At 35.7% G+C, this 57,671-nt stretch carries 46 protein-coding genes and 1 tRNA gene (2 of these 47 only partly in view); 9 read left to right on the top strand and 38 right to left on the bottom strand.

The genetic code is table 11. The features are described from left to right. The 9 genes from EG344_RS19605 to EG344_RS19565 all read right to left on the bottom strand — a co-directional run. Window positions 1–3,002, bottom strand: partial view of a hypothetical protein gene (locus EG344_RS19605; protein WP_123911038.1) — the 5' portion only. 427 nt of this gene lie to the left of the window's left edge; only the first 3,002 of its 3,429 coding nucleotides appear in the window; the start codon lies at window positions 3,000–3,002; its stop codon lies beyond the left edge, outside the window. Window positions 3,003–3,015: 13 nt separating this feature from the next. Next, on the bottom strand, window positions 3,016–4,638 hold the full coding sequence (locus EG344_RS19600; RefSeq protein WP_123911037.1) for a T9SS type A sorting domain-containing protein: 1,623 nt from the start codon (window positions 4,636–4,638) through the stop codon (window positions 3,016–3,018). A 637-nt stretch (window positions 4,639–5,275) separates the two neighbouring features. Further along, window positions 5,276–5,689: a hypothetical protein gene (locus EG344_RS19595; RefSeq protein WP_123911036.1), complete on the bottom strand. Its 414-nt coding sequence runs from the start codon at window positions 5,687–5,689 to the stop codon at window positions 5,276–5,278. Between the two features lie 167 nt (window positions 5,690–5,856). Further along, window positions 5,857–6,246, bottom strand: coding sequence for a hypothetical protein (locus EG344_RS19590; protein WP_123911035.1), 390 nt, complete (start codon window positions 6,244–6,246; stop codon window positions 5,857–5,859). A gap of 92 nt (window positions 6,247–6,338) precedes the next feature. Then, complete coding sequence (gene bglX / locus EG344_RS19585) at window positions 6,339–8,666, bottom strand: beta-glucosidase BglX (protein ID WP_123911034.1); 2,328 nt, start codon at window positions 8,664–8,666, stop codon at window positions 6,339–6,341. 72 nt (window positions 8,667–8,738) lie between these two features. Further along, window positions 8,739–9,446: a prolyl oligopeptidase family serine peptidase gene (locus tag EG344_RS19580; RefSeq protein WP_123911033.1), complete on the bottom strand. Its 708-nt coding sequence runs from the start codon at window positions 9,444–9,446 to the stop codon at window positions 8,739–8,741. Between the two features lie 146 nt (window positions 9,447–9,592). Continuing rightward, window positions 9,593–10,984 (bottom strand): glucoamylase family protein, encoded by a 1,392-nt coding sequence (locus EG344_RS19575; RefSeq protein WP_123911032.1) that lies wholly within the window; start codon window positions 10,982–10,984, stop codon window positions 9,593–9,595. A 67-nt stretch (window positions 10,985–11,051) separates the two neighbouring features. Continuing rightward, a complete protein-coding gene (locus EG344_RS19570; RefSeq protein ID WP_123911031.1) occupies window positions 11,052–12,467 on the bottom strand; it encodes a RagB/SusD family nutrient uptake outer membrane protein in 1,416 nt (471 codons plus the stop codon). Window positions 12,468–12,479: 12 nt separating this feature from the next. Beyond that, window positions 12,480–15,302 (bottom strand): SusC/RagA family TonB-linked outer membrane protein, encoded by a 2,823-nt coding sequence (locus EG344_RS19565; protein ID WP_123911030.1) that lies wholly within the window; start codon window positions 15,300–15,302, stop codon window positions 12,480–12,482. A gap of 348 nt (window positions 15,303–15,650) precedes the next feature. On the opposite strand from EG344_RS19565, the gene EG344_RS19560 reads away from it, so the two are divergent. Beyond that, window positions 15,651–16,322, top strand: a complete 672-nt coding sequence (locus tag EG344_RS19560) for a DUF4197 family protein (RefSeq protein ID WP_123856493.1) — start codon at window positions 15,651–15,653, stop codon at window positions 16,320–16,322. Between the two features lie 40 nt (window positions 16,323–16,362). Beyond that, window positions 16,363–16,668: a DUF493 family protein gene (locus tag EG344_RS19555; protein WP_123856495.1), complete on the top strand. Its 306-nt coding sequence runs from the start codon at window positions 16,363–16,365 to the stop codon at window positions 16,666–16,668. Window positions 16,669–16,781: 113 nt separating this feature from the next. On the opposite strand, the gene EG344_RS19550 is transcribed toward EG344_RS19555, so the two are convergent. The 20 genes from EG344_RS19550 to EG344_RS19455 form a co-directional block, all read right to left on the bottom strand. Further along, window positions 16,782–17,132 carry an ArsC/Spx/MgsR family protein gene (locus EG344_RS19550; RefSeq protein ID WP_123911029.1) on the bottom strand — a complete coding sequence of 117 codons (351 nt, stop codon included), beginning with the start codon at window positions 17,130–17,132 and terminating at the stop codon, window positions 16,782–16,784. 88 nt (window positions 17,133–17,220) lie between these two features. Beyond that, window positions 17,221–17,835 carry a deoxynucleoside kinase gene (locus EG344_RS19545; RefSeq protein WP_123856498.1) on the bottom strand — a complete coding sequence of 205 codons (615 nt, stop codon included), beginning with the start codon at window positions 17,833–17,835 and terminating at the stop codon, window positions 17,221–17,223. A 25-nt stretch (window positions 17,836–17,860) separates the two neighbouring features. Beyond that, a complete protein-coding gene (locus tag EG344_RS19540; RefSeq protein WP_228412780.1) occupies window positions 17,861–18,760 on the bottom strand; it encodes a hypothetical protein in 900 nt (299 codons plus the stop codon). Window positions 18,761–18,913: 153 nt separating this feature from the next. Next, window positions 18,914–19,936 carry a glutaminyl-peptide cyclotransferase gene (locus EG344_RS19535; protein ID WP_123911027.1) on the bottom strand — a complete coding sequence of 341 codons (1,023 nt, stop codon included), beginning with the start codon at window positions 19,934–19,936 and terminating at the stop codon, window positions 18,914–18,916. A gap of 35 nt (window positions 19,937–19,971) precedes the next feature. After that, window positions 19,972–20,355 carry a VOC family protein gene (locus tag EG344_RS19530; RefSeq protein ID WP_123911026.1) on the bottom strand — a complete coding sequence of 128 codons (384 nt, stop codon included), beginning with the start codon at window positions 20,353–20,355 and terminating at the stop codon, window positions 19,972–19,974. A 5-nt stretch (window positions 20,356–20,360) separates the two neighbouring features. Further along, on the bottom strand, window positions 20,361–20,861 hold the full coding sequence (locus EG344_RS19525; RefSeq protein WP_123911025.1) for a GNAT family N-acetyltransferase: 501 nt from the start codon (window positions 20,859–20,861) through the stop codon (window positions 20,361–20,363). 4 nt (window positions 20,862–20,865) lie between these two features. After that, window positions 20,866–21,291, bottom strand: a complete 426-nt coding sequence (locus EG344_RS19520) for an SRPBCC family protein (protein WP_123911024.1) — start codon at window positions 21,289–21,291, stop codon at window positions 20,866–20,868. A gap of 232 nt (window positions 21,292–21,523) precedes the next feature. Further along, complete coding sequence (locus EG344_RS19515; protein WP_123911023.1) at window positions 21,524–23,134, bottom strand: Na+/H+ antiporter; 1,611 nt, start codon at window positions 23,132–23,134, stop codon at window positions 21,524–21,526. A 118-nt stretch (window positions 23,135–23,252) separates the two neighbouring features. Beyond that, window positions 23,253–24,257: a bestrophin family protein gene (locus tag EG344_RS19510; protein WP_123911022.1), complete on the bottom strand. Its 1,005-nt coding sequence runs from the start codon at window positions 24,255–24,257 to the stop codon at window positions 23,253–23,255. A 79-nt stretch (window positions 24,258–24,336) separates the two neighbouring features. After that, a complete protein-coding gene (locus EG344_RS19505) occupies window positions 24,337–25,014 on the bottom strand; it encodes a DUF2490 domain-containing protein (RefSeq protein WP_045498246.1) in 678 nt (225 codons plus the stop codon). Between the two features lie 143 nt (window positions 25,015–25,157). Next, a complete protein-coding gene (locus tag EG344_RS19500; protein WP_228412779.1) occupies window positions 25,158–25,553 on the bottom strand; it encodes a DUF1398 domain-containing protein in 396 nt (131 codons plus the stop codon). 135 nt (window positions 25,554–25,688) lie between these two features. Further along, entirely contained in the window at window positions 25,689–26,138 is a 450-nt protein-coding gene (locus tag EG344_RS19495) for a VOC family protein (RefSeq protein WP_123911021.1), read from the bottom strand. 43 nt (window positions 26,139–26,181) lie between these two features. Next, window positions 26,182–26,553, bottom strand: a complete 372-nt coding sequence (locus EG344_RS19490) for a VOC family protein (RefSeq protein ID WP_123911020.1) — start codon at window positions 26,551–26,553, stop codon at window positions 26,182–26,184. Window positions 26,554–26,623: 70 nt separating this feature from the next. Continuing rightward, the gene (locus EG344_RS19485; RefSeq protein WP_123911019.1) at window positions 26,624–27,094 is read right to left on the bottom strand and encodes a hypothetical protein; all 471 of its coding nucleotides are present in this window, start codon (window positions 27,092–27,094) and stop codon (window positions 26,624–26,626) included. Window positions 27,095–27,105: 11 nt separating this feature from the next. After that, on the bottom strand, window positions 27,106–27,561 hold the full coding sequence (locus tag EG344_RS19480) for a DinB family protein (RefSeq protein ID WP_123911018.1): 456 nt from the start codon (window positions 27,559–27,561) through the stop codon (window positions 27,106–27,108). 324 nt (window positions 27,562–27,885) lie between these two features. Then, window positions 27,886–29,094: an ABC transporter permease gene (locus EG344_RS19475; RefSeq protein ID WP_123911017.1), complete on the bottom strand. Its 1,209-nt coding sequence runs from the start codon at window positions 29,092–29,094 to the stop codon at window positions 27,886–27,888. A gap of 73 nt (window positions 29,095–29,167) precedes the next feature. After that, window positions 29,168–30,124 (bottom strand): HlyD family secretion protein, encoded by a 957-nt coding sequence (locus EG344_RS19470; RefSeq protein WP_123911016.1) that lies wholly within the window; start codon window positions 30,122–30,124, stop codon window positions 29,168–29,170. Between the two features lie 11 nt (window positions 30,125–30,135). Next, on the bottom strand, window positions 30,136–31,554 hold the full coding sequence (locus EG344_RS19465; RefSeq protein WP_123856521.1) for a TolC family protein: 1,419 nt from the start codon (window positions 31,552–31,554) through the stop codon (window positions 30,136–30,138). 371 nt (window positions 31,555–31,925) lie between these two features. Next, a complete protein-coding gene (locus EG344_RS19460; RefSeq protein WP_123911015.1) occupies window positions 31,926–32,414 on the bottom strand; it encodes an ecotin in 489 nt (162 codons plus the stop codon). 43 nt (window positions 32,415–32,457) lie between these two features. Beyond that, complete coding sequence (locus EG344_RS19455; protein ID WP_123911014.1) at window positions 32,458–38,379, bottom strand: alpha-2-macroglobulin family protein; 5,922 nt, start codon at window positions 38,377–38,379, stop codon at window positions 32,458–32,460. Between the two features lie 18 nt (window positions 38,380–38,397). On the opposite strand from EG344_RS19455, the gene EG344_RS19450 reads away from it, so the two are divergent. From EG344_RS19450 to EG344_RS19440, 3 genes are read left to right on the top strand one after another with little or no spacing between them, the layout of a single operon-like run. After that, window positions 38,398–39,153 carry a hypothetical protein gene (locus EG344_RS19450; protein ID WP_123911013.1) on the top strand — a complete coding sequence of 252 codons (756 nt, stop codon included), beginning with the start codon at window positions 38,398–38,400 and terminating at the stop codon, window positions 39,151–39,153. Window positions 39,154–39,156: 3 nt separating this feature from the next. After that, window positions 39,157–40,236, top strand: a complete 1,080-nt coding sequence (gene recF, locus EG344_RS19445) for a DNA replication/repair protein RecF (protein ID WP_123911012.1) — start codon at window positions 39,157–39,159, stop codon at window positions 40,234–40,236. Window positions 40,237–40,255: 19 nt separating this feature from the next. Then, window positions 40,256–40,549: a hypothetical protein gene (locus EG344_RS19440; RefSeq protein ID WP_123911011.1), complete on the top strand. Its 294-nt coding sequence runs from the start codon at window positions 40,256–40,258 to the stop codon at window positions 40,547–40,549. A gap of 30 nt (window positions 40,550–40,579) precedes the next feature. On the opposite strand, the gene EG344_RS19435 is transcribed toward EG344_RS19440, so the two are convergent. Continuing rightward, window positions 40,580–41,056 (bottom strand): hypothetical protein, encoded by a 477-nt coding sequence (locus EG344_RS19435; protein ID WP_123911010.1) that lies wholly within the window; start codon window positions 41,054–41,056, stop codon window positions 40,580–40,582. An 11-nt stretch (window positions 41,057–41,067) separates the two neighbouring features. Next, entirely contained in the window at window positions 41,068–41,256 is a 189-nt protein-coding gene (locus EG344_RS19430; RefSeq protein WP_262697355.1) for a type VI secretion system amidase effector protein Tae4, read from the bottom strand. Between EG344_RS19430 and EG344_RS24325 the strand changes: the two genes are divergently transcribed. After that, window positions 41,233–41,424, top strand: a complete 192-nt coding sequence (locus tag EG344_RS24325) for a hypothetical protein (RefSeq protein ID WP_228412778.1) — start codon at window positions 41,233–41,235, stop codon at window positions 41,422–41,424. The genes EG344_RS19430 and EG344_RS24325 overlap by 24 nt on opposite strands. Before the next feature lie 149 nt (window positions 41,425–41,573). Here EG344_RS24325 and EG344_RS19425 read toward each other — a convergent pair whose 3' ends face one another. Genes EG344_RS19425 through EG344_RS19415 form a run of 3 tightly spaced genes read right to left on the bottom strand, consistent with a single transcriptional unit; the run spans window position 41,574 to window position 45,358 of the window. Next, the gene (locus tag EG344_RS19425; protein WP_123911008.1) at window positions 41,574–43,610 is read right to left on the bottom strand and encodes a recombinase; all 2,037 of its coding nucleotides are present in this window, start codon (window positions 43,608–43,610) and stop codon (window positions 41,574–41,576) included. 13 nt (window positions 43,611–43,623) lie between these two features. Next, the gene (mtgA, locus tag EG344_RS19420; RefSeq protein ID WP_123911007.1) at window positions 43,624–44,268 is read right to left on the bottom strand and encodes a monofunctional biosynthetic peptidoglycan transglycosylase; all 645 of its coding nucleotides are present in this window, start codon (window positions 44,266–44,268) and stop codon (window positions 43,624–43,626) included. A gap of 43 nt (window positions 44,269–44,311) precedes the next feature. After that, window positions 44,312–45,358: an ABC transporter substrate-binding protein gene (locus EG344_RS19415; RefSeq protein WP_228412777.1), complete on the bottom strand. Its 1,047-nt coding sequence runs from the start codon at window positions 45,356–45,358 to the stop codon at window positions 44,312–44,314. Between the two features lie 59 nt (window positions 45,359–45,417). On the opposite strand from EG344_RS19415, the gene EG344_RS19410 reads away from it, so the two are divergent. Then, window positions 45,418–45,491: transfer RNA gene (locus EG344_RS19410), tRNA-Arg, on the top strand. Window positions 45,492–45,681: 190 nt separating this feature from the next. Here EG344_RS19410 and EG344_RS19405 read toward each other — a convergent pair. Next, entirely contained in the window at window positions 45,682–45,846 is a 165-nt protein-coding gene (locus EG344_RS19405; protein WP_047388376.1) for a hypothetical protein, read from the bottom strand. Continuing rightward, complete coding sequence (locus tag EG344_RS19400; protein ID WP_076549603.1) at window positions 45,833–47,323, bottom strand: recombinase family protein; 1,491 nt, start codon at window positions 47,321–47,323, stop codon at window positions 45,833–45,835. The genes EG344_RS19405 and EG344_RS19400 overlap by 14 nt, the downstream gene beginning before the upstream one ends. Window positions 47,324–47,984: 661 nt before the next feature. Here EG344_RS19400 and EG344_RS19395 point away from each other — a divergent pair. Both EG344_RS19395 and EG344_RS19390 read left to right on the top strand, forming a co-directional pair. Then, window positions 47,985–52,565, top strand: coding sequence for an AAA family ATPase (locus tag EG344_RS19395; RefSeq protein ID WP_123911006.1), 4,581 nt, complete (start codon window positions 47,985–47,987; stop codon window positions 52,563–52,565). A gap of 385 nt (window positions 52,566–52,950) precedes the next feature. Beyond that, entirely contained in the window at window positions 52,951–56,847 is a 3,897-nt protein-coding gene (locus tag EG344_RS19390) for a hypothetical protein (RefSeq protein ID WP_123911005.1), read from the top strand. 80 nt (window positions 56,848–56,927) lie between these two features. Here the strand turns inward: EG344_RS19390 and EG344_RS19385 are convergent, their stop codons facing one another. Together EG344_RS19385 and EG344_RS19380 are read right to left on the bottom strand one after the other, a co-directional pair. Next, entirely contained in the window at window positions 56,928–57,257 is a 330-nt protein-coding gene (locus EG344_RS19385; RefSeq protein WP_123911004.1) for a DUF3892 domain-containing protein, read from the bottom strand. Between the two features lie 58 nt (window positions 57,258–57,315). Next, window positions 57,316–57,671 carry the 3' end of a hypothetical protein gene (locus EG344_RS19380; RefSeq protein ID WP_123911003.1) on the bottom strand. The gene runs 421 nt beyond the window's last position, so only the last 356 of its 777 coding nucleotides appear in the window; the start codon falls outside the window, past its right edge; the stop codon is at window positions 57,316–57,318.

The following is a 57,671-nucleotide window of genomic DNA, read 5'->3' as shown; positions in this document are numbered from 1 at the left end:
AAACTTACATCTTTGTAGGATTGAGAAGGGTTCAGCTTATCAAAAGAATATTCCGATAATGGAAGTGCCAGATTTCCTGTTACTGCATCAGGCAGGGCATTAGGGTAGATAGTTTCTTCGCGGGAAGTTAATTTGGTAATGTTTTCATTGGTTTGCTGCTCCCTGGTTTCCAAAGGAATACCCACCATATTTTTACTGATTAATAACGGGTTGTTTTTCTCATGGGCATAATCATAATTGACTTCTGTAGAAGACAGGTCTGGAAAAATCGTTTTTTTCCCTGTTAACTGACTATGTTTGGGGTTGTTATAGAAATATTCGGTTTCTGTCTTCATGGCAGTCCCATCAATATAATCTGTAGTTTTCTGAGATTTTAAATATTCAAAATGGGAGATATTTTTATATTGTACAATATCAAGGTTATCCAACTGCTCATCAAATGTTACTACTTGTCCTTCCTGAAGCCCAAAACATCTGCCCTTATATTCCGTGGTCACATTATTGGCACCAATAGCATGGCAGTTCTTATACGCGTCAGTAGTAATATAATAATGCGAATGATTGGTTGAGCACATGGTAAATGGAATGGTCGTTGTAATATCCTGCCCAGTACAGGTATAGGTAACATTCTTAGGGTTAGGGTTTTCATAGTTCTTTCTGATAGAAAAACCATCTACCTGATATTTCCTGTTTTGATCTTCTTCATAGTTCATTTCGACAGTTCGTACCAGTTTATTATTGCCATCCAAATATCTTGTTGAAAGCTCCCTTCCATTTTTCCACCCAAAGTTTGACCACACTGAGTTCCTGATATTATTTCCTAATAGTACTTTTCCGAAATCATCCGAAGCAGCAGAATAGCTATGAATAATATTGGACTTCCCTTCTGTAATCTCCTGAACTGTTTTGTAAAATACATTCGGATGGGTAGCATAAAGCTGATTGATGTTAGTGGAAGTTATTGTGTAATAGGGGAATTTTTCCACTCCAACAGGAACACTACCACCAGTATGCGGATTATTGACATAACAGGTTTTATAAAAATCCAGCTGTTCTTGAAATTCGGGAGTTCTCAAAACAACAGCCTGAGTTGTCTCTTCATTCAAATCCCGGTAAAGAAACTTCCTGGTAGTTGCCACCCCATTTTCTGTTGTATCTACAATCTTGGCTATTCGTAATCCACCGATAGGTACTTCCTTATCACCATACACAGCATCTTTGTAGGAATAGGTAGCAGCAACGGTGGAACGTACACAGAAAAATATAGTCCGCAATTTAAGCGTCAGTGGTTCATCTTTGTTAACAAGGGCATAAAAGCTTCCAGCCGTGGCAGGAAAGGGAGCCGAAGTTCCTATACTGTTGAGGATTCCTGATGAATTTTTGGAATACAACTCTACCGCCTGGCCATTTGCTTTAGTCAAAGTAGCTACTGCTCTATGCTTATTAGGAACTTCAGCAGAAGCATCACAACCTGGAACGTTAAATGAAGCCCCGCCTCCCAACCGAATCTCCTCAGTTTTAATAGGTGTAAATGTCACTGTACTTATTACATTTGTGGCATCTTCATCAGTAGTAGCCTTTATTTGAACACCCCTTGTTTCAGCCGGAGCTAGCAGCACGTTTTTATCTATTCTCGTATGATTTTCATAGAAGAATTCTGTAGATCCTTTGGTGGGATAAATAATCTTTTTTAAGATCCCGATAGCTGTTTTCTCAGGTACTACACCTGTTCCTGCTCCTGTATAGGAGCTCCATGCAGATACTTTTTCAATCCGTGGAACCAGATTCGTATTACTATTGACCTCATTATAATATCCCCAGCTATCTCTGCTAAAGGCAAGTCTTGGAGGGAATTTATCAGGCTGATTGTATTCAAATCCATAAGTAGTATTTAAGACATTGTCTACGATAGAGGAAAGAAACAACCTATTGTTTCCTGTCAAACTATAATTTAACGCAACATTATTAATAGTACTGTTATTTACTTTTTTGGTTATTTTTTGAAGCCTTTTATAATCATCGCTACCTCCTGATTGCAGATAATCAAAAATAATTTCCCCATAAGCTGGATTATTGCTGTAAATTCTTTTGATCTGTTTTCCATTGACAGTCTGGTTATGGCTGATAAGAGGGCTTACAGTAGGATACATGATAAATGGCCCATTACCGCAGGAAGAATACATAGCCCCTCCATTAGGAGAAGTATAAGACAATGTTTGAGACTGGCTTATCGTAGTAGTATAACCGCCATCCGTATTTTCAATAAATACAATTTCACCGGTGGATACATCTTCTATTTTTGTAAGATACCAGGCTGTAGAAGAAATAGATATCAAAGAATGCCCAGCTCCGGCAGTACGGTTGGAAGTCATTTCCTGATCAGTAAAATAAAATTTCATCCCGTCATCTGTTGTAATCGTAAAAGATGGGCCTCCGCTTCTCCCTTCAATAATAACATCTTTTTGAGAATAAACAACAGGCATCCCTCTTCTGTCAAAGACAAATTTAATCTGCATTCCGCCAAAACTTGCCATATAGAGGTCCTGTTCTGTATCTACATCATCATTGGCCGCATCCTGAAAGAATTGCATAACAGTAGGATGATAGGGGCCTAAGGCATCAATATTGGTTGGAATTGTTACATTGGTCAGATGTTCTTCATCAGGGACATCCCGGATAACTCTTGTAATAACCCCGCCTGAAATAAGATTCCAACCTAGTCCTGTAGAACCGTTCATATCATCTACTTTTATTCCGTTGGAATAGTAATTGAGCTTAATAGGAAGACTGATGTTTTTGGTTTGAAAGCTTGTTATTGGAATATCTACATTGGCATTTCCCGTAAACAGGCTGACAGGGATATTTCCAAAGGCTCCTAATTTATAAGACTCCGATGAAGGAGGTATAATGTTAGGAAGTGTTGATGGTTTACTTCCTGTAGTTTGTGCTACTGCTGTGCCTAATGATAAGCAGAAAAACAAACTGGTTATATTCTTTTTCATGATTAATGTTTTTTTATTTCTTAATCAGCTTTGCATTCGCTGTTTTGTTATTATCTGTTTTTATGGTTACTAAGTAAGCGCCTTGTACCAAAGCCTGGGTATTCATCTTGGTCACTCTGTTTTTGGTTTTGAAGTTCTGAAGCTGTCTTCCGCTCATATCATACAGCATAATATCTGCTTCTTTGAAATCAAAGCCGATTTCTACATAGGCATAATCGGATACCGGGTTCGGATAGATCTTCATTTCATATTTGGCAATCAGATCACTCACCTGCTTGTCGCCCAGTTTTACGATTTTCCAGTTTTCTTTCCCTAGTTCTTTAGCACTGGTTCCGGCTAACACAATAGAACCATCTCTGTTCAGCTTTAAATCTGAAAGTCTTTCCTCTTTTTGTCGGGATTCTCCTGTTATATGTTTTCTCCACTGTTCATTTCCGTTACCATCTAAATACAGCATCCAGAAGGTCTCATCATCTTTTTGTATTCTTCCTTCTGCTTGAGTGTAACCTCCAAGTAAAATTCCTTTTGAAGACTTGTCATCTGCAGAATGAATCACACTCATTCCCATCAGAATATCACGGTTTTTGAAATTGTAGGATTTTTGCCACTGCTCATCGCCTCTTTCATTCAATGCAATCAGCCATAGATCCGTACCTTCTTCAATACCTACTGTTTTGTTTCCTGATCGTTCTGATCGGGATTCACCACCAATAACATAACCGTTTGATATTAAAGCCAAAGTTCTGATATGGTCGTCTCCCTTACCTCCAAAGTTCTTTTCCCATTCTACTTTTCCATTTTTATCCAGTTTGACAATCCAGTAGTCGCCTTCGCCGAAGTTGCTGCTGGCTTTTGGCTTTTGGCTAATGGCTGTTGGACTAACAGATTGTTCACCTAAAGACTTCTCTTCGCGGGTTCTAGCTCCTGAACCCATATCACGAACCTCGGAACTTCTTGAATATATTCCTAATAAAGCTCCACCGTCTTTCGTTGGAATCATTTTTTCGACTTCGTCTAAGCCTTTTCCGCCTAATATCAATTGAGAAAGTTCTTTACCCTCTTTGTCGAGTCTGGTTATCCAGACATCTTTAGAACCATAGCCTTTGGAAGAGTTCTGGACATTTCCGGCGACAAAAAAGCCTAAGTCTGTCGTTTGAATAACAGATTTAGCTTCCTCATCAGAAGAAGTACCCAATGTTTTCTGCCATAATTCATCACCGAATTCATTGATCCGGATGAGCCAGATATCGGAACCACTTTTGGAATCATCTTTCTTATCGAGTCCTTTTCCTGAATAAGAAGTTCCGGCTAAAAGGAATCCGCCATCCTGAGTACTTACCGTTGCAGATAAATAGTCATGATTTTGTCCTGAGAAATACTTTTCCCAAGCTTCTTCTCCCTGTTGATTCAATTTTATCAAATGGAAATCATAACCGTTGTTCTGTTTATTGCCTTGTTGGAGTTTGTCGCTCTGTATAGAGCTTCCTGTAATAAGATACTGCTGATCGATGGTCGTAGTCACCTGACTTAGAAAATCTTGGGTAGTGGATTGGATGTCTTTCTGCCAGAGTACTTCCTGAGCAGACATACCCAGAACCGTGCATACAGTACATGCACCGAGATAAATTTTTTTCATTCCCGTGTTGTTTTTGAGTTTAATGATTAGGTTTTTAAATTCGCGCAAATTTAACTTTTTTTCGTTAGCACAAATCATATCTATGTGATTTAACACTAAATATTTGTAATGAATTATGGAATTTCATTACATTTTTATGATTTTATACTATTTTATCCAAAGCTACCACAACACGACGACAGAGCACGTCGTATTATTTTAAAACTATTTTTAACTTAGGAGAGCTCTTAATGAAAATGCAGGAGAAAAGATCTTTCCAGGTGATAAAAAATGAGTTTCAGAAACAAAAGTTATGATGTAAAAAGTCTTCTATTGATAAAATAACGTCGATTTTGAACCTTAGCAACAATATCATTCATCATTCATCATTCATCATTCATCATTCATCATTCATCATTCATCATTCATCATTCATTACTCATTATTTATTACTCATTACTCATAAAAATAGCCCCGATAGTAACGGTTACCCCGCAACACAGGTTAGAAAGCCGGGGGATTGAGCACTGGAATGCTCTGGCGTGAGGAGTATGAGTGGATAGCGGGATCAAGCTTCTAAAAAATGTTTAAAACTGCATACATTCATAAAAAAAGCCACCCTTTCGAGTGACTTACTTTTACTTTGAAAAACTTGATCTTATTGATAAATTACTACATCATCTTTTTTAATTTGGTAACCCGTCTTTTTGTAGGGAACCAGCACATAAGTTTCTTTAATATAGCTTCCGCTTTTCCAGCTTTTAGCTTTTCCTTCCTTTTCAAGGATAATACTTTTTGCATTTCCATCCGGAATAAAGATTTCTGCCCGTTTCATATCTTTACTAAAAATAACGGCCGTCATGGTAGTAGAGCTTTTATCTGAGCCTACTTCCTTTAATTTGATTTTCTGCTCAAAAACCCGCACACAATTATTTCTGATTTGCGAATAGGTATACCCTGCAGAGCCGATACAACCGTGAACATCTCTGTCACCTCCCAAAGCCGGAGTTTTTTGTTGGGCAAAAACTAAAGAGCCTAGGAACATCATGCTAAATAAAATTGGTTTTTTCATATTTAAATTATTAATGTTTTCTGTTTGGTAAAAAGTCTTTGGGAAATAAAGATATTAAATTCATTCTTAGTTACAAAAACATTCTTTTTGAGCAACTTATAAAGTCCATTCATTCAGGAAGCCATCTGCACACAAAAAAAGCCACCCTTCCGGGTGACTTAATTTCTTTATTGATAGATTACAACATTATCCTTTTTAAGCTGATAACCGCTTTTTTTGTAAGGAGTCAATACATAATCTTCATTTTTCCACGCTTTCGCTTTTCCTGCTCTGGTAAGAATTACACTCCCTCCTTCTGCATCTTTAACAAAGACTTCAGCTTTCTTCTTGTCTTTGCTGAAAATAACAGCGGCAATATAGTCTCCTTTTGTAGCAACTTCTTTTAGCTTTATTTTTTCTTCAAAAGTTCTTACACAGTCTTTCTTGATCTGTGAATACGTATATCCTGCTGAACCGATACATCCATGATCATCTTTATCACCACCCAAAACCGGTGTTTGTTGTGCAAATACTAAAGTACCAAGGAACATTGCGCTCAATACAACTGTTTTTTTCATATTGTTTATATTATGATAACCAGACACGGTATTAATAAAAATCATGCCAGAAAAACATAAAACATATGGCTGTGAAAAACTTTTTCTACTTCTTATTTTGTCCAGATAATCTTTGCATGCTTCACCTCATCGGAGCTGGTTCCGATCATAATATCAAACTCTCCTGATTCCCAGTCATATTTTAAATCTCCATTGTAAAACTTCAGGGTTTCCGGGGTAATCGTAAAGGTTACTTTTTTAGATTCTCCTTTTTTCAAAAATACTTTCTGGAAACCTTTTAACTCTTTTACAGGTCTTGTAATACTTCCCACCATATCTCTGATATACAACTGAGCAACCTCTGCACCATCATAATTTCCGGAATTGGTTATGGTAACAGATGCTTGAATCTCTTGACTTCCTTTAGGGTTAGTATTGGAAATACTGATGTCTGAATAATTGAATTTTGTATAGCTTAATCCATATCCAAATGCATACAACGGGGTATTGCACTCATCCATATAATTGGAACGGAATCTTTGGTATTCGCATTTATCAGTCAGCTTCTGATCTAGTGGGCGGCCTGTATTTTTAGCATTATAATAAATAGGAACCTGCCCTAAGCTTCTTGGGAACGTCATTGGAAGTTTTCCAGATGGGTTTACTTTTCCGAAAAGAACATCTGCCATCGCATTTCCCGCTTCTGAACCTGGGAACCATGCATTAAGAATGGCATCAGGAGTGTCCTTTACGTTTGTTAATGCTAATGGACGACCCGTGAAAAGAATCATTGCAATTGGTTTTCCGGTCTTTTTCAATTCGTTCAAGAGGTCAACCTGAGACTGAGGAATGGTAATTTCTGACCTTGATGAAGATTCACCACTCATTTCTGCAGATTCTCCAATGGCCAAAACAATAACGTCGGCCTTATTGGCAACATCCACCGCCTCTTTTAGCAATTCTTCTTTTGAACGATTATCTCTATCGGTTTTCTTTCCGTGAGCAGCATAGATTTCTTCCAATTTTGCATCGTAATCGATATTGGCTCCTTTTGCGGAAAGGAATTTTACTTCTTTACCATAATTTGCCTGAAGTCCCTGCATTAGGTTAACTGAAACACTGTGTTTTGTAGCAACACTCCAGGTTCCGGCCATGTTCATGGAGTTATTGACCAATGGTCCAATTACTGCAACGGTTCCTGATTTTTTTAAAGGCAATATCTGGTTTTCATTTTTCAGTAAAACCATTGACTGAGCGGCAACGTTTCTAGCGATATTACGATTTTCCAGGTTGTACACTTCTTTGGCTGCCAGTTTTGCATCTCCGTGTTTGTATGGATTATCAAAAAGCCCTAAGTCATATTTTGCTTCAAGGATCCTTCTGGCTGCCATATCAATCTCAGCCTGGGTAACTTTTCCTTCAGACAGAGATTTTTTTAACGTGGTTAAAAAGCCTTCTCCTACCATGTCCATATCAACTCCTGCTTTTAAAGCCAGTGCTGAAACCTGCTGAAGATCACCCATTCCATGATCTACCATTTCATTGATCCCGGTATAATCGGTTACTACAAATCCTTTGAATTTCCATTGATTTCTCAAAACTTCAGTCTGCAGCCATCTGCTTCCTGTAGCAGGAACTCCGTCTACTTCATTGAAAGAAGCCATTACAGAGGCCACTCCTGCATCTACAGCTGCTTTATAAGGTGGAAAATACTCGTTGAACATCCTTACATGGCTCATATCAACGGTATTATAATCTCTGCCGGATTCTCCAGCTCCGTATAATGCAAAGTGCTTAACACACGCTAATATATTGGTACCATTAGCCAGGTCTTTACCTTGATAACCGTATACCATATTTTTTGAGATCTCGCTTCCTAAATACGGATCTTCACCGGAACCTTCGGAAACCCTTCCCCATCTTGGTTCGCGGGAAATATCCACCATTGGCGAAAAGGTCCAGTTGATTCCATCAGAAGCGGCTTCTCTTGCTGCTACTCTTGCAGACTGCTGTACCAGGTTCATATCCCATGAAGCGGCTAGCCCTAAGGGAATTGGAAATGTTGTTTCATATCCGTGGATCACATCCATTCCGAAGATCATTGGAATTTTCAAACGGCTTTTTTCAACAGCAACCTTCTGAACCGCTTTAATCTTGTCCGCTCCTTTTATATTGAATAATCCGCCTACTAATCCCTGTTCTACTTTTTTCCCGATATCTGAACTCTGAGCCATTCCGGTAGTAAAGTCTCCGGAAGTGGGAAGGTTCAGCTGGCCGATTTTTTCATCTAACGTCATTTTAGATAAAAGATTGTCTACAAAGGCTTTCTTCTTCGCCTGATATTGTGCAGTCTGATAAGACTGTACAGGCTTGTCTACCATTTCCTGAGCGGAAAACACCGGCGAAAGTGCCAGGGTTGCAAGTACAATTAACTTTTTCATAAATCTATCTTCTTATATTATTGTTTTGATTTTTATGTAGTTCCTTTCGTTTCCCGAAACTTATATTCTTATTTATTTTTCTTTCTTTTTAGACAGCATCCATTCATATAACTGTGGATTTGAATAGGCAGAATCCCATGAGTTATGATTATCATTAGGGAAAATCACTAATTCTGCCGAAGGATTCACAGGGTGAAGTTTCTGATAAAATTTGAAAGCATTTTCCGGTAATACAATATCATCCATTCCTCCATGAAATATTTTCATATTCAAGTCTTTAAATTGCTGAATATTGGCCGTCATCACCTGATCTGTTGGTGCACAAACTGAAGCAACTGCTGCAAACATCTCAGGGTGCTCCATCGCCAGCTTTAAAGTTCCCCAACCTCCCATGGAAAGCCCAGTCAAATAAATTCTGGAAGCATCAATTTTATATTTTTTCTGAATATCCTTAATCAAATTATAGACTGTAACCGTATCCCACCAGGTATCTGCCGGGCATTGTGGGGCCAGAATAGCTACCGGTTCTTTGATCAGATTTTTATAAGTAAACGGGCTGTGTGCTTTTACCAGTTCAAGGTTATTTCCTCTTTCTCCAGAACCATGCAGAAAAACGATTAATGGAACATTTCCTTTTGTGTTTTTAGGATAATCCAGTATATAGGACATTTTCTCCTGTCGTTTAAACTCTTTGTTCAGTTCTGCTTTTATCTCCTGAGCATTCAGTTGTAAAGAGAATGGCAGCAATAAAAGAGGGATATGCTTTAATTTTAATTTCATATTGTTATTCAGGTTTTGGCTAAAGCCATTGGATGGATTTTTTTTATTTAAACAGGCTAAAACCCGTTTCTATTGAATTGATTCTCTTAATAGCCATTAATTCACAAATAAAATTTGTTCATGTACTTGAAACTAATAAGAAAGATCTATTTGATTCCATATTTTGGTGACTGGAAGTTTAGTTTCTTCAAGCCTTGTTGTATTTCCGGAGCATTCATGAATAGCTTCCAAAGGAAACCGGTTCTGTAATTTTCAATCATGGGTGCTATCGTACCCTGGTCAATAGCCAGATACCTTGGAGTAAACCAGTTGTTATAATTGATGGAAGTTGCATCATAAGGACCTGCTGAACCAATAAATTCAGGTTTCTGAGTATAGATGAACCTCAGAAAGTCCATGGATTCTTTTGGAGTGTATGGGAAGCTGCTTAACGCTGCCGTAGGAGTTATAACTCCATTATCATTACTTGGCATGTGCGCTGTATAGCCAGTACTTCCGTCCTCATTTCTTGTATAGCCGGCTGTTAGCCCCCAATAGTTTGGACCGTAGCCTTTCCATTGTTTTGGGTTTTCAACACAGTATTTATAATCAATAAGGGTTTGATTTTTATTAATATCAAAGTAGTTTTTCACCAGTTTATCGGATAATCCTGTAGGATCAAGCCCGATATATGAATATTGAGCCCAGAAAAGTGGCCCGCCGTATTCCTCGGCATAGTTGTGCTTTACATAAAGAGGTAATCCGTATTTTGTTTTGTTGGTAAGGTAGGTCCCGTTTCTGGTCCAGCCTTTATAATAAGTTTCAGCATCAATTGAGTAGGTAGGTGAAGATGCAGCAAGAATATAGGTAATTAAACATTCATTATATCCTTCCAGTGGAAAGTTCATTTCCCATTGGTATTCCGGTGACCAGTGCCAGTACAACACCTTTTCACCTCCTTTGGTGTACCAGTTCCATTGAATTCCTTTCCAAAGTTCATCACATTTTGCAGCTAAAGCTTTTTCTTCAGTATTTCCATTTTTAAAGTATTCACGAACCATTAATATTCCTGAAGTAAGGAATGCTGTTTCTACAAGATCTCCGCCGTTATCTTTCTTTCCAAAAGGAACTGTCTTACCCGTTTCTCCATTGATCCAATGTGACCAAGCCCCTTTGTGGCGATCTGCTTTTGCCAAAAAATCCATGATATGGGTTAATCTTTTCACAACTTCTTTTCTTGGAACAAATCCTCTCTCTACTCCTACCAATAAAGTCGCTAATCCAAATCCTGAACCTCCGGTTGTGATAACATGCTTATCATGATCCGGATAGATATCATCTTCATGGTAACGCTCTCTTCCCAACATAGAATTAGGTTCTGCATACTCCCAGAAGTACTTTAAGGCATCTTTCTGTACTTGATCCATCAGCTGCTCATCAGTAATGGTGCTTTTCACTCCATTATTTTTTACAATTTCCGGTTTGGAAACCTGAGCATTTTTACAAGAAAAAGTAAAGAATAAAGAAGTTACGGCAATTGATAATAGGGTCCTTTTCATTGGTATCGGGTTATGGGTTATAAAATTAGAGGAGAATTTTCACTCTCCTCTAGTTTATGGTTATATGTTAATATCCTGGGTTTTGTGTAAACACTCCGGCACTTTCAGTAATAGCATCAAATGGAATTGGGAACAATTCATTTTTCCCTGTTTTGAATCCATAAGGGGCAAGAACCGTAGCTGCTTGTCCTGTTCTTACAAGATCTACAAAACGATCTCCTTCCATCGCTAATTCTACTCTACGTTCATTCCAGATTGCAGCTCTAAGAGCTATTTGTGTTGAAGCTGTAGTTCCTGCCAGTTTGGCTCTGGTTCTTACTCGATTAAGATTTGTAGTAGCTACCGAGGTATTTCCTAATTCGTTAGCCGCCTCTGCATTGATTAGAAGAATTTCTGCAAATCTTAATATTCTAATATTCTGAATAGATCCATACCCACAAGCACTCTTATTCAATGCTTTTGGTACATAAACTTTTTGGTTATAGGTAGTCACTGATTGAGCATCACCCATTGCAATTAAATCTCCCTCTGGGGTCGTTTCTCCGTTTCTTAAAATGGTAAGTTCTTTTCTGATATCACCAGGTTCAAAGGCATTTTCAAGTGAGTTGGAAGGAGTAAAGAAACCCCAACCAAACTGATCCCTTACGCCCTGTACTTCTGCATACTGGCTTCCCTTCAGTGGAGGTATACAGTCACAGTTGACTTCAAAAACAGATTCTTTACCAAATTCACCTGATGGTCTGAACACATGATTGAAATCAGGATCCAAGTCATACCCCATCGCCATTACCTGGTTAGAGGTATCATATGCTTTTTGCCAGTCTTTTTTATAAAGATATACTTTGGCAAGTAAACCTAATGCCGCACCTTTTGTTACTCTTCCCAAATCTGAAGCAGGATAAGTCTGAGGAAGAATTTCTGCTGCACTGGTAAGATCAGAAATAATAAAGTTATACACCTCTTCTACTGAGTTTCTAGGAACTTTATAATTACTCTGAAGCCCGTCAAAAATAGGAACACCACCATATATTCTTACTAAGTTAAAATACAGGTATGCTCTCAGCATTTTTGCTTCAGCAACCAATCTTGTTTTTAGCGCTGAATCCATATCAATTTTCGGAACATTGGTAATCACCTGATTACAGCTGTTTAGACCTTGCCATTGCCCGATCCAATACCCTCTTATCCCTTCATCACTAACGGTATAAGTAAAATTATCATATACATTGATAAAAGAAGCATCTCCGGGGTTAGAGCCTTTAACCACATCATCTGCCGGTACTCCAAATACAAACTGATATGGAAAAGCCGAATTTTCCCAACTCCTCAGAAAGCTATAGATAGCACTTGTGGCCTGTATGGCATCCTCTTGCGTTTTGAAGAATGATGCTGCCTCCGTATATCCTTCTTGTTTTATATCTAAATAATCATTACAACTTGCTGCAAGTGATAATAATGCGATTGATAAAAATATCTTTTTCATAATTCTTTCTTGTTAAAATGTTAAATTAAGCCCAACAGTATAAATAGCTGAAATCGGATAGATGTTATTATCCACACCCATTTGTACTCTGTCGGTATTTAAGATTTCAGGTGAGAATCCGTTATATTTAAAGCTAGTCCAAGGGTTTTGAGCACTTACATATAATCTTAATTTGGTAATAGACATTGATTTTGCAAATGATGTAGGTAAATTATACCCTACTTGAATATTTCTGATTCTGATGTAACTGCCATCTTCTACATAGAAACTATTGGGTAAAATAATAGCCTGGTTATTGGTTGCCATTGGATACATATTGGATGTTCCTTCCCCATGCCATCTATTATTATAGAAATCCAGATCCCAGCTTTCGTTTCCATAACGCTGCTCTCGGTTGTAGTTGTAAATTTTGTTACCAAAAACACCTTGAAAATCAATAGCGAAGTCAAAATCGTATATATTCATATTCAACCCGAATCCATAAGTTCCTTTAGGAATAGGACTTCCTAAAAATGTTTTATCTCTCACGTCTATTACACCATTTCCGTCAAGATCTGCAAATTTAAATCCTCCAGCTTGTGCTCCGTTCTGAACAGCAGAGGCATTTACTTCTGCCTGATTCTGGAAAATGCCTACTACCTGATATCCATAATACGAACCTACCGCCTGTCCTTCTTCTAGCCTTATGATTGAGTTACCAAATAGACTTGCTCCTGCATTTAAATAAGAATTATTAGCTACAGAAGTAATTTTGTTTTTAAGTGTAGTCATATTCCCATAGATGCCAAACTTTATATGATCATTGATCTTAGCATCATAGCTGACTGAAAATTCAAATCCTTTATTATTAAAAGAATAAGCATTGGTAACATAATTATTCCAGTTAGAAGCACCAGAAACTGTTCCTTGAACAATACCATATACTACATCCTTGGTATCCTTATCAAAATAAGTAGCATCGATTTTCAGTTTATTATTGAACATAGCCATTTCCAATCCAAAATCTTTACCTGTAGTGGTTTCCCAACCAATATTTGGATCTATCACCCTGTCTATTGTTTGTGCAGGATATCCGGAATTTCCGAAATAGGCACCCGCATCCAGGATAGTCGTATTTAATGTATAGGCTCTCTGTACATCCGGATTTCCTAATTTACCCCAGCTTGCTCTTAATTTTAATAGATTAACAACATTCTGCTCATTCATAAAGTTTTCTCTGGAAATCACCCATCCAGCACTTATTGCAGGAAATACACGAGATCTGTCATTGGCAGAATATTTAGATGTTCCATCTCTACGAACTGAAGCATTCACTAAATATTTTCCATCATAATCATAATTAACCCTTCCAAAAAACGATTGAATTCTATCCTGGTATGGAACAACATCTCTACCTCCTAATTCAAAATCTGTTCGATAAATGTCTGTTCCTTTAGAAATATCCAAAGAAGTATTATTTCCGTTATAGTTTACATTTAACGCTTCAGCATAGGCTTGAGAGTAGGAGTTTCTTGTTCTGGAAAAACCTGCTAATAATTCTAAATTATGTTTTCCAAAGTCCTTCTTCCAGCTTAATGTATTATCCCAAATATAATTTCTAGTTCTGGAATCTCTTGTTATTAATTTATTTGGTTTTTGGTCTGCTACAGGAACATATCCAAATGTTGGAGTATACTCATACTTATTTGAATTGATATTATCTGTACTATAACTGATTCGTAATGTAAAATCTTTTAAAAATTTATATTCCCCCCAAATGTTATTTAACAATCTCTGATCTCTAATTTGAGATCTGAATAAATCCATTTTTGCTCTGGAGTTAGGGACTTTAGCCAGACTAAAATACTGATAATCCCCTGTTGTTGGATTGATGGGAGCATATACTGGAGGCGATGAATAAGCATCCAACAAAGTATTAAGCACAACATCAGTACGCATTTTGGAAAAAGTGAAATTATTTCCGATTGTAATGTGATCAGTAATTTTATAACTCAGGTTCACTTTGGTCGTAAATCTGTTAAATCCACTTCCTGAATTAATTCCTTGCCCTGCTGCCAGGTTTCCTTCATCCTGTAGATTCCCTGCACTTACGTAATAATTCAGTTTTCCAAGAGCTCCTGACGCAGAAATATCATTAGAATTAATAATACTTGTTCTAAAAATTTCTTTAAACCAATCTGTATCAGCAGGATATGATGACCTGTCTAAAAATACAGGATCTTTCGCCTTATCATTGATAAGTTTCTCATTATACAACTGTAAATATTGATCTGAATTAACCATCTTAGGAACATTCGTTACGGTTTTAATTCCTAAATAGGAGTTAAAATTGAAAACCGGTTTTTTCCCTCTTCCTGTTTTAGTTTTAATGATTACAGCACCATTGGACGCTCTTGCTCCATAAATGGCCAAACTCGAAGGATCTTTCAATACACTCATAGATTCAATATCCTGAGGACTTAAGAAAGAAATATCATCGGTAATCATTCCATCTACAATAAAGACAGTTTTACCTGTCAGTGATCCAATACCTCTGATATCTACTCTGGGTGAGCCTCCCGGTGCCCCGGAATTTAATATCTGCACCCCTGCTACTTTTCCTTGTATAGAACTCAGGGGATTGGCGTTAGGTTTATTAGCTAAATCTTTAGCAGAAACGACTCCGATACTACCGGTCACGTTTTCTTTTTTCTGAGATCCATATCCTATCAGAACCACCTCTTCGATCTTCTGCTCTTTAGCAGCCGTATCTTTAGGTTGTGTCTGAGCATTGACATTCATACCGAAGTATAGAACCGCAATGAGACATGAATATTTCAAATTACTTTGTTTCATATAGTTTCAATTTTATTCGTACAATCAGATTTTCAACATTGTCTCATTTCGAAGCATTCAATTTCTCAAATGAAGACATTAGCCAAAAATAGAAAAAAAACCGAAACATGTTAACATATCTTAAAAATTCAAAAAATTTACATTTTTATATATAAAAAACTTCAATTTAATCACATTACGCAAATCAAAAACCAAAATAACCATCAATTTAATATCATATCTTCAATCATTAAATTATATTTTAAACAAAAAAAATCACCAAATAATTCACTAATCATTAATATTTTGTTAAATACAAAATAGTATTTACCTTTGGTGCAGTTTTTGAAAAAAGCAATAAAAAGATCAATGAAAAAATATATTATTGCAGCCGCTCTTATTATAGGAACCGGTGCTGTTATTACCACCACTGTACAATCCTGTACGACATTGGCCACAAGTGACATGGGACTTTCCATTATTAAAAGAATGCTACTCAATGGTATTGATAAAGGAATGGGGATCTACACCAATAAAGAAGCCTTTCTACAGAACAATATGGTAGACAAGGCACTTCCGAAAGAGCTTAGAGATATTAACTCTATGCTGGAAAAAATTGCTCCGTCATTAGTTGCTAAAGAAAGAGATTATATTGCACAGGCTGCTGCGTATACGGTAAACACTTCAAGGCCTATTCTGCAAGGTGCAGTAAACAGTTTAAATGCTCAGGATGTAACCCGAATCATTGAGGGAACGACTGCCACACAAATTCTGAAAGAAAAAACATCTCAACAACTAATTGCAGCTATTGCCCCGAAGGTAGATGAGAAACTTAACGAATATGGGATCGTAAAAACAATTAATACCGCTTTATCCGGCAGTAATTTCCTGGGAAATCTTTTAGGAGGAAATAAAAATACTGTAAACTCAGGTGGATTGAGCCAATTAGCTTCTGAACAACTGGTTGCAGGACTCTTCAATATCATTGAAGATTACGAACACCAGAACTCCAAATCGCTGCTTGGGCCATTTGGAAAATAGGAAAAATTTCATTATATTTATATAATATTAAGAACCGCAGATGGACATATTACAAGGAAATCAACACGCAAGTCCTGAAGATTTCTATAAATCTTTAAAGGAGAAACTGGAAGGTCATCATGATTTTCCTGAGGATTATTTATTTAAATTTATTATTCCTACAGACCAATCAAAACTTACTGAAATTTACAAGGTTTTTGATGGTATTAAATTTACATTAGGGAACCGCGAAAGCAAAAATGGAAAATACACAGCCTGCAACATCAATGCATTTGTTTTAGATGCCAATCAGGTAGTGAAAATTTATCAAGAAGTAGCAAAAATAGAAGGCGTTATTCTATTGTAAAATAAAAAAAGGCTGTCAGAAATGATGGTCTTTTTATTAGAGAATAAAAAGTTATGTACAAATAAAACTGCGGCTGTTTCGTAAGAAACAGCCGCAGTTTTTATATATTTTTATTATTTCTCAATAAAGAACTTTACATTCTCAATAGGCCTTCCCAACATGGCTACTGAACCTTTTACCAAGATAGGTCTTTGTATCAGAGAAGGGTTTTCAGACAGAATTTTAATCCATTCTTCTTCCGAATAATTCTTATCTGCATACTCTTCAACATACAGTTTATCTGTCTTTCGAATGATATGAAAAACGCTCTGATTCAGCTTCTTCAATACGGTTTTGATCTCCAGAACACTTAGTGGGTCTTCAATAATATTAATGATCTCGAAATGAACTCCGTTTTCATCAAGATATTCCAAAACTGCATTGGATTTTGAACAGTTTCCGTTATGTAAAACTTTCACTAACATTTCTAATTATTTTAATAAATTAAACTTGCTTCTCACAAATTTAATAAGAATTCAATGGATGTTGTCTTAATGTTCTGATAAAAGTATGTTAAAACAATCCGTGCAATTCTGTTTCAATTTTTTCCAAAATCAATCCAAAATCCTCAGGTTTTTCAACGAAATCTAAATTATCTACTTCTATAATTAATAGTTTTCCTTCTGTATAATTGGAAATCCATTTTTCATATTTCTGATTCAACTTTGAAAGATATTCAATACTGATGGATGCTTCATATTCGCGTCCTCTTTTGTAGATTTTCTTAACCAGATTCGGAACGTCGGATTTTAAGTAAATTAAAAGATCCGGTGCCGAAACAAAAGATTTCATCAGATCAAAAACAGATGAATAATTATTGAAATCCCTGTCGGAAAGAAGGTTCATATCATTAAGGTTCTCTGCAAAGATATGTGCATCTTCATAAATAGTACGGTCCTGAATAATATTTTTACCGCTTTCTCTGATCTCTTTTACCTGACGGAATCTGCTTCCCAGAAAATATACCTGCAGCGCAAAGCTCCACTTGCTCATATCTGAATAAAAATCCTCCAGATAAGGGTTGTGATCTACGTCTTCAAACTGTGCATCCCATCCGTAATGCTTAGAAAGCATCGTAGTTAAAGTTGTTTTTCCTGCTCCAATGTTTCCTGTAACTGCAATATGCATAATTCTTTTTCCTTGTATTTACTGATTAATTGATAAGCTTTTCTACGCCTGTTGCCTGAACTTCGGAAGTTTCTTCAATCAACTGTTCCAACGTATGGTCAGAAGTCTTCTTTTCTGTTCCATTTTCATTGGATGTTTCTTTGCCATTCTCCACGGGTTTTCCGGTAGATTGCTCGATGATCTGAAGTTCAGCTTCCTGTTGTTTTTGCTGTCTGGCTTTCTTTACTCTTTCAAGGTTGTAAAGATAGAGTTTGTTCCCCTTGATTTCAAAATAAGAAAGGATGTTTTTATCCACAATTTGTGCATCGGGGTCATCAAAAACCACACTCATTCCTTTCTCCGGAACATATTTTAAGATAGAATTATTGGCAACCACCAAAATATTATCATTTTCCCGTCTGAAACGTTTTCCATTATCCACCGGCGCTTCAAATAGTTTTTCAAACTTCAGATTATAAATTCTGATATGCTTTTTGGTGAGAACATACACTTTGGTTTCATACACCAAAAGATCCATCAGATCCTCGAAACTGATATCAAAAGGAAATGAATTGATGGTGGTATCATTTCTGAAATTGTACTGTATCAAGCGTTTTGTACTGTCATCTAATAACCATAACTGCTGTAGATCTTCAGCATAGGCCATTCTGATAAAACCAAATTTCTGTTTGAAATCAATTCTTTGGATTTCATTCATATTCTGGTCTACAAATTTCATTTCCTGGGCATTTTCCGAAAATAAAGGCACGGTCAAAGGATTTTGTACCGTTTGGACCTTATAAGGAACAGTAAGCATCATTTTCCCAATCTGTTTCCCTAAAGAATCATATTTGGTAAAACTAAAGTCTTTATTTTTATAGATATACAGGTTTCCATAATCATCGGCTAACATATCTTTGGCCTCTTTCAACTTCAAAGTATCCAAAGGAAGAACGTTCTGTGCCGCAGAGGAACAGAAAATGAAAATGCATATCAGATAGATTAATCTCAAAATTCTTTTACTAAGATAGCGCTCCTCACGGAACGCTACCAATTTACACTTTATTTTATTCGAATAGAAATTGTTATGAAACTTTTCTTATTTAATAACAACTTCATAAATCTTCGGCCAGTTCTTTCCTGTTACCAGCATATTTTCTCCTTTGAAAGCAATTCCATTCAGAACATCATCTGTTCCTTTGGTGTTTTGTTTTGCAATTTCTGTAAAATCAAATGTCCCAACTACTTCTCCGGTTGTAGGGTTAATTTTCAGAATGATTGGCTTTTGCCATACATTCGCATACAGGAATCCGTTGTGAAATTCCAGCTCGTTTAGCTGGTCGTATGCTTGTGAACTTCCCGCTACAGCAATATATTTGATTAGTTTTGATGGATCATTAGGATCAAGAAAGTATAAAAGTTTACTTCCGTCTGAAGCAATCAGGCTTTTCCCGTCATACGTCAATCCCCAACCTTCACCCAATACGTTCGGATAAGCAAATTCCGAAAGTAATTTAAGAGAACTTTTATCATAAATATATCCTTTTTTACTCTGCCAGGTCAATTGATATACTTTATCTCCTACAATCGTACTTCCTTCTGAAAAATCTTCCGGAGCCTGTTTAGTAGACGCAAGTGGTGTAGTGGTTCCCAATGTATATTTTAAGATCTGCGAAGACCCATTCTGACCGTCACTTTCATAGATCGTATTTCCTTCAGCCTGGAATCCCTGTACAAAGTTTTTAGGATCATGAGGATATTCTGCTACAATCTGGTAAGCAATATTTTTTTCAGGATTTTTTGCAAATACATTGATGGTAGCATCCTGATTCAAGGTTTCTCCACCTTTGGTTTTGATATTAAAAGTAACGGCATTATCTCCTAATGTAAAAAACTTAGGATCAATCGTTAAATCTGTTGTTTCCTTATCTCCAAAACTGATGGTCACGCTTTCTGCATTTTCCGTTACTTCTTTCGGAAGTTGAAGTTTATCACCGAAATGATATCCTTTTGCCATCATTGAATTATTATAAGTGTTTAATGTATCAAGAATTTCCTTATCCTTATTACAAGATGCCAGTAGTAAAATTGCTGCGAAACCCGCTATTATATTTTTTTTCATTGACTTTCTAAATATTTCCCCAAAAATAGCAAATTTTATTCCGTATTGCCAATATTATCCATAGGTTCACCAAATTGTAGGATATATCCGTTGTTATCGTACACTGCAAATTCCCTCATTCCCCATTCAAAAGTTTCAATTTCATAACAGATTTTTGCCTTTGTTTTAAGATGTTCCCATAATTCATCTACTTTATTTACATTAAAATAAAATGATCCTGTAAAACCAATGGTCACAGTATTCTCATGTTTATTGGGTAAAGCAAGCATGATATACACCTCATCTTTTCTCAGGGATGCCCAATGCCAGTCATCATTTCTGGCTAATAGCTCAAAACCGAGAATATGCAAATAAAAACCTATAGTTTCATCGAGGTTTTCCGTCCAAAGCATGGGTCGAAATCCAGTAAATCTGCTCATAACTTCTATAATTGAAAAGTATCTCTGTGAATCTTCATATTAATTGAAACCCAGGTTTCATCATCAATTTTCGCTTCATTCTTTACAGCCGGATCAATAACAAAGCCTACTTTTTTGTAACATTCAATGGCTCCGGTATTCCAGTCGTAGACATTCAGTTCCGCCAGTTCTCTGTTTAAATGACTGAATCCATACTTCAGAAGTTCCTGCATCACCTTTTTGCCATACCCTTTTCCCCTGTTATTCTCATCCCATATTAAAATTCTTCCCAACAGAAATGTTTCATCTTTTAGAAATATTTGGGCATGACCGATTGTATTTTGATTTTCTACATCAATTATCTTGAATAGCGTCCTGTTTTCATCAGACAAATCTACTTCAAGCTGATCTTTGGTTAAAGGAAAGCGATACATAGGCCCGGCAAACTGCAGAAGGGCTTTTTTATCTTTAATATTTGAAATCAATGCTGACGCATCATTAATATGAAAAGACTCTAATGCTATCATTCTTTTATTTTTCTAAATATTCTTTCAAACTCTGGCCTACAATGGAGTTCCAGCCTCCGGTAAAATTTTCTCTTGAAAAACCTTCTCCCAACTCTTTAAAGTTTTCAATTTCTTCATGGGTTAATTTGACCAAAGTTCCGTTATCTTCTGGTTGCAATTCCCATGTTACAGTAGTTTTCAAATCTGAAAAATCAGGATAGGACCAGGTATGCTTTAATTTTTGGTTAGGAAGAATTTCAAGAATTTCACCTTGATGATGGTATTTATTTTCGCCTCCGGGTTCGTAAAAATTAAATACTTTTCCTACTTCAAGCTCAAAATCCTTAATATCAAAATACCAGGACTTCATTTCATTCTTATCTGTCAATGCTTCCCAAATCTTATCGATGGGAGCATTTATTTTGTATTGGACGGTGATTGGTGTATTCATATTACTAAACTTTAACTCAATTATTTTAACGATAAAAGTCACAAAAGAATCTTAACACTTAAGTTATTTTAAAGTTAATATTCTTACTATTGAAAAGAGCACTTAAGTTTTAAAAATCTGTAGATTTTCACTTTGTGCATTTTATGCAAGTTAACCTTAATTTTAGACTTAGTTTAAATCCTTTTGTGACTTCTGTGGTTTAATTTTACTTTATTGTAAACATCCCATAGCATCAATGAGAAAATCCGGTAATTTTTGCTTCATCAAAATCCAGCTGCATTTCAATGGTTCTCATTACGTGATCGTCAAATATTTTCTCTTTTTTCATTCTATGTAATTCGTTTCTCTGTGCCTGAATCACCTGGCGCAAAACATCTTTATTTTCATTGATGGCCGTTACATAATCTCCGGTAGAAGCCATACATTGGGCTTTATCAGCCATCAACATCATTTCGTTTTCCAGTTTATGTTTTTGATGACGGACAAGACTGTTGGATACTGCCAATTCAGAAAAATCATTTTCCAATTTATGCAAAGCCGTTTCTTTAAGCTTACGCATGAGAATAACTTCCTGTTTTTCTTCCGGCAACTCACTTCCTGCATCCTGAATGTTTAATAATTTCAGGATTGGAGAGAGCAATAATCCCTGACCTACCAAGGTAATTAAGATGATAACGAAAGTGACAAATAAAATGATATTACGGTGTGGAAAAGCATCTCCATTAGGTAGAAATGCTGGAATAGACAATGCTGCCGCCAATGAAACCACCCCTCTCATCGCTGCAAAACTGATGATAAAAGGTTCGCGCCAATCCGGTTTCGGGACCTTTAATCTTAATTCTTTAGAGCAAAGCCGTGGGAAGTACATCAACGCATAACTGTATACTATTCTTGTTCCGATAATCGCTCCGCCTATAACCACACTGTAGAAAATTCCTTCTGAAACAGTATAATCTGTCAGTCCCTCCACAACAATTGGCAATTCAAGACCGATGAGGATAAAAATGATGGTATTCATCAAAAATATCAGAACACTCCATACATTTCCGGATTGAATTCTTGAGGTGTGACTCAGGTAGCAATGGGAATTATAAGACATTAGCAATCCACCTGCAACCACAGCTAAAACTCCTGAAAAATGGAAGTGTTCTGCTCCAACATACATAATGTAAGGAACGATCAGTGTGATAACAGTATCAATATTAGAATTCGTAGGAATAATCCTCAACAAAGCTCCGAACAGAAGGCCAACTGCGACTCCTACTGCAATTCCTCCAATCGCCATAGTAAAGAAATCCTGAACGGCATCTCTCCAGATAAACTGCCCTGAAATAACGGCTGCAAGGGCAAATTTAAATACAATTAAACTGGATGCATCGTTAATTAAACTTTCTCCTTCAAGGATATTGGTGATCTTTTTAGGGATTTTCATATGCTTCAATACGGAAGTAGCCGCTACAGCGTCCGGTGGAGAATTTACGCCACCCAATAAGAATCCCATTGCTACAGTAAGCCCAGGAATAATAGAAGATGAAAGGTACGCAACGACTATTGATGTTAAAAACACCAATCCAAAAGCCATGGAAAAGATCTGTTTTCTCCATTTATGAAAATCCTGCCATGACGTAAACCATGCGGCTTCAAATAATATGGGTGGAAGAAAAATAAGAAAAACAAGATCCGGTTCTATTTCTACACGAGGCATTCCCGGAACAAAACTGATGAGCAATCCTGCAATTACAAGAAAGATCGGATAAGCTACTTTCAATTTTTGCCCTATCATTACTAATATCATTACAGACAATAAGACTACAATGGATATTATAACATAGCTGTGAATCATTTGATTTCGTTTTTTTAAGTATTATTTTTAATTATTTTGTTTCAACCTTATAGGTTTATTTTCTTAACAAGGCTCACGCAGATTTTGCAGATAACGCAGAGTTCGATCCATAAGGGTTTTAAAGGACAATATTATTTTTGGGAGTAATTGCCGGCGGAAGATCGGTTTCATCCAGCATATCTCTCATATCAATTTCAATGGTACGGCTGATCTGGGTAATAGGAACATCATTGGCGCTTCCTTCAAAAGGATTCACGGATGCCTCTCCTACACTGTCTAAGGTATGAAAACACCATGTTACCAATAAGGAGAAAGGAATATTGAACCAAATTGTCCATCCTTCAACCACAGAACCTTCACCTAGTTTATCAAATTCCTTCAACAACCCAAAAGGAACAAATACAATAAACAACAACAAAAGATAAGTGGTAATGGAAGAAAAGTTCCTTGGATAAGGAAAGTTCTTAATTCTTTCTGCTTTTCCCTGACTGTCGGTAAATTTCACCAACTGCTGATTGATCTGTGTCCACTGAAAATCATTAATTTCTCCTTTTTCATAAGCTTCAGACAATTCTTTACTTTGGCAGGCCATCAATTGAGTTGCCCTGTTTTTCTTACCCAGAATATATTGAAGTTCTGTATCTGAAAGGTATTTCTTCAGTTCATCATCCAGTTTTGAAAGCCGTTCCGGAATATCATACTTTTTAGCATATTCATCAAACTGTGCAGATCCTGTATTCTCCCAGGCTCTTGGTTCTCTAAGCTGGAATCTTAGTGCTGTAAGCCATGCATAATGACGAAGGAACATTTCTTTTACTTTATGTGAATCTTTTACAATAAGGGAGTCTCTTAGAATATATCCAAAGCTACGGCTGTCATTGATGATCGCTCCATAAATCTGTCTTGCCTCCCAAAGCCTGCTGTAACTTGCATTATTTTTAAATCCTACGATAAAAGCAACCGCTGTTCCCATGATCGCAATAGGTTGCCAGGGCACGGAAAGAAATTTCCAACCTAAAAAATAAAGAATCGTAGGAATAGCTGCCAATACGATTAAAGCATAAATACTGCGCCGTGTCCAATTGATGAATTCGCGCGCTCCAAATCTTTTTCCTGAATGCATTATGTGTTATTTTTGTGTTAATTATTTAATAGTTTCAAATAATGGTTTTCATCAGCGCATTCAGCAGAAACGGTTACAATCAGTTTTTGGTAAACGGTATATTGTTATAAAAACCAATCTGAATCTGTCCTCTATTCCTGTTTTCCTGAATCTGATTCATATAACCGGCTTCAATCCGCATGTTTTTGTTAATGACATAGCCCAATGCCCCATAAACTCTGTTTCTATCGAAAGTAGGACTATTGAAATGGAGGAAAATCTCATTATATACAGATGCATACAATGTTTTCGGCAGCATTTCCTTTTGAGTGATCGGTATATTCAATCCTAACATATAACGAAATCTCATTCTAAAATCATCTTCCAGAAAGCGTTCTTCCAAACGATAACGATGCTGAAGATTAAAACGTCCGAACTTCTGCTTGGTAATATATTGTTGGAAAATTCTGTGTTCTATATTTTCCTTTTTATCACCATTTACATAAGGCTGACTCAAAATAAATCCATATCCTAGCAATACGTTATTATTATTTTCTGTCAGATCATATCCAATTCCGGTGCGGATCAGAAGCTGTTCCAGATCCCCAATAGCATCAAAATTTCTATACTGAACTTCATTATGCCAGTTTAGTTTTTTACTGATTTTATTATTCCCAAAATACATATACCATGCACCCAAATCATTTTTTTGCGCCCATGTAAGAACGGACCCCAAACTCAATACCGTGAATGCCAACTTCGTAAAAACCTTTCTCATGCTTATCAATTACTATTATCTATCGTTTTTAACAAAATTAATAATTTAAATCAATAATCGCAAACGATATTTTTTAGTTAACACAATCAAGGTTTTATAGTAAGCAACTTTAAATCTGACATTTTAACCAAATTCCAACTATTTTACCCCGGAATCTGCTCTATTAAGAGATCTCTTCGTTCTTTATCAAAGTAAGTACAAGTCATTGCATTCAGATCCATTTTCCAACCTTCAATTCCATTTTCTGCACAGTCTTTACAGAATGTCATATAATCTGTACCTCCCTGCTGGTGAAGTTTTAATCTTGTTTTAAAATGGTCAAGATTCACCTTTTCAGAAACACCAAGTTTATCATACTTACCTGTTGTTTGGGCAGATTGATTATGGGTATCAAAATATTCTGTCTTTCCATCCTCCACATACGTTATATAGTGAGAAACACCAAGTTCTTTAATCGCTTTAATATATTGAGGGAAATCGGCTCCACTTTTTACTTTTTGATGCTCAGTTTTAATATCTTCAAGGGTAAATTTCATCATTCTATTTTTAATTAATTATTATTGTTTCTATATCAAATTTAAAAATTTTCGGGATGCAAATATAATATCAAATAAAAAACCGGCAGGATGACTGCCGGTAACTTATAACTATATTTCAGATACAAAATATAAATCTTATGGATGTTGCTGCATTTTAGCAGGATCATCGTAATTAACCATCCAGTTGATCCCGAATCTATCGGTAAACATTCCAAAGTAAGCACCCCAGAAAGTATCTGCCAATGGCATTGTTACGTGTCCATCCGCAGAAAGACCATTGAATAATTTCTCTGCTTCTGCTTTGGATTCCGCATTGATAGAAATTGAAAAATTGTTTCCTTTTTTAAAGTCGGAAGCCCATTCTCCCCCGGTATCACTTCCCATTAATACCGTTTCCTTGGAAATAGGAAGGGTAACGTGCATGATTCTGTTCTTATCTTCTTCTGGAACCTCTTTTCCTTCCATGGGAGGCATTTCTCCGAAAGTTCCGATATAAGGATATTCTCCTCCGAAAACCGATTTATAGAAATCGAATGCTTCTCTGCAATTCCCATTGAATGTTAAATAAACGTTTACTGATGCCATGATTGTTTTTTTTAGTTAAGTTTTAATTTATTTTGAATTCTGTTTATCTGTGTTGATCGATTAGGATCATATTTCCATCCGGATCTTTCAGGTAGATATGCTCAGGCCCTGAAGTGTTTTCATCAGCTTCTTTATCAATTTCTACTTCACTCTCCTTTAAACGTTTCTGGATTTCGCGTACATCGTCAAAGGATTCAAGATTTTGGCCATTTTCATCCCATCCCGGATTAAAAGTCAGCATATTACCATCAAACATTGCCTGGAACAGTCCTATCAAAGTAGATCCGTTTTTCATGATGAGATAATTTTGCTCTGTAGCTCCGGCCATCGTTGCAAAGCCCAGTTTTTCATAAAAATCTTTGGACTTTTGAAGGTCTTTTACACTAAGACTGATTGAAAAGGCTCCTAATTTCATATTTTAAAGTTGATGTAAGTTATTGTTTTATTAATCAATTGTATATCTAAGAACAAGTCTTCGTTTGGGATTACTGGTTTTTCAGATGTGTTTTGAACTCAAGGGTTCCATCATAGCTTTTCCAGTCACCGATCAATTGAATATACTGCCCTTCCACTTTTTCAGTTTTCCTGTTCCATTTAAAGTTATAAACGAATCGGCCTTTAAAAATGCCCGAATGTTTTCCTTTATTCTCTTCAGCCAGTTCGTATTCTCCAAATACAGTTCCCTGTCTTTTAGAATCTTTATATTTTGAAATGGTAATTGTTCCTTCCCATTTGGTATAATTAGTATCTACAAGAGAGTATCCTGAAACAAAATACTGCTGATCATTCTTTTTATTCTGTTCAGAAATCGTAATCTTAAGCTTCAGTTCCTGTCCCTTATTTCCAATGGTTCCGATATAAGGTTTACTATTATTCAGCCATATATTTGAAATATTAGGCATCTGTGCCAACACAAAATTGGTTGCCAGAATGAAGAGTAATAAAAATTTTTTCATAGTGTGATTTTTTAAACTCCGAATTGAGCCAGGTGATGATTAAGATGCTTTGCAAACATATTGTTCCATTCCTGAGCTTTTAATTTTCCGAAAGAGAAAGATTCTTTGCCATCAAAAGCTTCAGCTCCTAATTGCTGGGTCTTTTGGATAAAACCAATCAATCTTTTTCTTTCTTCTTCAAAGTTTTTTCTTCCGGACACTAAAAATTGAGGTGCTGTTGGAGAATCCCTCGGATAGGCTTTTTCACCTACTACTTTAGATTTCACAAAAGTTTTAAGAATAAATTTTGCAATAGATCCCGGTTTTTTATGTTTTTCCGGTTCATATACCATTTCATATGTGATACTACAGTGCGCCAACATCTGATCCACCGTCATTTTTCCCCATAATCCATGAGTATCTTCCACCAGTCTGTTTATTCTATCAATATAGTTTTGAGCATCTTTTGCGTCAAATACATTTTCCATATACGATCTGTTTTTACTACAGACAAATATATCAGTTTTTTTGTTTGATTTTTATAGTGGAGATTTTTTTTGTTTTGAGGTTCGAACTAAGAGTTTGAGAGTTTTAGTGTATGAGGGTTTGAGGGTATATTTTATCTATTCCACAACTATTCTATACCGATAACAATTCTATGCCGATAACAATTCCATACCTGGTCCTTCATCTCCTTCTGAGGAGTAGCGAAAATTCAACGAATTTTTGACCGGGTGGTGTTAGAAGTTTGAGAGTATAAATGTTTGAGAGTATAATATGAATCCCTACTCTTTCCTTGTGATGAAAACAAACTATTCATTTTCCGCTTCAGAACCTCCTTCTACTGCAATTTCCTGGGGAGCTGCTTTTTTGAAAATAAACCAAAGCTTGATCTTTAAAGCAATCCATCCTATAATGGCATATATTACCAAAAGAATACTTAAATGTTCCAGATATGGAAAAGTAAGTTCTACAGATCCTTTTTGAATTAATAGAATTTTAAAGGCTTGTAAAAAAGGAGTTAACGGAATAATGTTCGCAATAAACTGTACAAAGGCAGGCATCGCATTTAAAGGCCATGTAAAACCACTAATGATAAAGGCAGGTGAGGCAATAACCATAAGGATTTGCGTTGCCTTCAAAGCATCCGGAATTAATATACTAATGAACACTCCAAGGAAGGAAACAGAGCCTACAAAAACAGCGGTCAGGAGGATAAAATTAAATATCCCTTCCGGCATCGGCACTTTGAAAATCATGTGCATAAGATAGTAAACACCTACGATAAGAATGGAGAATACCCAAATTGGAATAACCTTAATAAGCATTGTTGGAAATGCCCATTTCTTCATTTTCACATACTCTTTTACAAAAGAACCTCTTTGGAATTCTGCAGCAAAACTTACCGCCATCGCCAACAGAATTACTTGCTGTAATACCACCGCCAGCATGGCCGGCCACATAAAAATAAGATAATTACTGGTCGTATTGAAAAGAGTTATATAATTGGTTTTGAAAGGCTCATATTGTGTAACAGCCTTTGCAGCGGGCATTCCTGCCTTCTGCAGAGCCTTAATGGAAGCTCCGGCAGAGAACGTCCCTATGGTAAGCTGTAATGCTTTGGAGGCAAAGTTTGCCGTCAAAACGTTCCCCGTATTGACATACACATTCAGCTCAGGATATTTTTTCTGAAGCATATCTCCTTCAAAACGGGACGGAATAATAACGACAGCTGCGGCCTCATGACGGATCACCTCATCTTTTATGCTCAAAGGTTCCTGCAGGTATCTGATAATTTTAATACTTTTATTATCATCCAGCATTTCGGTTAATTGACTGGACAGCGGTGTATTGTCTCTGTCGATAACCAATACAGGGGTATTTTCAACTTTTCCGCTTTGATAGACAAACCCCAGCAAGGTAGCATAAAAGACCGGTGCCAAAAAGAACACTGTTCTTAAGGTAGAATTGCTGATAAAAAGTTTGAACTCTCGTTTTAAAAGACGGAAAAATTCTTTCATCTGTATATTTTAAAAATTTTAAATAAACACACGGCAAGCTGTATGTATTAAGCCTAGCCATTTTAATTTGTAATTATTTCAGGATCACATTGGCATTCACCAAAAGGCTTTTTGCCTTATTACCGTCCTTAGGTCTTACTTTGATCTCATAGACCGCATCCTGCAGCTGATAATCAGGGTAAGCAGTTGTAATATCTGCATATCTTGTCAGTTGTTTGATATACACTACTGTTCCCTCCAGGTTTTCTTTATTGTAAACCACCTGCATATTGACATTCTGCCCTTTTTTATACTTTGAAATAGCACTTTCAGGCACGGTAAATCTAAAGTAAGTACTCTCTGGAATATATCCGTTGAATAAAGCAAATCCTGCTGTTGCCAGTTCACCTGTATTCAAACTAATGGTTTCAATTTCCATATCATTGGTAGCGATGACATATCTTTCAGAGTAAGCCACGTTTGCTTCCTGTAAAGCTCCTTTAGCCTGAGAAGCCTGTCCTGCTGCCATTTCTACTTTTTCGAAACGGGTTCCTCTGTTCACATCATCTAATTCTGCAACTACAGCATCATATTGAGCTTTTGCCCCCTGAAGTTTAGCATACACTTCATCATGTGCCTGTGGAGACATCAGACTGTCACGGAACATATTATTAGCTCTTCTATAGGATTTCTGAGCAAAATCATATTGCTCTTTCAGTCCTTTATATTTTGCCTGAAGCTGTCTCAGCTGGTCTGGTGTAGCCCCATTTTTAGCCATTTGTTCCTGGGCTGTAGCGGCACTTACCGCACCTTGAGCCTGCGCAATTTTTGCAGATACTTCCGGAACGTCAAGCTGAGCCAGCGTATCTCCTTTTTTTACGGTTTGTCCTTCGGAAACATATATTTTTAGAATTCTTCCGGTAACCTTCGGAGCAAAAGAGATCACATCTTTTTTCGTCTTTCCTTCCGGTTCCTTTATCTTTTCGTCTTTCTTGCCGCAACTTCCCAATAAAAACAGAGAAGCAATGAGTATAGATATATTTTTATGCATCATTTTAATTTTTAAGGGATTAAATAAAATTTGGTGATATCCAGTTCCTGAGTAGCTCTCATCAGTTCTATTCCTGCTCTTCTCTGATTGAAAATCGCATTCTGATATCCTAGCTCTGCCACTTCAAGGTCATTTTCTGCATCAATAAGCTGTGAGGATTTGCTCATACCGTATCTGAATTCTTTTTCTGCCTGTACCAATGCACTTTTAGCCAGTTCTTTTTCTTTAGCTTTTAAAGTAATCTGGGCGGTAGCAATATCATAATTGGTTTGATTATTGGCTAAATTCAACGACAGTTTTTTCAATGCATCTTCTTTCTGGTTCTGAAGTACTTCCTTACCTACTTTTGCTGTTTCTTCAGCATGTTTCCCCTCTTTTCCATCAAAAATTTCCCATTTAAATCCAACTCCGGCTGTGATTAAAGGAAAAATATTGATATTATTAGGACTCCAGTCCAGTTTTTTCCCTTCATAGCCAAGAATTGGAACAGCAGGAACTATATTTTCAGAGCTTTTGATATGGTTACCATATAACCCAATATAATAAGCGGAAGCCATCAGCTGAACTTTGGGAATCATCCAGGTTCTTTCTGCTTTTATTTTATAATCTGCAGCAGCAATTCCATGCTCAAGGGCACGAACCTCAGCTCTTTGGTCAATTCCTTTTTCTGCTGTAAGAAGTTCTACAGGAGATAGCGTTGGATCAATCATTTTTAACCGTTCTCTATTGATTCCCGTTAAAATATAAAGCTGAGTAAGAAGTAGTTCTTTTTTTCCTTCATATTCTACCACTTTTGCATTTAAAGTAGCCTGAGCCAATTCAATTTTTTTGTGATCGTAAGGAGTAATCAGCCCGTAGCCTAATGCTTTATCTGCTGTTTTTTTGTTAATGTCCAGTCTTTTTTTACTTTCATCCAGCACTTTTTTAGACTGATGGATCAGTGCCAGCTGGTCATAAGCTCTGGAAATACTCGCCACAACTTCATCTCTGGATTTTTCTAACAGAACATCTTCAGATTTCTTCTTTTCCTCAACTGCCTTTTTCAGGTATTTAACTTTTCCTCCGGAATACACAAGCATCTTGGCTTCTGCCTTGGCAACGCCTGAAAATCCGGATACATTGAAGTTATTGTTGAAAGCTCCCTCTGCAATATTGATAAAAGGAGCCAGATTAATTTCTGGAGACGTAAGCCTTGCTGTTCCGTTAAGATAACCGGCTTTACCACTTAGTTCCAATGTAGGAAGAAAGATATCTTTTAACTTATGTTCGTCAAGATCGGTAAGCTTGTTTTGGGTAATTTGCATTTTCAGGTTCGAGTCCCGAACCATTGCACTATCCAGAAGTTCTTTAAAGTCCGGCGCAGACTGTGCCCAGCCAAAAGCAGGAAAAGCAAAAAAACTAAACGTAAAAATCAATAAATTGTTTTTCATGGTTTATGTTTATAACAAATATAATGCAAAAATTGTTAAAATCTTCAAACATAATTTAACAAAACTATGAATTTAAAACAAGTTTAAAATTTGTTTAAGTATAAAAGTCTTTAAAATAAAGTCTTATCAAAATCGTTTAAATGTTAATTAAAAACTAAAAAATTTTGAAAAAAATTTTAACTCTACTTTTACCACTTGCTCTTTACCTTTTTTTTCGTAGAAAACAAAGTATTTAAGAACTCCGAGTTGTGACAACAAAAAGATAGCATAGTCTCCATCCTAATATTCATTTATCTTACATGAAGAATATAAAAGCGAAAACTCCCCACATTACTGCGAGGAGTTTTCTGTTTATAATAAGCTTGCAAATTTTAGTTTTGAACAGCTTTTTTCATGGTGTTATCAGGTCTTAAAACTCTGTAACGAACTTCTATGTCTTTCGGTACATAGAATACCAATGGAAGTTTACTGTTATATCTTACTATTTCCGGTTTTAGCGTAACAAACTTTTTGGTCTTTTTCTGTTCCAGACAGCCTTTTAAAGTTCCTGCCATTTCTCCTTTTGATTCTACTTCATAATAGTTGTAACCCCATCCCTGAAGATCCTGGCTTTTCATTTCTCCCATTAAGGAGTAATTGTTACAGTCTAACATTTTTTCAGTTCCCACAAAAACCTCAACTTTTAAGTCGCTTTCGTTTTTTGCTACTGGAAGCTGGATATATACTTGCTTGTATCCATCTTTAGCCTTTGGGAACATTTCAATCTGTAGTTTTTCAAACTTTTCAGCTTTCTTTTGAGCGAAAGCACTTACCCCAGCCATCAATACCAATCCCGTAATTAAAGTTTTTGAAAATTTCATTTTATTTGGTTTTAAATTTTACGTATTTCCTAATAGCCAAAAATCATTCCAAAATCTGAATTCCGGTTCCTTTTGTGTGTGCATTCATCTGTGGAGCATAGTAGTTTTGCATTGTAGTAATACCGTTTGAGAACTTTCCGGATGCATTAGCAATTACATCATATTCAAAGACATATTTACCTTTTGGCATATATTGAATATAGAAATTAGTAGACGCATCTTTAGTAGATTGATAATATCCTAAATTATTTTTCCACTGATATCCTGATAATGCATCAACGGGTTCAAATCCTGCCGCACGCATATCTTTAATATGAATAAATTCCATTGCTCTGTCTGTGTTCAGAATCATTCTTACGGTTACTTTATCTCCTACTTTCAATGGCGTTTCTGGTGAGATTTTCTGAAGCTCTTCTCCATTTACCGTTTTTACTTTTTTATACAGTTCTTTGGTTACGGAAATATAATTTTCAGATGATTTAATTTTATCTAAATCTTCGTAATACTGCCAGAATAATCCTCCCTGAACAATTCCTGGGCCTGGTTTGGTCACTGTAACGGTTCCAAGGTTTTTATCTATTGCATCCGTTTTCACGGTTGATTTTACATATCCGGTTGCCTGAGTCTGAGGAACAATCTCTTTGCCGCCCCAAACGATGGTTGCTTTATCACTTTCAGCACCAGTCCATGATTTCCCTGAATTTAAGATCGTAAAAATCACTTCTGCAGTTCCTCTTGAACTTCCCCATGAGTTCACTTCTTTTTGCGTTACCAGCCAGATCTTCATCTCTTCTATAAAGTTGATATCATTGGATTTTAAGGTATTGAACGCTTCCAGAGCACCTGCATGGTTTACTACTTTTGAGCTGAACCAACCCCAGTCATTCAGGTTTTGTTTCCAGTAGACTCCTTGTGTTTTGGTATCTGTAGAGGTTTCTTTAAGATAAGTCATTAATTTATCAGATACCGCTTTCTCTCCATAATTATTCATTAGTAAAGCTGCACGGTGAAGACCGAAGAATGTAAAATCAGTAATTTTTGCCGTTTTTGCTTTTTGTTTTACTAATGCTTTTAACGTTGCTCCTTTTCCTTTCAAAGGATATTGTTTTTCCCAGTAATTTCTGGTATCTAAATAATCAAGAACCCAATTGCTCCAGACATTCTCTTTTTTAGTCTCTGCATATTTGCTGATCTCGTTATCTACATACTGGATCAGTTTTGCTACTAAAGCGTTCTGTCCTGCACTCTGATATTCTTTGGCGTTATCTTTTAACCATAGATTAACCTTTCCAAGGTTTTTAAGAATATATAATGATGTACCGTAAGAGCTTGGATATCCTGCATACCATGAAAATCCACCATCCGGATTTTGCAGTTTACTGAAATCATCCCAATTCTGATTAATAGAATTCCTCATCGTGTTGACATCAAACAGAAGTGCTAGTTTTTGCATCTGCTCAGCTTCATTTTTACTTTCCAGTACCCATGGAGTTTCATCTAATAACAATTGTTTCAGCTCCTGGTTTTTTTCAAGATTTGAATTCAATAATTCTTTGCCCTGATATTCATCAAACACGGTCTTCATTTTAGGATTAGCTTTGAATATCTCAGAAGCTAATACATCTGCAAACCACTTATTGAAAATCACATCCGCCGAGCTGTTCTGATCGTTTTTCAGACTTGGAAGGGCAAACATAATTTCCCAGATCGGATTGGTGGTTAATTCCAAGGTGTTTGAAACATTAGAAGCCGTTGTAGATGTATTATTTTTAAGGTTATCCAATACGAAAGTCTTTGTTTCTCCTTCTTTCACAAAAACAGGTACGGCATCGGTTACCAGCATTCTGTTTGGCAATACGGCTACAGCCTGCTGCTCACCGTCAGAATAAGCTCCTGCCTTCGCAACTATTTTTAAAATAATAGAAGAAACATTGTTGGGAACTTTTAGCTTCCATGTTAATGCTCCGTTTCCATTTTCATTTAAATCAAAGTTCTGTGTTCCTGAGTTGATTCCGAATTTTGAAGAAATATTTTCATTCGTAAATGCGTCTAAAATCTGAAGTTCTGCAGAACCATTCATTTTCTTATTGGTAAGGTTGGATAACTTTGACTGTAAGTTCAGTTCATCTCCTTCTCTTAAAAATCTCGGATAGTTTGGAGTTACAGAGAATTCTTTCTGAGTTACCACCTCCTTCTCCAAGGTAGCTGCTCTTGCATCTTTTGTATGAGCAAGGAACATCAGTTTCCACTTCGTCAAAGCTTCCGGAGAAGTGAATTCAAAGTTGACGTTTCCTTCTGCATCGGTTTTCAGGTCCGGATAGAAGAATGCCGTTTCATTTAGATTCTGACGTACCGGAACTTTTTCCAATGCCTCTTGTGATTCGACCTGATCTACAGCGGCATCAGCTTCTGCAACCTCAACGCCTGCTACTTTACCTTGTAGTGCTGATTTTTTTTGTCCATAGCCAATCATTACGACTTCTTCAAGAGCTACTGAATTTCTAGCAATAGGAGCTGCTGTAGGAGCAGGAAGAGCAGTTTTATTTTTTCTAGTTCTAGGAGATTTCACTCCATTTCCTCCTAAGCTATAAAACAGGTTACCGTCAAACCAATTAAATTCAGGAACGGCTACATAATTTCCATTAAAATATTTCAATCGGTTCTGATAACTTTTTTGTAACAGGTATTCTCTGATATCATAAGATGTAATGATATTGAATGGTGTATACAGTTTATCCCAGCCATAGTTATTCTCTGCAAACTGATCCAAAGACATATCATACATATTAGCTAACACTTCTGCATTCACTTTTTCTTTATCATTTCCGGTAACTTTCACCGTCCATTTTTCTTTTGAATTCGGTTCGAGCTTATCTCTGAAAGTGACGGTCTCAATTTTTAAAGGTTTCTCCGTATCCTTGATCTTTAAAACTGCAGTTTCTGTCTGTATATCGTTAAATGCTACCAGCTGGAACTGAAGATTAAGTTCGGAAACACTTTTATCTTTTGGAATATCTGCTGTGTATTCCAACATTCCTTTTTTAAATTGATGGGTTTCCGTGATCGTTTTTCCAGACCCATTCTGAACAAATACATTCACCAACGCATCAGGAATTGCAGAATATACATATACTTTCGCTTTTTCACCTCTTGCAAACTCCTCCTTCGGTGCAATAACCGTTAAGAAAGTTTTTTGAGCCGGTTTCAGGGACGTTTTATCCCAAACGCTGAAATATTGAGAAGCTTTAATCGTATCTTTTCCTTCGATATTGAACAGTTCCAATTGGTAATCTCCCGCTTCAAGTTTTCCAAGATCCAAGCTTGTTGAAAGTTGAGCATTATCTGCAGATGGCTGCTGTTGTCTTTCAACAACTATTTTTTCTGTTTTCCAGTTTTTGACATCATCATTTTTATCAAACAGATCGTGTGGGAATTTGCTAATAAATTCTGTTTTTGAATATTGTGGAAGATTCTGAACTTCTGATTTGAAGTTATCTCTAAAAATCCGATCCGGAGCCGTTAATTTTGATAGCTTAACCTTGTACGATTTTTTAAGAACCTGTTCATTATAATTCTTGGTTTCTACTTTTAATTTCGCCGTTTCATCACTGAATATATTCTTAATTTCATCAGCTTTGATGTAGTGGGAAACGGAAGCCACCTTCAGATCTGTATTAGCTGATTGAGTTTCCCCATTGATATCAGTAACGGAAGCATTGATTTGATAGTTATCAATCTGAATTCCTTCCAGTTTTTCGTCTTTCTTAAGATCTAAACGAATCACAAACTCTCCTTTTTCATTGGTTTTGGCTTCTCCTAAGATTGAGTTTTCATTATCATTATCTCTTGGATACCACCAGAAATATCTCCAACGGATGTTTTGTTTTTTGATCTCATAGTTCACTGTTGTATTGCTTAAAGCTACCCCGGAAAACATCATAGCTTTTCCTTTCAGTTCTATGGTTTGTCCGTATTTATATTCATCTTTTACAGAGTCGAAAGTAACTTCAAACTTTGGTCTTTTATATTCTTCTACTCTGATATCCTTATATCCCTGACTATCACCATCAGTATTTATATAAAAAGTACCATTCAGCTTTCCTTTTGGAAGCATAAAACTGCCGTGATAGGAGCCAAATTCATTAGTGGTAAAACTTTGGGAAGAAACTTCCTGATTGTTAGCATCCACCAAAGTGATTTTTTGCTTCAATCCTGAAAGTACAGACTCAGTCTCATTATTTAAACGGGTATTGACTACTTTGAAATAAACCATCTGTCCCGGTCTGTAGATTGCTCTATCTGTAAAAATCTGAGCTTTGGAACGGGCTTCTTTGTTTGGGTTGTAATCTTCAACATTATTGTTCCCGTACACCTGCATGATCTGGAAATCATTGGTTTTAGGCTGTTGAATCAGATATGTTCTGTAGTATTCTTTATTAGCAGTGGCAGGAAATTTAAAAATTCCGTTCTCATTGGTTTTTCCTTCAATTTTATTAATCGAATTATTATTTACAAATTCATAAAAATTAAGCTTTTCATTCGTTACAGCTTTTCCGTTTTCACTATTCACTAATTTCAAATCGTCTGAAAGTGAAGTTCTTGAAGATTTTGACTGATAAATAATCTTATTTCCCGAAACCAGAAAATAGAAATTCTTTTCAGGGTTGTTATCTTTTGTATCGGTTCCTGGCACTGAAAATTCTGCAACATATACTCCGGCAGGAAGTGGTTTAATTTCCAATGAGGTTTTATGAGACTGATAATCTTTCGGGTCTGAAAGCTGGTAAGTTTCCTTTCGCACCAAATTCTTTTTCACTTGCCCAAAGTAGTTATTTGCATAGGAATTCTGCACATATTTCATCAGCGATAAAAAGTCTTCTTTTACCTCATAAATGTTCAATGAAAACTCCGAAACATTCTGGTATTCTGCAACAAAATGAATTGGCAGATTATTCTGGGTCTGTTTTTCATATTTGATATTCAGTACCGGATTGGTAATCTGGTTTTCCTTGTTTTTGATATTTTCTATGAAAGGAGATTTCGGATATTCACTTTTAGCCTGTGCAGCAACAACAATAGCTTCTTTTGCCTTCTTTTTCATTACAAGTTCATCCATAATCCCTTCCATGATGACCACTTTGTAATCACCCTGTACATCGGATTTGGCAAGCTTCTGTAGCTGCTCAAGTTTATCTTTACATTGATTGAAATCGCAATTATTCACCAATTTTTCTTTCATGAAATACAGTTTAGGATTCCCGTTATTCTGTGCAATCAATTCATCGAAAATTGCATTAATAGAGGTTCTGTTCTCTGTAAGCTCATTTTTTGTGAAAATATTATTCTCTGATAAAAAAGCGATCTTTTTAAGACTATACCAATCATACAGACTTGGAAAATAAGCGATATCCTTCGTTTCCGAAAACAATACTTTATATTTTTCCAATGAAGTTTTCTTCATGTCCTGTTTCTGCTGATCCAGTTCCTTATAGCTTTTATTTAAATAGTTTTTATAATCAAGCTTGGTCCAGGTTTCAATCTGAGCAAGATCCTGCGTACTAATATTGGTTCTGCCATTGATCTTCCAATAATTTTGATTGTAATAATCCAGGAAAAATCCATTCAACAGAACTTTATAGACCAGTTTCTCATCTCCTTTCAATTTTCCTTCTGCTTCCTGAAGTTTTTTAAAGAATTTTGAAGCCGCATCGTTCTGATCATCATCTACAGTTTGATTTACAATACTGAACTCCGCTTTCAAAGAACGGATTAACTGAATGGTATTATTTTCTTTCATAGCTTGGTTTTCCATGTCTAAAATAATGGGTAGATTAGATTTATACGCTCCTTTCTGACTGTTTTCTGCTATTTTTTTCCACTGGTCATCATAATATTTCTGTGCGAAAACCGGTGAAAATCCCAATGATAGCAACGAAAGCATAAATATCTTGGAAAATCTTTTCATATATATTAATTTTGATAAATGAATATTATAAAAATACTGAAAAAAACCGTCATAGACAGTCAAATTTATGTCTCCTTAATGGGAACTCTTTTTGCAGTATTTTTCATGAAAGAGCAAAACACATTCCGTTTCCCTACTATTCTTCTGATTTTCATCACCTATTTCAGTGGGTATATTTATACGAAGTACCAATACACTAAATATTTTTTCAGAATATTGGTCCTTAATGCTGTTGCCGGGATTGTCTGTGCTTTTTTAATCATTCATAATCACAATGAGGTAAGATTACTGAAATGGTTTATCATTGTTATCCTGGGACTATTATACAATAGTTTTTTTCTGGATGTTTACATCCGGAAAATACCTTTACTGAAAGTATTTTATGTAGGACTGGTCTGGGCGTTGGTCAACTGTTGGCTTACCCTTCCAGAGTTCAGCCTGCCTATTTTCCTTATCAGTTTCTTTTATATTACGGCATTGGTACTTCCCTTTGATATTCGGGATATGAATAGTGATACGGTAAAGACTTTCCCTATGTTGATTGGCGTCCAAAATACAAAGTATATTGCATACGGTATGGTTTTCATAAGCAGTCTTATTGGAGTTTTTTACCTAAAACCACTATACGCTGCTGCATTTTTTCTATCCAGTATTATCACATATATTTTTATTTATTTCTCTGAAAACAAAAGAGATGACACTTATTTTTCATTCGGAGTGGAAACTTGTTCCGCACTTCCTTTTTTATTTTTACTAATAATGGAGTATTTTTGACGAATGATTATCAAGAAGCTTTCGCTATACAATTTCAAGAACCATTCTGAGAAAAAGTTCGAATTTTCCCCCCAGATCAACTGTTTTGTGGGAAATAATGGTGTAGGTAAAACCAATATTCTGGATGCTCTTCATTATTTATCAGTAGGTAAAAGCTTTTTGGGAAATACGGATTTCAACAACATCAAAAAAGAGGAGGATTTTTTCACAATTGATGCAGAGATCCGGAATGAAGACGGTGAAGATAATATCAGAATTACCCAGCCGAAAGAAGCTAAAAAGGTGATAAAAAAGAATGATAAAAGCTATGACAGGCTTGCCGATCATATTGGTTATCTTCCAAGTGTCATGATTTCACCTTACGATTCTAACCTTATTTCCGATTCCGGAGAAAGCAGAAGAAAGTTTCTGGACGCCATGATTTCTCAAACGGATTCTGAATATCTTTTTGACCTGATTCAATACCAAAAAACGATCCAGCAGCGAAATGCTTTACTGAAGTATTTTGCTAAAAACAGAACCTGGGATAAAGATTCGTTAGAAATCTATGATGATCCGATTACAAAATTCGGGACTAAAATTTTCAATAAGAGGAAAGTATTTGTAGAGCAGCTTAATCCTATTGTTCAGAATTTTTATCAAATTATTTCAGGTGGAAAAGAAACAGTATCTGTGATCTATGAATCTCACTTGCTGGAAAATACTTTTGAGGATCTTTTAAAAGAAAGCCTGGAAAAAGACCGTATGTTAACGTACACATCCAAAGGAATTCATAAAGATGACCTTCTTTTTGAAATGGACAGCATTCTGATCAAAAAAATGGGGTCTCAGGGACAGCAGAAATCTTTCCTGATTTCTTTAAAGCTTGCTCAGATGAGTCTTGTTAAAGAACTGACTAAGAAAACACCCATTCTGTTGTTGGATGATATTTTTGATAAGCTTGATGACACCAGAGTTTCTCAATTAATTGAATTAGTGAATCGTGAAAGCTTCGGGCAAATTTTCATTACCGATACGCATAGAGAACGTACAGAAAGTGTGGTGAAAAAGATTAATGAAGAAAGTATTATTTTTGAGATATAACGAACCAGACAACACAATTATGAAGAAGAAAAAACGCGAATACCAATCTTCGGAACTCGTAAAATCTTTTGCAAGAATCTATGGTTTTGAAGATAAACTTGTGGCTTTTGATATTAAAGATTTTCTTGAAGATTATTTAGATCAAAGTCTGTTCAATGAAATCAGAAGTGTGAATATTGAAAATAAATGCATCATTATTAAAATTGATTCTCCTTTGCTAAAGAATGATTTTAAAATGCGTAAAAGCTTTTACCTGAAAAAGTTTCAGGATAAGTTTGGGGAGGATAAATTTGATAATCTGCAAATCCTTTAAAAGTAAGATTCCAATAAAGTTTATTACCTTCTATTTTTCATATATTCCTGAAGCCAATCCCCAATAATCTTTTTCATCAATTCCAGTTTCCGGATTAATTGGACTGTAGTTTTTTAAAACTCCAGCAATTTTTATGCTATCATTTTTAAATAAAAGCCCTTGAATTTCGGTTCCGGTAATTTTATTCAGACGATCTTTTTTAGTTGCTCCCAATATGATTATGATCTTTTGAACATTAAAGTCTGGATATGTGTAGGAAGCTACTTTTCCATTGTACCTTAAGAAATAGCAAGGAGACTTAACTTCTATATTCCCTGACAATTTATATTTATCAGGCGTAATTTTTAATTTTCCTACTCCATTATCATCTATTAGTTTCAATAGAACCCCATTAATTCTGGTGGTATCCGTTATTACCATTGTCTGATTTTCTTCTGATGTTTCTTTTTTATCCTTGCAAGCCTGCAAACATAAAATAATAGCAGAAATATAAACTAGTGTTTTCATATCAAAAGCATTTAAATTAATGGCCAGAACCATATTTCGACATCCCACAAATCAATGTGATCAGTAGCTCCCCAGCCATCTTTTATGAAAATCAATCCTTTATGCTTAAAACTCTTACTATCCATTTTAGGATATTTTTTTATTGAAAGTTTCAATGTATTTCCAAAAACCTCGGGATGTTTATCTACCCAATCAGCCAATTCCTGAGCTCTCAGGATATGTCTAAATTTATCTTCATGCTTTTCCCAACATCTTCTCCGGAAAAGGAAGTCAAATCTACTCCTGATTTACCGAATGCTTCACTCATGCGTATGGCACACTGGTTGGGAAACTCTGTAACATTGCATAGTTTAAATGTTCCAGGATGATTCTTCCATAAAATATCAAATCTTACCACGGCGAAATAATTTTTAGCCAAAGTAAACAATTATTTTTAATTCACATTATTGAGAATTTATTATCATAAAAAATCCCGTACTCTATCGGGACTTTTCTATTTTATTTTCGCTTCTTTATTTTAATGATCCTTCTCTTCCGACTTATGAGAGATCGTACTGCTCATCAGATCATCTGCTTTTTTGTCTAATCCTGAACGCAAGGGAAGGAAGAATTTCAGTGGATGTTTTACAAAATACCTGAAGATCTCCTTATAGATCTCACTTACCTGTCCAAAGTTCATTTTTCTTGATCTAAATGCCAGAAACATAGATAAACTGAAACTCACCAGAAAGTTGAAGAAACCAATTAGAAAAACAGTAAAAAAGGACATCCAGAATGTATAAGAATCTACAGAGAAATCTTTTCCATACAATCCCAGAGCAAAGTTTCCTGCAGCAAAGGTAATGTGTCTGATATCGAGATCAAGCCCGAAGAATAACCCTACAGGTGCCGTAGCACCAAGGAAAACCCCAAACCAGAAATTAGAAACGATTCCCGGCCAGTTCTTAGCATAATATTTTGATAACCCCTTCGCGAATTTCTTACCAAAAAAGCTTCGGATCGAAAGGTTTTTGGCAATTCTCTCCGGAATCTGATAGAATACAGAATTGTTCCCTATATTTCCTGAAATAATCCCTGAAATAAAAAGATAGAAACCTGCAATACTCGCATGAAGAATAGCTTTCGATTTAAAAGGATCAAGGTCTTTTAATAATTTATCTGATCTGTCAACCGCAAGGTTTTGTGAAAAGAATACATCCAACCCATAAATAATGGCAAGCGCTACCGGAAATGCAAGCAAAACGTTTCCTACGAAAGCAATAAACTGACTTCGGAACAATTTGGATACAAGATGGGCAAATTCGGTATTGTTTCTTTGGCTGTTTCCTTCTTCAGACAACACTTTAGTCATGGTTGCAGCAGTCATTGCCGGCTGTTTTGTGGCCAGCGTGAATCCCATCAGATAGATCATCACAAATCCCATCGCATAGTTCATCGAATATAAAAATGCATGAGAGAAATCACTTCCGGGGATATATCCGTATAACATTTTCAGAACACAGAGTGCCCCTACGATAATTCCACCCCCACTCGCCTTGTAGAACATCGTCATATATTCCTTTCTTGTAGAGGTAATATAATGCGTTCCGGCTTCCGCAGTGTGATTGGTAATAAGGTGGGAAATCAGTCGGGTGCTATCGTTGATAAGGTCTGCAATATTATTTTTGTGAGATTTATAATTCAGGATATTAAAAATCAGCTGTTTTGATTTTACAAGAACATCTTCTTCACTATCAATAATCAACAGCTGTACAATCTCATAAATTCTCTCAGTCTGCTGACGAATCTTCAGCAATGATTGGTTGATCTTTCCTGAAATCCCATATTTAGCTGAATTTTTAAAGGCTATATTCACGAATTCCAGACATTGTTCCGAATAAATTTTAATCTGCTTATACCGGCTGTCTTTGGAATGCAACTGTAGTTCAGGATCTTTAACAAGGTCATCTGCCAGGGCTTCCAATTCGTTTTGTAGCGCTAAAAATGGATTAGAAAGATTCCTGTACTGAGGCGCCATTCTTACGACTTCTACTTCCATCGCCATTCCTGTCACCCTCCAAGAAAGGATATTCATAGAAAAGATCAGTTCCTTTTTTACATTAGGTTTTATGATAAAATCTGAAGCTCCAATGAGTGCCAGGAATTCATTAACCTCATTTTCCGGAAGATTGTGAAGGTATTTCAGGTCGGTTTTAGGTCTGAAACTTACATTATCAATCATGTACCACACTGTTTTCTCATTTTCTACAGGTGGCAGGACCTTATTCAGGATTCTTTTTTTAAGCTCCGGGAAGAAGGCATTTTCAGAAAGAATATTGGCTTCCGTCAAGGACAGGTTGAATGGTCTTCCTTTAAAAATATTATGAATATAATGTTTGAAGTTTTCCGCAAAATTCGGATTGTTTCTGAGAAAGTTAAGCACATCTGTAAAGTCCGCCCTTTTTACACTCTCTAACAACTCTGCAAAGGGTTCCAAAGAAAGGGTTTCGTTCTTAAAAGAAAAGTATTTTTTAAGAACTGACTCAAAATTTGTGCTGGAATTAAAGAATTTCATTAGTACAAAGATACTATTTCAAACTTACATTCCTCATCTGTCTCATGATCCAATTGTGTTTCTTTCTCAAATAAGGAGATGGGTTCTTTGGATCATATTTCTTCGGATTCGGTAATACAGCAGCAATCCAGGCTGCATCTGAGGTACTCAGATCTTTGGATGATTTACCGAAATAATATTGTGCTGCTGCTTCTACACCAAATACACCCTGACCCATTTCAATGGAATTCAGGTATCTTTCAAGGATAATATCTTTACTCCATACTTTCTCGATAATGAAAGTATAAACGGCTTCCAATCCTTTTCTTATCCAGCTTCTTCCCTGCCAAAGGAAAACATTCTTTGCAGTCTGCTGAGAAATAGTACTTCCTCCTCTAATTTTTTTACCTTTTTCGTTATACTTCATTGCTTTTTCAATGGCGGTATAATCAAAACCGTTATGGTCAAAGAATTTCTGGTCTTCTGAAGCAATCACTGCTTTTTTTACATTACTTCCCATTTCATCATAGGAAATATAGTCTCTGTGTAATTTTCCGTACTCAAAAAGGCCTCCTATCTGGGTAAAGGTAATGGGTGGATTAAAAAATCTTCCCCAGATGATGAAAACTACGTTCAATACAAGAACGATGAAAATAAATTGTTTAATTCTTTTCCACATAACTTTATAAAAAGGAAAGGCAAAAATAAGCAAATAGTCCGAGTTACTGCAATTCTTTCATATAAGTAAGCTGATAATCCGGTAAAAGTTCAGGATGGAAGATTTTAATATAATCTTTAAGGATTATATCTGCTCTTACCACACCGCTTTCAAAGAAATCATTGGCTTTCTCTCTCTCTTTTCCTGCCATTGTATACAGCTTTCCTTTATTGAACACCTCCAGTTTTCCATAAAAAGGATTCATTTTCAACATTTCCTTTTTTGAAGTGTGATTTCCTGCATTTACCCAGTATTGAACGCCATTTGTTTTAGCATACACTTCTTCAAAACTCATCGTCAGCGCTTTTTCATCCTTATTATCTTTCATAATATAAGTTGCATTAGCATCGGCAATATAATGAGCTACTGAAGTATTTCCACCCGGCAGATACCAAACATCGCCATACATTTCATTGGCTAAAACAACAGGCTTTTCTTTTGCTTTTAACGCCAATTGTTTCAGGTCATTATAGTTTTTTTCCACTTCCTGATACTTAGCTTCGGCTTCTTTCTCCTTTCCAAAAAGCTCTCCGAACAGTTTAATGTAAGCGGTTTTTTGCAATGGCTGCTGCTCCATATATTCATCAAGGAATATAACCTGAATTCCATTGTTCTTCAATAACTGATAAGCGTTATCAAAACTTGCAATATAATTAGTAAAAATAGCATCCGGTTTTATGGAAATAATTTTCTCCACATCATACTTCTGGTCGCTTCCTACATTCTGAATTTTTCCTTCTTTAATCAGATTCTGGATCTTTTCTGAATAAATGTACTCCGGACTTGATACCCCAATGATTAAATTTTCAGCTCCAATCTCTGAAATATACCCCGCCATACTGGCATTAAGAAGGATGATTTTCTTGAAAGGCGTCTGATTTTGCTTAAAATTATAGGTAAAATTCCCCGATTTAAGCTCCAGATTTCCGTACTGTTCCTTGTATTGGGTACGATTTGAGAGAGTCGTCCAGTCTGAGGACGAAATTTTTGATTCTCTTTTACAGGCAATTAGCGAAAATGCCGTAAATAAAAGTAAAATTTTCTGTTTCATCTTTCAAAGAACGGAAAAAAGTGGTATATTTGCAACCGTTAAACAACAAGATAACAAACGGCCTCGTGGCGCAACTGAATAGCGCATCTGATTACGGCTCAGAAGGTTACAGGTTTGAATCCTGTCGAGGTCACTTAAGGAGACAACTATTTGATAGTTGTCTCTCTTTTTTTACACATAAAAATCTCTCTATCAAGCTTTTACAGCCTGACATTTTATAGTTTGAATTTTTTGATGTGAAATCCCTAGTCCACCTGAAACAGACAGTCTAAAAGTGCTCTATCAGAGATTTCATCGGTATTGAAGCGTAGTTTGAAATCCCATTAAGGTTCTAGTATTTTTTCCTCTTTTGGCTTATTGTAACTTTTTGATACTAAATATAGTAATTCTAATATAATTTTAGCTTCTTTCTCATTTACCTGAACTCCATTCTTAGCTAAAAGAATAATCGCTTGTTCAACTGAAACATTCTTATCAATAAAATTCATTTTTCTTATTAGTTTTTCGGTTACTTTTTTTTGATAATATTTTTAAAAATGCTTGATTCAAGTCCAAAGAAAGATCTCCTGTTTTATAATCAATATCAACTGGTGGAATAAGACTCACAAGACTTTTTTTATCTGAGGTGTCAAACTCGGAAAATTTTCGAAAAACTTCGACTATTTCTTTATCTTCTATTTGATCCTTTTTATCAATAGCTTTTAATTTAAGAAAAATATCACGCGCTTCCTTCTTAAGATGCCTAATGTTAACTTGATTCTCTTTTTTTAATTCATTGTAGTCATCAATTTTTAATACTCCTGCTAAAAACAACTTTCTGCCTCTAGAAAGAACTTGCCCCTCTTCTTTTATTTTTCTCTCAATTAAATTTTGATTGTACAAATAACTTGCTTTCAGTGTCTTTATATTCTGGTCTTGTAAAATACATTTAAATAAGTCAATTGTATTATTTGACAGTATTAATTGCTGAAGCTTATTTTGATAGCAATCATTCAGTAAAATTGCGTTTATCCTTGTTCTACAGCGATCATGACAATGATAATATGGGTATTTTTTTGAGCTTCCTTGTGCAATACTTCCACTGAGTTTTCGATCGCAAACAGGACAAGTCAAAAAACCTCTAAGAAAAAACAGCTCTTTTAAATCATCTTTTTTTGAAGTAGTTTTTCTTTTTGTATTAATAACAGACTGAACTTGATAAAATAACGATTCAGATATTAAAGGTTCATGCAAACCTTTTATCATTTGTTCTTCATTAGATTTAAGTTTGACTGATATAAGCCCACAATAAATTGGATTCCGTAAAATTCTAAAGAAGTGTGACCGTGAACATATCAATCCTTTTTCATTAGCCATTTTCATTATTTCGGAAATCTTATGATCGTTCTGAGCAGCTTGATGAAAAGACCACTTTATAATATCAGCTTCAGGCTCTTTAGGAGCAATAGTTTTTTTACCATCCATTAATGTCAAATTAATAAATCCAATAGGTGCTTTATTAGGATATCTACCCATCAGCTTCGCTCGACGAATACCATTTGCTGTATTTTGAGCCCTTCTGGTATTTTCCGCCTCTGGAACAGCTAAATATACAGCCAACATAACCGTGCTTTCCGGCACAGAGAAATCAATTGGTTGATCAATAGCCATCGCTATCGTTTTATATTTTCGAAGTTTTCCAATCATTTCGTAAGCATATTCAACATTCCGGCTAAATCGGTCCCACTTGATAAATAATATGTTCTTATCTTCCCCTGATGATTTCTTTTTAATTTCTGAGAATAATTCTTTCCACTCCGGTCGATTGAAATTTTTGGCAGAGTAGTCTTCGCGATAGATTCCTTTGACTTCAATATTGTTATACTTACAATATTTCAATAATCTATCCTCCTGTTCTGGCAAGGAGTAACCTTTTCTCTTTTGTTCGTCTGTACTTACGCGGACATATAAATAGGCTGACTTCATATAATTAATGTATTTATTTGATTTACAAATTAATATTTTTAAGTATATGAAATAATAAACAAAAGCAGTTTATGCTGTATCAAATTAAAAACGGGAAATTCAGTAGAAAACTTTGATAGTAACAGCAGTAATTAATGACATTATCACATTAATATGAAACCCATGTATCACATATCAGAAGTATTTTTAAGGAACTCCAAAATTTTGACTTCAAGGTCCTATCAGCCAGGATATCGCAGTACAATGGAAATATTACAGCAATCATCAATTAATTGCATAAAATCTACTTTTATATTTCATCTTTAATTCACGGGCAGATTATTCATTGGCAGAATTATGGAAACAAATTTAAAATACTTATAATTAATACATTACACTAAAAAAATAATGATTCGGATGTTAGTAGAGATCACCACTAAGTAGCCTTTCATTGTAAATATTATTTTCATGTTACTATTATTGTAACCTTCTAACTAGTCATATTCAAAACTCAATTTTGACCCATTACTAATCAAACCCATTGACAATTTCATTGAGATAACATTTTAAGCTTTCAACTTTCAACAAAAAGACACTTCCAGCAGTTCTAATTATTGTTGTAAAATACTAAAAGCTGTAGAAAAATAATTTTGTATTTCTTATCTTTATAGATTATTATCCCATGATACAGATCGTCCATACATTTCCAGAGATAACGGAAGACCCTTTTAAACCAATAGCTTTTGCGAATCAATCATATCCTTACAACCAGATTTCGAGCGATAGACGCTTTGAAGAGCTTCTGTACAGCATTGCCAAAGCACAGTTGGGCAGGGGTCAATTTATTGAATTTGATGAGGTAAGCCTGATGTCAGGTGTATCTGAAAAAGGAAGAGATTGTTCACTTTTCTATAATGGAAATACTAATGGACTTATCCAGTGCAAGAAGTACGACAAAAATCTGGATAAAAACAATTTTGGCAAAGAGATAACAAAGTTTGTACTTTACAGTCTTCTAACAGAGGACATCCTTCAGGATCCAGATAACTTCACCTATTTTATTGCAGTATCAAAAGGTTTCACAGTAGATTGCAGCGATTTTATCGATGCATTTAGATCACTGATAGGCACAGAAGAAAGTCTCTCTAGCTGGGTGAACTACAATATCAACAAATATGAAAGTCTCAAACAGCTGCAACTCAAGATAGATGAAACCCTGCAGCAGGTACGTGATGTCCTGTCAAGAATTAATGTAAAAAAGATTAACACACCAGATCTGGATGCCTATCTCAGTGATCCTCGGAGCGCACACCTATGCACCTTATTCTTTGAAGTCAGAACGGTTACCGACAATTCTGTCATCATGGAGGTTAAAGAGCTGCTACTTGAAAAATTAGTAGATCAGTCCAAAGAAGATATAAAGATTGACCAACAGCTTGATACAGGATCACTCAGCTTAAAATCCGAAAGAAATGAATTTTCAGAAATTAATGATTCCCATATCGAACGTGAGGAAACCGATCAGCTTTTCAAATGGATAAAAAAAAATCCGGAAAGAGACAATGAAAACAGGGCGTTGAACCTGTGCCTGCTTGTCGCAAATGCAGGAATGGGTAAAACAGTTATCTTAAAGGATCTTTATGATAGGCTGAGAGCTAATGACATCCCTGTGCTCGGACTAAAAGCTGATAAACTGGCCGCCACAAGCATAAAAGAGCTCCAAGACAAAATAGGTCTCTCTATTCCCATATTCGAGTTTATTGAAAAATGCAAACAAAAGTATAAAACGACAGTTATCTTAATTGATCAGATCGATGCGCTCTCACAGTCCATGTCAACCGACAGATCCTATCTGCAAGTATTTAAGAGCGTAATCGAACAGTACCGCCACGATGAAAATATCAGGATCATAATTTCTATAAGGACTTTTGATCTCCATTATGATCCTGCCCTACAGGTTTACAGGAATATTGAAACCGTGACGGTTAACCCGTTGACTGAAGGACAAGTGCTTACCCAGCTGGCCAAATTGGACGTACACCGCAACATGCTAAATAGCAAATTGCTAGAACTTCTAAAAATTCCGAATCACCTGAATGTCTTCTCAAGAATTTATAAATCGAACCACGGCAGCCTTGGATTGAAGACACTTCATGACATGTATCTAGAGCTGTGGAGCCAAAAGATCACTAATCTCTCCCCTAAGGAACCGGCAGATAGAAAATTGACAAGGGAACTGCTCTATAAAATTGCCGATAAAATGTTCAGTATACAGCACATCACCGTCAGTGAACTGCAATTTGAAGACTATGTGCAAGAATTGAGTTACTTGAAAAGTGAAAGATTACTAAAAAAGGAGGAAAACCAGTTGCAGTTCTTCCATCAGTCTTTCTATGATTTTGTATTTGCAAAACAATTTGTTGAACGTGGGCTCGACCTCAGAGATTATATCAAAAATAACGGGCAAACTCTGCATTTGCGCTCAGCAGTGAAAATGATCCTGAACTATTTACGTGACTTTGATCAAACCATTTACCTTAAAACTCTAAAAGATATATTTTATGATAGCCAGATCCTTTTTCATATCAAACATATGATCCTGTCTTCAGTACTTTTTCATGAAACCCCTTTGGCACAGGAAACAGCAATTGTTAAAGAAGCTGTAAAGGAATCCTATCACCTTATGATTTTATTCTTTCAGCATGCACATTCCCAATACTGGTTCCATTTTGCAGACAGAAATAGCTTTTTAGAAATTCTTGACGGAAACTTTAATATCATACCCAAAAGCAGGTATCTCCAGCCAAAAGAGCAGACATTATTAAAAAACAAGGCATCAGATTTCCTGCATCGTGCTGCCATACTAGATTACAATGGAAGTTGGAAATTTATTTTGGAACGTCGAGACCAGGGTTTCGCTAGAAGGATACTCAGGGCAACAACAAATTGGGATGATCCCATTAAATACAACATTTTTGAAGACTGCAAAGACTTTAAGCAAATAGATTCATACGGATATTACCGTACAGTGGACAATATTGCTCATGTCAATCCCAGCTATGCCATAAATCTGATGGCCCAGGATCTATCTAATACCCCCCTGAATGATGACAGACAGGATCCGATGGGTCCAAATGTTGTACTGAACACCTTGTTAAAAACTGCACCTACCCAGCTTTTTCTTATCTTGTTTTCCTGTTTCGAAGCTGAATTTAAAACAGCCGAAACTGAGAAAAAAATCTGGGGAAACTATAAATACATGCAGGTTCGTTTTCAGGATAGAGATTTCCAGAAAGGCAGGGCATCCCGCTATACTCTACTGGCCCACAGTCTGCGAAATTCTGCCCAAGCTCGGGATCCTGAGTTTCTCTCTTTTTTTGAAACAAATAAAGACTCGGAAATAATGTCGGTTCTCAGACTGCTCATTTTTGCACTGGATTCAGATCATATCTATTATTCAGCCCAAACCTTTGAACTTTGCTCCTATCTCCTGACATTAAATGAAATTTATTACGATTCAACAATTGCAGTGGAAAGCAGAACACTGTTTGAAAAGACTTTTCCTTTTTTCAATTTAGAGGAGCAGTCAAAGATGATCAAACTGATTAAAGAACTGAAATTCAGCCACGAAATCATGATCATCAAACTGGGCAGTGGAAAGAAAAAAATATCAACATGGTGGGGTCTGACCAAATACTGTTGGATAAAAAGACTGCCTACAGAGATCATTGCTAGTGACCCTGAACTGAAACAAGCAGAACTTGAACTAGCGAGAAGATTTCCAGATTACAAAGACAGGGAAAGAAGCGGTCATGTCATAGCCGGTGTCGTACAGACACCCATACCTCCAAAAGCCTATAAACACATGAAGAAGGTCCAATGGCTTGACTCCTTTAAAAAGTATGATGGTTCAAAAAGCGATTTTGACCGTCCTTTTCTTAAAGGAGATATTCAGGAACATGCATACGCTTTAAAAAAATGCGTACAAGAAGACCCGACCGATGAAATGATAGATATAATTAGCTCCGCCCTTAATGATCCCGACATTCAACTCAAATACGCGGTATATGGACTTTGGGGCTTATCTGAAAGTGAGGCGGACAAAAAACAGGCACGTGAGCTATTTAAACAGATTCTGAAGCTCCCGATGAGCGAGGAGCTGCAGAGGGTCTGCCGCTACATCGCCGAGAATCTCTCAAAAAATCAAAATGATGATTCCTCCATAATCGATTTCCTACTGTCATGTGCACTTGATTTTTCGTTGGATCATGCTGATCTTGATCCTCTGGAAGAAGAGACCTCAGTGGACAACCTCGTCACTCAAGGTCTTAACACAGCAAGTGGATCTGCTGCATCTGCTCTTGTACATATTATTGACAGCAATTACTTCGATCAGGTTTTCAGGACCCTAAAAATAGTTTTTGAAATAGCTCCTGCTCACTGCAGGGCCGCAGCGCTTTATCAGTTTGCATACTTAATGAATGCTGACCCCGCAAGAGCTTTTGAGATATTCAGTGGTGTGGTCAACAATGAAAACAGCATTCATGTCCTCGCTTCCTCGATCTGGTCAATGCATTATATGGCTAATTATAATTTCGAGGCACTCATTCCGGCCTTTGAAAGGCTGGTTTCTGCAGACTGCCTTGGACAGGATGATAGCCAAGCACTGTTCAATATTTTATATTTTTCCGATCTATATGATAAGGCCGATGCGAATGCCTTACTTTACCGATTTATGGAAAATAATAAATATGTATACTCTTTTGCCATAGGTACTATTCTGCATAATTATTATGCCGTGCCTGCAGCCAAGCAAAAAAGCGATCAAATACTTGACTATGTGCTACAAAGGTTAACTGAAGAAGATTATGACAACCACGGAATAAATTTCAATGAATCAATCAATATCAAATTAAGCGATATAAGTACATTTTTGACAAAATATATCCAGTCGCCTTTCTTTAGGGTCAATGACTCATTAATAGAATATCTCACTTCACAGTGCAAAGATTATCCACATCAGGCCATAGAGCTTTTTGAGATAGTGCTAAACACTGACAAATTTAAAGATGATCAAGAATTTATTGATGTGTATACTTCTTCGGGCACAAAATTTATTCTATGTGCACTCAGTAGCATTGATGGCAATGATAATGAAAGCATTTCCGCACGTTGGAATTTAACCCTTGCTTTTGACAGAGTTCTGATGGATGATCGATTTTCAAGAGAAACGGAAAGAATTCTGGATGATGCTAATCTTTAAAAAGACTTCATTTTTCATATTTTATGGAATTCAAACGTGATACAATGAATGACAATCATTTTTTCGCATTTTTATTATCTAAAAATTATATCAGAAAATTCAGCGCAGTTATCATCCTTGCTTTAAGCATATTTCATAATGAATATCGTAAATCGAGTCTATATATAAAACACACAAATTAAAACAGTAATCAATTTCAAATCAAAGAACTTCTAATATAGAAACACATTATGGTTATCCGTAAAAATGGGATTTTGATTTATACTATATTTGTTTGACTAAAAACACATTTATATTTGTGGTTTGCAGCGAAAAAAGGTTAAACCATAATTTGAAAAAACTTTTTACCACTTTTCTTCTAATTAATCTTAAAAAACATTTTATAATGGATACTATCTCTAAAACTATGAGCCTAAAAGGTGTCACTGAAAATCTAGATATTATATTAAAAAAAAGAAATGGAGGTGCCGTAAACTTTAGAGGAGTTCATTATCAGATCTTATATGCTTGTTATTTGATTCTTTTAAAATTAAATAAGAATTCCACTACAAAATATATACAGCTGGAAGGCATAGAAGATATCGACATACATACTTCTCAAGCTATCAGTACAGATTCTGAATATATTCAGTTAAAGTCATCCGTCAATAAAATGAATGCCGGGGCTTTTTGGGAACTAGGCGTCCTTCAGAATTTTCTGGAGGTATTCGCAAAAAATCCAGAAAGCAGATTCAAACTTGTTTATAATATGAAAATTGCGGATGGAAATCTTTCTGCATTCATGGAAAGAAAACATGGTGAAAACCTTTCAAAGTATTGGATAGACAAACTGATCAGTTTGTCTAAGACAATAGATTTTAATGATTTTGCAGATAGAATTTCTTTCGAACAACAAACAGCAAACGAATTATATTCAAAAATACTGGTTTTGCTCTTTAAGGAATGGAATATAAATAAAGGAACTGAAAACCAATTTCTAAACTCCTTATTTTATAACATACTTATCTGGTCGGAAAACCGGGCATCAATAAATAAAAATGATATCAATCTTCTGTTTCAATCAATCAAAGACTCCTTTTCAAAAGCGCCCATAAACAAAGCTATACTTAACAATTGGATTTCTAAAATATCCTATGAGCACACAGGAAAACAATCTGATGAATACTATGATGGTAAAGCAGCCAGACCCTCGCACATCACTCAAGGTCTTCCTGTAAGAAGAAAAAGCTGGGAAAAAAAGCTGGAGACGGCAATACAAGTTTCAGACATTGTTGTCGTAAGATCTTCAAGTGGGCAAGGAAAATCAACTTTAGCCTGGCAAGTAGGCTACAATTTAAAAAACCATTACTCCCTATATCAACTCAATGCTTGCAAAGACACGGACGAGGCAAATGCCGTAATAGAATTCTTGGACTCAAGAATTCTTATTGGCGAGAATCCGTTAGTTATAATTGATGGTTTAAACAGTTTAGTAACTGCCTGGAATATAGTTGCTGAGAAAGCAGTTGATATGCCCATTAAATTTTTAATCACAACAAGACAAGAGGATTGGTTTAGGTTCGGTGCTGATATTTCGCGCATCAATCTCACATCGATAGATATTTCTTTGTCAACAAATGAAGCAAAAGATATTTTCGAACAATTTAAGAAAAAAGACAAGATCCATCCAGATGTTAAAGACTGGCAGCCGGTATGGGAGCAAGTTATGGAAAAAGGTCTTTTGATAGAGTATGCATTTCTTTTAACAAAAGGACAGATGATCCACGATCGACTCTCGTCTCAAATAAAATTGCTCAACGGCTCTATTTCGTCCCCTGCCAAAATTGAAATACTGAGAATGGTCTCATTAGCAGATTGCTTAAATATTAAACTTGAAACCTCAAAGCTTTTAGCTTACATCAAATCTGACATTGGTTTCCAACAAGATCGAGATTTAATATTACAAGAACTTGAAAAAGAATATTTTTTGAACTTTAATAACCATTTTATTGAAGGTCTCCATCCAGTCAGGTCAAATCACTTAAAAGATTTATTACACACCAATTTATATATAGGTGATTCTCTTATAAACCTTCTCAAAATAATTAACGAGGACTACAAATATGATTTTTATATAAATAGTCCGTTCTTATTATTAAATGGTAAAGTGGATTTCTATAATGATTTGGCGGACTATTTGGCAGAAAACGACATTTCGGATATGGTGTTCGCACTTGATGGTATCATGCATGGAGAACCTCAACGTTATTGGGCTGCTAATAAACAAATATTTGACGATGTTTATAATACAGAGGGCATTGAGATCTTTTCAATGGCTACAGTTCCATTCGCTAAAATTACTTTACTTAATGAATTATCAAGTATTCTAGGTGAAAAAGGAGCGATTTTTGAGGAACTTGAAAAATATAAAAGTGAGCTACCAGCCTATTCCTTTGAAAAAAGTGATCTAGTTTTATTTGCAAATTCGTTAAAGGCTAAACTTGCGAAACGTACTTTACCAATCAGTTCCTATCAAGGTCTGGAATTTCTGTGCAAATGGTATAACGAACTTAAGATTCCGTTAAGTTTACCTTTCATTCAGAACACTATACATATTAATGATTTGCTTCAATTGGAGATTCAGGAAGCAAAAGAATTTATGTTATACTTACAGCTCAATAACCCCTCATTCTTTAAAGATTTTATAAATAAAAATAAGTCTACAATAATAAGCTATATAAAAGTTAATACCAATTCACTAACAATACAAGAGAAAGATGGTGATGTATATATTCACTATCTTCTGTTTTCTAATGAAGCAGACAAAGCAAATGAATTCAGCGTTTTTAGAATCCAGGTTTTCCATGCATTTCTTCCCATATATGAAAAGTATTGCACAGAAGCAATACTCCTTCCCTTTCCATCAGAGGGACTTATTTCAATAACTAGACAGAATTCCATAAAAAACCTAACAAAGGAAGCAATTGGTAATATGTTCAATGCACACCTCAACAAAATTTGGCTGTCTACGATACAAAAAAACTATCAGGAAAGCTCGGCATATGAATGGCAGAGAAATATAATTGATATTCGACAAATTGCCATTGAATGGGCAAAAGACTTTATTAAATTAGTAGATTCCCTCTTAGAAGGAAATTACAAAAAGAAAGATAAAGCCTCAGCGTCACTTGATCAACTTAGAGCTAAGCTCAGTGATTTTCTAACTAAGAAAAAACCTTATCCAAAATACGAGAACAAATATTTTGAGCTAACAAACTATAAAAAAGAAGAGCAAGAAATAGATGAATGGTTTGCCTCTCTTGGAAATATTAACGGTCAAATGCTGAATATCTTCATACCTAAAGTAGAACATGATAGAAATATTGCTTTAATAAATATGAAAGCTGTGTATCTAAATTTAAAAATAATGCAGGACGCATTTAGAAAAATTGAAGCTGAGACAATTCCATATTTTGATTCTGAAAATATCTGTTTACTGGAAAACCAGTATTTTGAGAGATTATATGCAACAGTACAATATTATCTTTCTCAACTCCCTATAGAAAGCAAAAACCCGGTACATGTGGCAAAGAAGGAAGCTGAGGAATGGTGGCATCAGGCCAAAACCAAAAATTTGAGCAAGCTTACACAAGTATTAAATAAGATTGAAGAAAATACCGATTATAAGTTTATACTTCCCATCGCTCTTGAAGAAACCGAAACACTGACCTATGCGACTTTCGGTATAGAGAACTTTGATTTTTCCGATGAAAATTCCTTCTTTCAATTATCAATGGATTTAGCATTATTATGTGAACTTGATATCCAATTCTTCTCAATAATATCTGTAAAGGATAACGTGGCTATTGGGGGCATAAGATTTAATAATGATTATTTTAAGGCTTTTTTAAAAGCAAAGAATGGTGACTATGATATTGATCAAGAGAAATTGACTCCACTACCAATATACTTAGAACAAAAAGTCATTATAACATTACCTCAAATTAGTTTATCAACTCTTTCAGTTATTGATGAGGAAAAAGAAAATGTAGCCAAAATACTCTTTGAAGTATGGAGGCTTAGCGAATTTAGGTCGAGATTGGATAATAATTCAGAAATCGAAAAGATATGGTTGGAAAGTACAAGCTTTCAAAGCAAGAATAAAATAGACAGCCTAATGTTATCCATTAATGTAAAAGATTATAGCAATTTTCAAGGTTTTGTTTCCTCTTCATTGGAGAAAAACATTATATATTCAACAGAAGAAATCGTTTCCAAGTTAATTGAATATTTGAAAAACTAATATTAATTATGGGAAATCTCACTCCGTATTTTTTTAATCAAATGAGACTGTCTCACATTTTGAGACTGTCTCATAGTAAATTACTTAAAAATATACCCGTAATTAATAAGATGCAAAAGATTATCCCTTTCCGTGCTGTCCGGATTAGATTTTAAAAATAACGGTTTTCCACTGATTACCTGGACTTCTGCTCCAGCCTCCCAGATTCTTTTATTATAGTTCCATAAATAAGTCTTAGCAATATTTCCCTGCTTTAAAAGTAAATCAACAGCAGCCTGCTTGGTATATTTTTCTGCTAAGCCAATAATGTAACCATCTCCTTTACTATTTTTTTTTCTAGTGTGGATTGCGTAATGTGTAATTACGCCTCCGGAATCTAACCAAATTCCTGAAATTCTAAATTCTGCCATTTTTACAATTTTAATAAAAATGTAAATATTTTCAATTTGTATGTTGTTATTCGTACTTTTATTCTACATAGAAAGAGTTCATTTCACCATTAGTACGGGAATAAACAAATATCATTTTCTTGCGGTCATCCTTAATAAAATAGTATCCATTGGTCCTAAAAATTTCATATCTAGTTGTGTCCTCTTTTTTTAATATTGGTTCCTGCTGACCACCAAGCGTAATGTCCTTTCTGGGTTTCAGCTTCATGGTCTGCTCAGCATCCTTTCTAGCACGGACTTCAGCATAAAGAAATGCAATAATAATTGCAGCAACAACGCCAAGATTTTTAGGCCCTTTGAAGTATAGATAACAGGCTGCCGCCGCAAAAACAAGGAATATAATAGTTGGCAATAACTCAAATTTGTAAGCCGAAA

Origin of the sequence: Chryseobacterium sp. G0162, assembly GCF_003815715.1 — a bacterium.
Classification (GTDB): domain Bacteria; phylum Bacteroidota; class Bacteroidia; order Flavobacteriales; family Weeksellaceae; genus Chryseobacterium.
This window is presented reverse-complemented; position numbering and strand designations above follow the sequence as displayed.

Coding starts and splice junctions, on each gene's coding strand:
- EG344_RS19475 (WP_123911017.1), bottom strand. CDS start 29,094: ATGAAAGAATTTTTCCGTCTTTTAAAACGAGAGTTCAAACTTTTTATC.
- EG344_RS19525 (WP_123911025.1), bottom strand. CDS start 20,861: ATGATAGCATTAGAGTCTTTTCATATTAATGATGCGTCAGCATTGATT.
- EG344_RS19555 (WP_123856495.1), top strand. CDS start 16,363: ATGGACATATTACAAGGAAATCAACACGCAAGTCCTGAAGATTTCTAT.
- EG344_RS19545 (WP_123856498.1), bottom strand. CDS start 17,835: ATGCATATTGCAGTTACAGGAAACATTGGAGCAGGAAAAACAACTTTA.
- EG344_RS19400 (WP_076549603.1), bottom strand. CDS start 47,323: ATGAAGTCAGCCTATTTATATGTCCGCGTAAGTACAGACGAACAAAAG.
- EG344_RS19405 (WP_047388376.1), bottom strand. CDS start 45,846: ATGAATTTTATTGATAAGAATGTTTCAGTTGAACAAGCGATTATTCTT.
- EG344_RS19490 (WP_123911020.1), bottom strand. CDS start 26,553: ATGAAATTAGGAGCCTTTTCAATCAGTCTTAGTGTAAAAGACCTTCAA.
- EG344_RS19470 (WP_123911016.1), bottom strand. CDS start 30,124: ATGCATAAAAATATATCTATACTCATTGCTTCTCTGTTTTTATTGGGA.
- recF (WP_123911012.1), top strand. CDS start 39,157: ATGATTATCAAGAAGCTTTCGCTATACAATTTCAAGAACCATTCTGAG.
- EG344_RS19455 (WP_123911014.1), bottom strand. CDS start 38,379: ATGAAAAGATTTTCCAAGATATTTATGCTTTCGTTGCTATCATTGGGA.
- EG344_RS19460 (WP_123911015.1), bottom strand. CDS start 32,414: ATGAAATTTTCAAAAACTTTAATTACGGGATTGGTATTGATGGCTGGG.
- EG344_RS19535 (WP_123911027.1), bottom strand. CDS start 19,936: ATGAAAAAAAATATAATAGCGGGTTTCGCAGCAATTTTACTACTGGCA.
- EG344_RS19385 (WP_123911004.1), bottom strand. CDS start 57,257: ATGGCAGAATTTAGAATTTCAGGAATTTGGTTAGATTCCGGAGGCGTA.
- EG344_RS19530 (WP_123911026.1), bottom strand. CDS start 20,355: ATGAGCAGATTTACTGGATTTCGACCCATGCTTTGGACGGAAAACCTC.
- EG344_RS19550 (WP_123911029.1), bottom strand. CDS start 17,132: ATGTTAGTGAAAGTTTTACATAACGGAAACTGTTCAAAATCCAATGCA.
- EG344_RS19505 (WP_045498246.1), bottom strand. CDS start 25,014: ATGAGAAAGGTTTTTACGAAGTTGGCATTCACGGTATTGAGTTTGGGG.
- EG344_RS19390 (WP_123911005.1), top strand. CDS start 52,951: ATGGATACTATCTCTAAAACTATGAGCCTAAAAGGTGTCACTGAAAAT.
- EG344_RS19425 (WP_123911008.1), bottom strand. CDS start 43,610: ATGAAATTCTTTAATTCCAGCACAAATTTTGAGTCAGTTCTTAAAAAA.
- EG344_RS19480 (WP_123911018.1), bottom strand. CDS start 27,561: ATGGAAAATGTATTTGACGCAAAAGATGCTCAAAACTATATTGATAGA.
- EG344_RS19510 (WP_123911022.1), bottom strand. CDS start 24,257: ATGCATTCAGGAAAAAGATTTGGAGCGCGCGAATTCATCAATTGGACA.
- EG344_RS19465 (WP_123856521.1), bottom strand. CDS start 31,554: ATGAAAAACAATTTATTGATTTTTACGTTTAGTTTTTTTGCTTTTCCT.
- EG344_RS19595 (WP_123911036.1), bottom strand. CDS start 5,689: ATGAAAAAACCAATTTTATTTAGCATGATGTTCCTAGGCTCTTTAGTT.
- EG344_RS19515 (WP_123911023.1), bottom strand. CDS start 23,134: ATGATTCACAGCTATGTTATAATATCCATTGTAGTCTTATTGTCTGTA.
- EG344_RS19485 (WP_123911019.1), bottom strand. CDS start 27,094: ATGAAAAAATTTTTATTACTCTTCATTCTGGCAACCAATTTTGTGTTG.
- EG344_RS19590 (WP_123911035.1), bottom strand. CDS start 6,246: ATGAAAAAAACAGTTGTATTGAGCGCAATGTTCCTTGGTACTTTAGTA.
- EG344_RS19450 (WP_123911013.1), top strand. CDS start 38,398: ATGAATATTATAAAAATACTGAAAAAAACCGTCATAGACAGTCAAATT.
- bglX (WP_123911034.1), bottom strand. CDS start 8,666: ATGAAAAAGTTAATTGTACTTGCAACCCTGGCACTTTCGCCGGTGTTT.
- EG344_RS19435 (WP_123911010.1), bottom strand. CDS start 41,056: ATGAAAACACTAGTTTATATTTCTGCTATTATTTTATGTTTGCAGGCT.
- EG344_RS19560 (WP_123856493.1), top strand. CDS start 15,651: ATGAAAAAATATATTATTGCAGCCGCTCTTATTATAGGAACCGGTGCT.
- EG344_RS19575 (WP_123911032.1), bottom strand. CDS start 10,984: ATGAAAAGGACCCTATTATCAATTGCCGTAACTTCTTTATTCTTTACT.
- EG344_RS19565 (WP_123911030.1), bottom strand. CDS start 15,302: ATGAAACAAAGTAATTTGAAATATTCATGTCTCATTGCGGTTCTATAC.
- EG344_RS19570 (WP_123911031.1), bottom strand. CDS start 12,467: ATGAAAAAGATATTTTTATCAATCGCATTATTATCACTTGCAGCAAGT.
- mtgA (WP_123911007.1), bottom strand. CDS start 44,268: ATGTGGAAAAGAATTAAACAATTTATTTTCATCGTTCTTGTATTGAAC.
- EG344_RS19415 (WP_228412777.1), bottom strand. CDS start 45,358: ATGAAACAGAAAATTTTACTTTTATTTACGGCATTTTCGCTAATTGCC.
- EG344_RS19520 (WP_123911024.1), bottom strand. CDS start 21,291: ATGAATACACCAATCACCGTCCAATACAAAATAAATGCTCCCATCGAT.
- EG344_RS19440 (WP_123911011.1), top strand. CDS start 40,256: ATGAAGAAGAAAAAACGCGAATACCAATCTTCGGAACTCGTAAAATCT.
- EG344_RS19600 (WP_123911037.1), bottom strand. CDS start 4,638: ATGAAAAAAATTTATCTCGGTGCATGTACTGTATGCACGGTTCTGGGT.
- EG344_RS19495 (WP_123911021.1), bottom strand. CDS start 26,138: ATGGCATCAGTAAACGTTTATTTAACATTCAATGGGAATTGCAGAGAA.
- EG344_RS19500 (WP_228412779.1), bottom strand. CDS start 25,553: ATGATGAAATTTACCCTTGAAGATATTAAAACTGAGCATCAAAAAGTA.
- EG344_RS19580 (WP_123911033.1), bottom strand. CDS start 9,446: ATGAAATTAAAATTAAAGCATATCCCTCTTTTATTGCTGCCATTCTCT.
- EG344_RS24325 (WP_228412778.1), top strand. CDS start 41,233: ATGTTTATCTACCCAATCAGCCAATTCCTGAGCTCTCAGGATATGTCT.
- EG344_RS19395 (WP_123911006.1), top strand. CDS start 47,985: ATGATACAGATCGTCCATACATTTCCAGAGATAACGGAAGACCCTTTT.